Below are 53657 nucleotides of genomic sequence, written 5' to 3' on the forward strand. Positions count from 1 at the left end.
TCTCGACACGGCGATGAGTTCGGCCGACCGGGCCGCCGCGCTGACCCACCGGCTGCTCGCCTTCGCCCGTCGGCAACCGCTCGATCCGAGCGTCACCGACGCCAACGCCCTGATCGTCGGCATGTCCGACCTGCTGCGCCGCCGCCGCCCCTCGCCCCGCCGCAACCGGACCCTCCCGCCCCGCCGGACGCTGTCGATCCGCTGGCCGCCGCGATGGCGTCCGCCCCGCCGGTCGCGCCGGCCGAACCGGTGCCGACCGTCGCCACCCCCGCGCCGCCGGTCCTCCCGGCCGCTGTTCCGGCTGCCCAGCAGAAACCCCAGCCTCCGCAGCCGCCATCCCCCGCCCCGATTCCGCTCCCGCCCGCAGTGCCGCCGAAGGCACCGCCGGTGTTCCGGCCGCCACCCGCGCCGCAGCCGGCGCCGTCGGCGCCCAAACCCGACGCCAAGACCTCGGGCAACCCGTTCTCCGTCGAGGAGATCGAGGCCGAGTTCGCCCGCCTCCTGGGGCGCCCGCTGGACAAGCAGGGCTGACGGTTTTCTCAGGGCCCGACGATGTCCGCCTCGGGGACCGGGGAGGCCTCCGTTGGAGGGCACGGATCGCACCGGGACACGCGATCCCGCACCAATCCGGTTCCCTGGCGGCCGATGTTCACGCGGCGCTGCCGGATACGGGTGACGGCGGGTGCGAGGCGCGTCTCCCCCTCCCCCCTTGCGGGGAGGGGTCAGGGGTGGGGGTGGTGCAGACGGCACCGCACCGTTCGATCCTCCACCACCTCCAACGCCTCGGATGGTCCCGGCCGCGCCGATGCGGGCCGGGCGCACGCCGTTCACGATCGGTTAACCCTCTGCTGGAACGCTCCTGTGCGATGGAGGAGCCGATGCTCGCGTTGAATGCCGATACCGCCCGTCGCAGCCGCGCCTATCGGGCGTTCAAGCTCGACCGCGCCGGACGCGTCGCCTCCGCCGAGATCGTCGCGGCCGAGGACGACGGCCAGGCGCGCCGTCAGGTCCGCGCCATGGTGGGGCGCTGCACGATCGAGCTCTGGGAGCGGACCCGGTTCCTCGGCCGCTTCGAGCCCGCCGCGCCGGGGCGGCCCTGAGCCGGGCCGCGCCACTCAGCGGCCGGATGTCTCCGGCATGGCCAGGACCGCGAGGAAGCTGAGGATCGCGGCGGCGGCCAGATAGACTCCGACGAAGCCGATTCCGCCGACGGCGACGAGTTCCTGGGCGATGTAGGGCGCCCCGGAAGCCCCCAGGATCCCGGCGAGGTTGTAGGTGACCGAGGCCCCGGTGTAGCGGACCCGGGTCGGGAACAGCTCCGGCAGGACGGCGCCCATCGGGCCGAACACCCAGCCCATGGCCATGAGGCTGAGGCAGAGGAAGCCGAGGACCGGTGGCCATGACCCGGTCCCGGCGGCCGTGCCCAGCATCGGCCCCATGAGGAAGCCCAGCAGGAACACCCCACCCATCCCGGACAGCAGGACTGGCCTGCGACCGAACCGGTCCGCCGCGGCGCCCGACACGACGATGCCCAAGGCCATGAAGCAGACCGCGATGCATTCGAACAGCAGGAAGGTCGGCCGCGGGTAGCCGAGGGTGCCGGTGCCGTAGCCCAGGGCGAACACGGTGGAGAGATAGAACACCGCGTAGACCGCCACCATCGCGAAGGTGCCGACCAGGACCGCGCGCCCGTGCTGCGTCAGCATGGTGGCGAAGGGCACGCGCTCCGGGCGCGCCTGGCTGAGGGCCGCCCTGAAGGCCGGCGTCTCGGTGAGCTTCAGCCGGACGTAGAGCCCGACGCCCACGAGCGCGGCCGAGGCCAGGAACGGCAGGCGCCAGCCCCAGGCCTGGAAGCTCTCGGAGGACAGGCCGAAGCTCAGGGCCAGGAAGCCGAGATTGGCCAGGACGAAGCCCACTGGCGCGCCGAGCTGGGGGAAGATGCCGTACCACGCGCGCCGGCCCGGCGGCGCGTTCTCCACGGCGAGCAACGCCGCCCCGCCCCATTCCCCGCCGAAGCCGATGCCCTGGCCGCAGCGCAGCACGCACAGGGCCGCCGGCGCCCACCAGCCGACGGCGGCGTAGCTCGGCAGGCAGCCGATCAGGACGGTGGAGAGGCCCATGATCAGGAGCGAGGCCACCAGGGTCGCCTTGCGGCCGACCCGGTCGCCGAAATGCCCGAACAGGGCCGCCCCCACGGGGCGCGCCACGAAGGCGATCGCGAAGGTCGCGAAGGCGCTGAGCTGCTGCACGCCCGGCGCCCCGGCCGGGAAGAAGACCGGTCCAATCACCAGCGCGGCGGCGGTGGCGTAGATGTAGAAATCGAAGAACTCGATCGCCGTGCCGACGAAGCTCGCGGCCAGGATCCGGCCAGCGCTCGGTGCCGCGCCTGTCGCGTCGGCGGTCTCTACGGTCTGCAGCATGGTTCTGGCGGAAACGGATCGGGATCGGTCGCGGCGCTTTCGCACGCGGCGGGTCGCGCGGGAACCCTGAATCCGGCGGCCGGACCTGAGAAGGGCCGCGTTCGCGGACCGACGCGCGCCTGCTCAGGGTTATGATCGAGTGCGGGTTCCCGGCGCAAAACCGCGGGGCTCCTGTGCGAAACCCGCTCGGGTCGCTGTGCGGTGCACCCGCGCCGGCCTTGCGTTCCCCGGTCCCGTTCGCCAAGCTGAACGGCCATATTCCGCGACGGATGCCGGCCGCGGCGCCGTCCCCACCACTCGAGTATTGCGATGAGAGTCACTGTCGAGCGCGCGGCCCTGCTCAGGTCGCTCGGCCACGTGCACCGGGTCGTCGAGCGCCGCAACACGATCCCGATCCTCTCCAACGTGCTCCTGCGCTCGGAGGGTTCGAGCCTGCAGCTGCGGGCGACCGATCTCGACATCGAGGTCACCGAGAGCGTGCCGGCCGACGTCGCCGATGCGGGCGCCACCACCGTGCCGGCGCACGTGATCTACGACATCGTCCGCAAGCTCCCCGACGGCGCCCAGGTCTCTCTGGAGACCGGCGGCGAATCCGGTCAGATGACGATCCGCTCCGGACGCTCGCGCTTCGCCCTGGGCGCCCTGCCGGAAGGCGATTTCCCGGATCTCGCCGCCGGCGAGATGCCCCACGGCTTCGAGATCGCGAGCGCCGACCTCAAGCGCCTGATCGACAAGACGCAGTTCGCGATCTCCACCGAGGAGACGCGCTACTATCTGAACGGCATCTACCTGCACACGCTGGAGACCGAGGGCGGCCCGGTGATGCGCGCGGTGGCCACCGACGGACACCGGCTGGCCCGGGTCGAGATCCCGGCCCCGCAGGGCAGCGTCGGCATGCCGGGCGTGATCGTGCCCCGCAAGGCGGTGGCCGAGATCCAGAAGCTCCTCGACGACGGCGGCGAGACCGTGGCGGTCGACCTGTCGCCCGCCAAGATCCGCCTGCGCTTCGCGGGCGGCCTGACCTTGATCTCCAAGCTGATCGACGGCACCTTCCCGGATTACCAGCGGGTGATCCCGGCCAACAACGACAAGCGTCTGACCATCGAGCGCGACGCCTTCGCCAAGGCGGTGGACCGGGTCTCGACGATCTCGTCCGAGCGCGGGCGGGCGGTGAAGCTCGGGCTCAGCGAGGGGCGCCTGGCGCTCTCGGTCAACAACCCGGATTCGGGCAGCGCCACGGAGGAGCTCGACGTCGACTACGAGGCGGCCGGCCTCGATATCGGCTTCAACGCCCGGTACCTCCTCGACATCACCGCGCAGCTCGAGGGCGACACCGCGCTGTTCAAGCTCGCCGATCCGGGCTCGCCGACGCTGATCCAGGATCGCGAGGGGGCGCCGGCGCTCTACGTGCTGATGCCGATGCGGGTGTAGGTGCAGGCTGCCATGCCGAAAACCGTCATCCGCGATCCCGGTCAGGAAGCCTCACGCGATCGCCTGATCGCGGCGGGGCGCTACGGTTCGCCGGAGGAGGCGGTGGCGGCCGGTGTCGCGTTGCTCCGCCCGCACGAGGATCGCCTCGCGACGATGCCTGAGGCTTGGCGGGAGGGCGTCGCGAGTGGAGATCACGAGCCGCTCGGCGCCACGCCGGATGCCTTGGCGGCGCGCTATGCCGCCATGGAAAAGGCCGGCCCTTGAAGCCTGTCGTCGTGTGGCGGCGAGCCCGAACCGATCGGCGCGAGATCGGTGACTTCATGGCGGCCGACAATCCGACGCGCGCCCGCAGCGTCGTCCCGGAGCTGCGCACCCGTTGTCAGGCGCGCGGTCGCCGGCCGATGATGGGCAGGCCCGCCCCGGAGATGGCTCTCAACGTACGGATCCTCAGATTCCGATCTTCCTTGATCCTTCATCCCAACCTCGACGACCGCATTTCGATCGATCGCGTGCTGCACTCGGCGCGCGACCGCTCCATCGTGCCGCCTTATGAGTGAACTCGACACGGCTCGATCCACACGCCTCACCCGGTTGATCGCCCGCGACTTCCGCAATCACGCCGATCTCGAACTGAACCCCGGCGCCCGCTTCGTGGCCCTGGTCGGCGAGAACGGCGCCGGCAAGACCAACCTGCTGGAGGCGATCTCCCTGTTCGTGCCGGGCCGGGGCCTGCGCCGGGCCGAGTTCGCCACCATGGCGCGATCGGGCGGTCCCGGGGGCTTCGCGGTGTCGCTCACCCTCGACCGGGACGGCGCCGAGCACCGGCTCGGCACGGGGCTGGAGCCGCCGGGTCCGGACGGCCGCACGAGCCGGCTCTGTCGGATCGACGGCGCCCCGGCCTCCTCTCCGGTGGCCTTCAGCGAATTCGTCCGGGTGGTCTGGCTGACGCCGGATCTCGACGGCCTGTTCCGCGGCGCGGCGGGCGACCGGCGCCGGTTCCTCGATCGCCTCGTGCTGGCGGTGGATGCCGGCCACGGCGCCCGGGTCTCCGCGATGGAGCGGGCCCTGCGCTCGCGCAACCGCCTCCTGGAGGACCGGACCGACGACGATCGCTGGCTCGACGCGGTGGAGCGGGAGGTCGCCGAACTCGGCGTCGCGGTGGCGCTCGCCCGTCGCGAGACCGCGGAGCGCCTGGACCGGCTGATCGCCGAGACCCGGGACGATGCGCAGCCCTTCCCCTGGGCGTCGATCCGCCTGGAGGGCGACCTCGACGACCTCGTCGCGGTCTGGCCGGCCATCGAGGCCGAGGACCGCTTCCGCCTCGCCCTGCGCAACGGCCGCCACCGGGACCGGGCGGCGGGCCGCACGCTGATCGGGCCGCAGACCAGCGATCTCGTGGTCCGTCACGGCCCCAAGGACGTGCCGGCTGGCACCGCCTCGACCGGCGAGCAGAAGGCCCTGCTGATCGGCCTCGTCCTCGCCCATGCCCGGCTGGTGCGGGCGATGAGCGGCATCGCCCCCGTGATCCTGCTCGACGAGGTGGCGGCGCATCTCGATCCGCGCCGCCGGGCCGGCCTGTTCGAGGCGCTCGATGCCCTGCCCGGCCAGGTCTGGATGACCGGCGCCGACCCGGCCGCCTTCGCGCAGGCCGGCGACCGGACCGAGGTGCTGCGGATCGGAGCCTAGATTCCCGGCAGAGCCGCCGGAACGGTGGGGGTTGGGTCTCGTGACGCTGCGCTAGGCGGCCCGGATCGTGGCCAGGAAGCGGGACACCTCGGCGCTGAGATACTCGGACTGGCGCGACAACTCGCCGGCCGCGCCGAGCACCTGGCTGGCGGCCGCACCGGTGGCTTCCGAGGCCTGGGCCACCCCCGTGATGTTGCTCGTCACCTGATCCGTTCCGGTGGCCGCCTGGGAGACGTTGCGGACGATCTCCTGCGTCGCCGCGCCCTGCTCCTCCACGGCGGCCGCGATGGTCGTGGCGACCCCGTTGATCTCCCGGATGCGCGCGGTGATCGTGTCGATGGCCGAGACCGCCTGACCGGTCGTCCCCTGGATCTGGCCGATCTGCTGGCTGATCTCCTCCGTGGCCTTGGCGGTCTGCGCTGCCAGTTCCTTGACCTCGGCCGCCACCACGGCGAAGCCGCGGCCGGCTTCACCGGCGCGCGCCGCCTCGATCGTGGCGTTGAGCGCCAGGAGGTTCGTCTGGCTCGCGATGTTGGAGATCAGCCCGACCACCTCGCCGATGCGGCTGGCCGCCTGGCTCAGCTCCTGCACGAGGTGCTGGGTCTGGTCGGCCTCGCCGACGGCCGTCTGGGCGAGGTTGGCCGAGCCGAGCACCTGCCGGCCGATCTCCTGCACCGACGAGCCCAATTCCTCGGCGGCCGCCGCCACGGTCTGCACGTTGGCGGAGGCCTGCTCGGCCGCCGCCGCGACGGTGGTGGACTGGCTGGCCGTCTCGGTGGCGCTCGACGTCATGCTCTGGGCGGTGGCCTGCAGTTCCGTGGCCGAGGATGAGACCAGCCCGACGATGCCGCCGACCGCCCGCTCGAATCCGTCCGCCAGCTCCAGCATGGTGCGCTTCCGCTCGGCCATGGCGGCCTCGTCGGCGCGCCGCTTGACCTCCGCCTCCTCGGCCGCCTTCCGCGCCACCATCGCCTTGATGCCCTCGACCGCCTTGCCGACCGCGCCGATCTCATCGCGGCGGGCCGCTTCGGCGATCTCGGCCTCGATCTCGCCCTTTGCCATGCGCTGCAGGACCTTGACCAGGCGATCGAGCGGGCGCGTGATGCCGAATACCGCGATGAACACCGCAGCGACCAGGCCTGCCAGCATCCCCATGGCGCTGAACATCATCAGGTTCTGCCGCGTTTCATTCGTCTGATTGGTCAGGTCGTCCGACGATTTCGACGTATAGGCCGCAATGTCCAGGGCGAGCTGGCTGCCGTCGGCCAGCAAGATCGAGAAAATCGGATCGATCGCCGAATGGACCAGCGCAATGGCCTTGTCGTTCTGGTTGGCGGAGCCGAGTCGGCGCACCTCGCTCACGTCGCGCAGGTAGCGTTCGATGCGGGTCGCCTGTTCATCGATGCGCGTCGCGAAAGTCGGCGCATGAGAACGCAGAACGGGCAGCAACGCCTTCACCTTGGGCACCGCGGCCTCGAAGCCTTTATTGGCGTCCTGAATCTGATCCGGTTCGGTCTCCGCGATGACGCGATAGACCCAGTAGTTGAGTTCCGTCATCAGGCGGTTCAGGTAGCGAGTCTCGGCGACGGCCGCCGCCTCGTTGACGATGAAGCTGCTGTATGCGTCGTCGATCTTCGTCATGCGCGATTGTGCGTACCAGACGCATCCGCCGACGATCAGGCTGATCAGTGCGATGACGGCCGCCAGCTTGGGCAGCACTTTGATGTTCGACAGCCGCAGCATAGCCTTGCCCTCCGGGTTTGGCACTGTGAGAAGGATTCCGTCCTGTGTAGATTCTGTATCTTAAAAATCTGCGAAAAATCGAATTATGCGGTCAATATATTTACAAATATCTATGGCGATCTATATCAATATACATGCTCTTGATCGAATAACTTCCGCGATATACCCGAATTTTCTGGAATTTCGACGACTATAAATCCGGAGTCGGACGGTTCTTGCGAAAGAGATACTGAAAGCGCGCGTTCGGGAACGATCGACCGGCATGCTCGAGACCCCGACAGCGGCTTGTGCCGATCTGTCCGTCCCCTGATGGGCCGGGATGGAGGTGGCGGAACCGGTGCGCGGCCCTCTCACCCGCCGGGCGCGATGATCCTCCGGAACGACCGCTCTTTCCGCCGGCGCGGTCCGGCGCCACATGTGCCGGGCACCGCCCTCTCCGCCAGAACACGGAACTGTCGAAGCATGTCCAAGCCCGTCCACGCCATGATCCGCGTCCTCGACGAGACGCGTGCGCGCGACTACTACGCCCGCGCCTTCGGACTGGAGGTGTCGGACCGCTACGATTTCCCGGACTTCACCCTCGTCTACCTGCGCGATCCCGCCTCGCCGTTCGAGCTGGAGCTGACGGTGAACAAGGACCGGGACAAGCCCTACGACCTGGGCGACGGCTACGGCCACATCGCCTTCGTGGTCGACGACGTGGAGGCCGAGCACGCGCGGCACCGGCGCGAGGGCTTCACGGCCACGGACGTGAAGTCGCTCAAGCACGGCGCGGATGTGCTGGCGCGGTTCTTCTTCGCGACGGATCCGGACGGGTACAAGATCGAGGTCATCCAGCGCGGCGGCCGCTTCGCCTGACCGCATCCGGATCGGCGGCCATCCGCCGGGGAGCCGCGCGCATCGTCCCGAACGGCGGGTCCAGGCCGTCGAGTAAAAGACGGTCTGCGTCGAAAAGCCAGCGCATCGTCCCGGTTCCGATTTTCGGGACGATGCGCTAGCCGGGATCCATGCCGCACAAGACCCGCATCGTCTGCATCCGCCACGGACAATCGACCTTCAACGCCGCCCACCGGCTCGGGGGTGGTGATCCCGGCTTGCCCGACGCGCGGCTGACGCCCGAGGGCCGCGCCCAGGCCCGGGCCGCGCGGGAGCGGCTGCACGCGGTCCCGTTCGATCTGGTGGTGGTGTCGCCGCTGACCCGGGCGATCGAGACCGCCGCGATCCTGTTCGGCGACCATCCGCGCCGGCCGCGGGTGCTGGTCGAGGTGCTGCACCGCGAGTGCCAGGAGAGCAGCTGCGACGTGGGGCGGGCCGCCTCGGAGATCGCGGCCGAGTTCCCGCATCTCGATGTCGGGCATCTGCCCGAGGTCTGGTGGCATGCCGAGCCCGGCTGCGAGGTCGGAGGCTATCCGGTGGAGCCACGTCCCCTGTTCGATGCCCGGGTCGCGGCGTTCCGGGACTGGCTGCGGGTGCGGCCCGAGGACACCATCGCGGTCGTGGGGCACGGCACGTTCTTCTATCACCTCACCGGCATGTTCCTGGAGAATTGCGGCTCCATCGAGCTCGACCTCGACGCCGCACCCGCCGCCGCGTGATCAGGCCGGGGTTAGCGCCCGCGCCGCATCGAGGCGCTCCCGGGCTCCCGCGAGGGCGATCTCCGGCGCCTGCCGTCCGATCGACAGGGCCGCGTCGAGGATCGCGCAGGCCCGGAGCCACGTGTCGGGCATGAAGGGGGCGGCCTCCTCGGCGACCTCGGCGGCGCAGCGCGCATCCGCCCCTGCGGACTGGGCCGCCGTGGCGGTCCGGGAAACGGCCGCGGTCAGGGCGCCGGCGCGCCAGCGCCGTGCCCGGCCCGCCGCCTCGGACAACGTCCCGGCGCGCCATGCCGCCGCCTTGGCGGCCGCCAGCGCCGCTTCCAGGTCCGGCGCTCCGGTGCAGGCCGCCGCGTCCTCGGCCATGCCGGCCAGGACGCAGAGGGGCGCGAGAATCGCGCGGATGCTGTCCAGGGCGAGGCGTCCGGTCCGGGCGTTCTCGACCGCGGGGGTATCGGCGCTGCCCGCGAGGCGCAGCACGAAGGCGATCAGGTGCGGTCGGACCGCGTCCGGCATGGCGTCGTTGAGCCCCAGGGCGTAGGCCGCGATCGGCCGCGAGAAGCACGGCGGACAATCCGCGCTGGAGCGGATCGCCCGGTAGGGCAGGCCCGCGGCCACGATCGCCGCCTCGTTGATGCAGGTGCCGCCGTCCGGGCCGGGGAAGGGATGCGACCCGGGCAGCAGGCGCCAGTTCAGGATCGGCTCGAAGTCGGCGTGCATCGGCGCTGCCCTCGTCGGAGGCGACCAGCCTCGCACGGCGCGGACCCGTTGGCGAGGGCCCTCAGCCGCCCAGGCCCGGCGCGCGGCCGGAGAGCATCGCGACCCCGAGCACCAGCACGAAGGCGGCGGCCAGGAGTTCCAGGCCGCCGAGCGCCAGGATCCCCGCCCGACCCCGCCCGCCGGCGAGGCGCAGCGCCGCACGCTTGGCGAAGACCGCAAGGCAGGCGAGCGCCGTGGTGGTCAGCGCCGTGCCCAGCGCCATGGCCAGGACCGCCAGGATTCCCGCCCCCGGCACGCCCTGCGACACCGCGAAGACCAGGACCAGCACCGCCCCCGCGCAGGGGCGCGATCCCGCGGCCAGGACCACCCCGGCCCGGGCCCGCCAGGTCTCCAGGGTGTCGAGGGCCTCCGGCCCCGGCATATGGCTGCAGCCGGGGCCGCAGGCGGCGCCGAGACCGGCGAGGCGCCCGGCCTTGCGCCAGGTCAGAACCAGGCCGACCAGGGCTACGAGCGTGAAGCTCATCGTCTCGATCAGCGTCCCGGCTCGGGTGATGCTCGCCGCGGTGGCGTCGAGGATCAGGCTGCCGATCCCGACGATCGCCCCGGCCACGCAGGCCTGGAGCAGGGCGGCGCAGAGGCTCAGCGCGCAGCCGCGCCGGAGCGCCCGCTCCCCCGCCAGGATGTAACCGGCGATCACCGCCCTGCCGTGGCCGGGGCCGGCGGCGTGGAACACCCCGTAGGCGAAGGCGAGCCCGATCAGCGGGCGCCAGTCGCCGCCGCCCCTGAGCGCGCTCACCGCGACGTTGAGGCTGCGGGAAAAGCTCGCCTGCAGGGCCAGGATGATTCCGCCGAGGCCGGTCGTGACCGGGGCGGCTTCGCGAAAACCGATCCCGAAGGGCGAACGTGGCGGCGGCACGGCGAGGCCCGGGGCGACGAGCCACGCGATTCCGGCGGCCAGGAGCGCGGCCAGTCCGACGGCGAGGGCCATGAGGCCGAGCCTCAGCGCCAGACGCCCCGTCCCGGCGATCCCGATGCCCAGCGCATCGCCCCCGTCCGAAAGCCGGCGGCCATCCTTCGGGGCGATGCCTAGGGACATGCCACCAGCACCCGGCTGGCGAACTGCACCCCGTAGCCGGAGGCGGCGGTGAGCGCCTCGAAGAACGCCTCGGTCATGCCCGGGGACCCGGCCTCCGCGGTCTCGGGCTGCGCGATTTTGGGCGGCTCGGTCTTCGGGCGCGTGACGGTGGCGGCGCAGCCCTGGGGGGCGCCGGCGAGGGTGGCCGCGTCGGACCCGTCCGCGAATGCGAACGCGACGAAGTAGGTCGGGTCGTAGACCTCCAGGGCGGCGACCCCCCGGCCCTGCTGGACCGGGTTCTTCAGCGGCAGCAGGAAGGTCATGACCAGGGCCCCGTCCTCCATCCGCGCCGCCGGCTCCTCCGGTTCGGCGAAGGCCTGTTCCCGGCCGCCGACCTTCAGCTTCGTGAAGTAGCCGAACTCGGCGAGGTTGGCGGCGTTCTCGGCCGCGAGCCCGGCGAGTTCGTCCGGGCTGAGGGTGCCGTCCTTGTTGGCGTCGAGGCCCTGCGTGACGAAGGCGGTGTATTCCGGATCGAAGCGCCAGGTGTCGCGCACGCCGACCAGCCTGCCGTCCGCATAGACGAGCTGCGCCTTGGCGGTCACCCAGACATGGGGATGGGCCGAGGCCGCCGAGGCGGCGCAGGCGAGGGCTGCGGCGAGCAGCGCTCGCAGGGTCGGGCGGTGCGCGGCGATCAGCATGGGGCGGGGGCACGCTCGCGGCGGGAGGGAGGCTGTCGAAGCGGTCCCTCCTCGCCCGCCGGTGGGGCGAAAGCGAGGCGCCCCGGCCGCTCACTCCCCCGTGTCGAGGCCCATCAGCTGGAAGCTCACCCGCAGGTCGTTCGACATCGGGATGTCGAGGCGTTCGCCGTTCGGCAGGCGTTTGAGGAACCAGCGCTCGTAGGTCCAGCGCAGGGCCCGGCATTCCGCCAGCCGGGTGAAGGTCTGACTGACGATCCCGGCCAGTTCCGGATCGTCCTTGCGGAACATGATGCCGTAGGGCTCGTAGGAGAGCTTGTCGGGCAGCACCGTGTAGTTCGCCCCGTCCCGGGCGTCGGTGGCGATCAGCCCGTAGAGCAGCACGTCGTCGGTGGCGAAGGCATCCGCCTGGCCGGCCTTCACCATCGCGTAGGAGGCGGCGTGGTCGGGGGCCGTCACCACCTTCGCGTCGATCTTGAGCCGGCCGAGCAGGTCGCGCACGGCCTTCTCGTTGGTGGTGCCGGCGGTGACCACCACGGTCCTGCCGCCGAGGTCGCGATAGGAGGCGATCCCCGCTGCCCGCTTCACGAGCAGCTGCGTGGCGCTGATATAGTCCACCGGCGAGAAGGCGACCTGCCGGCGCCGCTCGGCATTGGCCGTGGTCGAGCCGCATTCGAGGTCGATCTGGCCGGATGTCACCGCGGCAATGCGGTTCTCGGCGGTGATCGGCGCGTAGCGGATCTTCACCGGCCGGCCGATCGCCGCCTGGACGTCGTCGGCGACCTCGCCGCAGAGGTCGAGGGCGTAGCCGATCGCCCGGGGCGCACCGTCCGGGTTCCTGCCCTCCACGAAGGAGAACGGCACCGAACTCTCCCGGTAGCCGAGCACGATCTCGCCGCGCTCGGCGACGCTTTTGAGGGTGCCGGTGAGCACCTCGACCGCCGCGGCCGGGTGCGCGCCCGCCAGCGCCAGGACCAGAACAGCCACGGACCGCATCGCCATCACCCGCCCTCCCAACCGCGCCCCGCCGCTATTCCGCCGGCGACGGCACGGTGCCGACATGGTCGAGGCGCTGGTCGGTGGCGGTGAGCTGCCCCTCCCACTTGGCCACCGCCACGGTGGCGACGCTGTTGCCCAGCACGTTGGTGGCCGAGCGGCCCATGTCGAGGAACTGGTCGATGCCGATGATCAGCAGCAGCCCGGCCTCCGGGATGTTGAACTGCGCCAGGGTCGCCGAGATGACCACCAGCGAGGCGCGCGGCACGCCGGCCATGCCCTTCGAGGTGACCATCAGCAGGAACAGCATCGTGAGCTGCTGACCCCAGGTCAGCGGGATGTTGTAGGCCTGGGCGATGAACATCACCGCGAAGGTGCAGTACATCATCGAGCCGTCGAGGTTGAACGAGTAGCCCATCGGCAGCACGAAGGACGTGATGCGGTTGGGCACGCCGAATTCCTCGAGGTTGGTCAGCATCTTCGGATAGGCCGCCTCGCTCGACGCGGTCGAGAAGGCGAGCACGAACGGCTCCTTGATCAGGTTGATCAGCCGCATGATGCCGTTGCCCCCGAGCATCAGGAAGCCGACGAACATCAGCAGCGACCAGAGAACCCCGAGGCCGATGTAGAATTCGATGAGGAACTTGCCGTAGGTGATCAGCACCCCGATCCCCTGCGTGGTGATCGTCGCGGCGATCGCCGCGAACACCGCCACCGGGGCGAACATCATCACGTAGCCCGTCACCTTGAGCATGACGTCGGCCAGGCCCTCGATGCCCTTGGCCAGGAACCGGCCCTTCTCGCCGAGCGCGGCGAGCCCCACGCCGAAGAAGATCGAGAAGACCACGATCTGCAGGATCTCGTTGTTGGCCATCGCCTCCACGGCGCTCTTGGGCACGAGGTGGGTGACGAACTCCTTGAGCGAGAGCGAGGCGGTCTTGAGGCCGGTGTTGGCCCCGACATCGGGCAGCGGCAGGTTCAGGTTCACGCCCGGCTGCATGAGATTCACGAGGATCAGGCCCAGCATCAGCGAGCAGAACGAGGCGCCGACGAACCACAGCAGCGCCTTGCCGCCGACGCGGCCCACCGCGGCCGTATCCCCGAGATGGGCGATGCCGACCACCAGCGTCGAGAACACGAGCGGCGCGATGATCATCTTGATCAGCCGCAAGAACACGTCGGAGATCAGCGCGATGTAGCCGGCGATCTCCTTGGCGGTCTGCGGATCGGGCCAGGTGATGCTGCAGGCGTAGCCCACCGCTATCCCCAGGAGCATGCCGATGAAAATCATCGTCGTGAGCCGCGAACCCGTCATCGGTACTGCTCCTCGCCTTGGCTCGGGATGATCGAGCATAAAGTTCGTTAACGTGAAGCACGATCTACGCCATACGCAAGCCCATTCGGGGGATGTTACTCGGCTAGTCGACTGTTTTCGCGCGACGCCCGCGCGGGGATGAAACCTGTGGCCCTCGTGCTACGGCTGCGGTACGGGATTTGCCCCGCCGTGCGGCCTGCGCTCTGCGCGGGCGGCACTGAAACCAGCGTGCGCGAGAGTTCATGGACGTCTTCGTACAGCAGTTGATCAACGGCCTGACGCTCGGCTCGATCTACGGCCTGATCGCCATCGGCTACACCATGGTGTTCGGCATCATCGGCATGGTGAATTTCGCCCACGGCGACGTCTTCATGGTCTCGTGCTTCATCGCCCTGATCACCTTCCTGATCCTGACCACGTGGCTCGGGGTCAGTTCCATCGCCCTGGCCTTCCTGGTGGTTCTGGTGGTCGCCATGGTGCTCACCGCCCTGTGGGGCTGGGCGATCGAGCGCGTGGCCTACCGGCCGCTGCGCGGCTCGTTCCGGCTGGCGCCGCTGATCTCGGCGATCGGCGTGTCGATCTTCCTGTCGAACTTCGTCCAGGTGGTGCAGGGCGCGCGCAACAAGCCGACGCCGCCGATGCTGTCGGGGGGGATCACCCTGTTCGAGCGCGACGGCTACGCGGTGTTCCTCGCCTGGAAGCAGGTGCTGATCATGGTGGTGACCGCGGTGCTGCTCACGGGGTTCTGGTACCTCGTGCAGCGGACCCCGTTCGGACGGGCGCAGCGCGCCTGCGAGCAGGACCGCAAGATGGCGGCGCTCCTGGGCATCGACGTCGACCGCACGATCTCCCTGACCTTCGTGCTCGGTGCCGCGCTGGCGGCGGTCGCGGGCGTCCTCTACCTGATGTATTACGGCGTCGTGTCGTTCTCGGACGGCTTCGTTCCCGGGGTGAAGGCCTTCACCGCGGCGGTGCTCGGCGGCATCGGCTCGCTGCCCGGGGCGGTGCTCGGCGGGCTGATCATCGGCCTGATCGAGACCTTCTGGTCCGCCTATTTCTCCATCGAGTACAAGGACGTCGCCGCCTTCTCGATCCTGGCGATCGTGCTGATCTTCATGCCCTCGGGCATTCTGGGCCGGCCGGAGGTCGAGAAGGTCTGATGGCCCGTTCGCAGACTGCGCTCCCCGGCTCGGTGATGGCCGGAATCCTGCGCGACGCCGGGCTCTACGCCCTCGTGGCCTTCGGCCTGTGCGTACCGATCATCGCCTACCGCACCGATCCGGGCCCCGGAACCGACCTGGTGCTGGTGCCGCGCTGGGGGCTCGTGGCGGCCCTGTGCGCGGCGATCTTCGTGGTCCGCCTCATCCAGCGGCTCGTGCTCCTGCGCCGGGACGCCCGGCGGGCCCTGACCCCGGCCCCGACCCAGGCCACCGAGGCGGTTCATGGCGAGCCGGCTGCGGGCCAGAAGAACGCCAAGCTCGGCGTCTGGCTGTTCATCGGCATCGCCCTGACCCTGCCGATGATCGCGGCGCTGGCCACCGGCGGCCTGTCCTCGGCCCGCTACTGGATCGACCTCGGCATCCTGATCCTCACCTACGTGATGCTCGGCTGGGGCCTGAACATCGTGGTCGGCCTCGCCGGCCTCCTCGACCTCGGCTACGTGGCCTTCTACGCGGTCGGCGCCTATTCCTACGCCCTGCTGTCGACCACCTTCGGCCTGTCGTTCTGGATCTGCCTGCCGCTGGCGGGCCTGTTCGCCGGGCTGTGGGGCATGATCCTCGGCTTCCCGGTGCTGCGCCTGCGCGGCGACTACCTCGCCATCGTGACCCTGGCCTTCGGCGAGATCATCCGCCTCGTGCTGATCAACTGGACCGACGTGACCGGGGGCGGGGCCGGCATCTCGTCGATCCCGCGGGCGACCTTCTTCGGGATCCCGTTCACCGCGGGGGAGGACGGATTCGCGGCCCGGTTCGGCATCCCCTACGATTCGATGCACCGGCTCGTGTTCCTGTACTACCTGATCCTCGGGCTCGCCCTAATCACCAACTTCGTCACCCTGCGCCTGCGCCGCCTGCCGATCGGCCGGGCCTGGGAGGCTTTGCGCGAGGACGAGATCGCCTGCCGGTCGCTCGGCATCGACACCACGGCCACGAAGCTCACCGCCTTCGCCCTGGGGGCGGCCTTCGGGGGCGTGGCCGGCTCGTTCTTCGCCGTGCGCCAGGGCTTCATCAGCCCCGAGAGCTTCAACTTTTTGGAGAGCGCCATCATCCTGGCGATCGTCGTGCTGGGCGGCATGGGCAGCCAGGTCGGCGTCGCCATCGCCGCGGTGGCGATGGTCGGCGGGCCGGAGATGCTGCGCAACCTCGGCTTCCTCAAGGCCGTGTTCGGCGAGGGCTTCGATCCCAACGAGTACCGGCTGCTTCTGTTCGGCCTCGCCATGGTGGCCATGATGGTCTGGCGGCCCCGCGGGCTGATCTCGGTGCGCCTGCCCTCTGTGTCGCTCGGCGAGCGCCGCGCCGTCTCGGGGGCCCACGTGAGCGAGGGGCACGGCTGATGGCACATCAACCGGATCCCCGGGCGGCGGCGCAGGCCCCCGCCCCGCCGGTGCTCGCCGTCGAGCACCTGACCATGCGGTTCGGCGGCCTGACCGCCGTCTCCGACCTGTCCTTCGTGGCAAGGCGCGGCGACATCACCGCGCTGATCGGCCCGAACGGGGCCGGCAAGACCACCGTGTTCAACTGCATCACCGGCTTCTACAAACCCACCGAGGGCATGCTGAGCCTCGCCCACGCCGACGGCGCGACGCATCTCCTGGAGCGCCTGCCGAACCATGCGGTGAACAGCACCGCCCGGGTGGCCCGCACCTTCCAGAACATCCGCCTGTTCCAGGGCATGACCGTGCTGGAGAACCTGCTGGTCGCCCAGCACAAGCCGCTGATGCGGGCCTCGGGCTACACGATCCTGGGGCTGCTCGGCCTGAAGACCTACCGCGACGCGCAGGCCGCCGCGATCGAGCGGGCCAAGGCCTGGCTCACCCGCATCGACCTGATGGACCGGGCCGACGACCCGGCGGGCGCCCTGCCCTACGGCGCGCAGCGGCGGCTCGAGATCGCCCGGGCGATGTGCACCGACCCGGTCCTGCTCTGCCTCGACGAGCCGGCCGCCGGCCTCAACCCGCGGGAATCGGCGGAGCTGAACGGGCTCCTGCGCCACATCCGCGACGCGCACGACACCTCCGTGCTGCTGATCGAGCACGACATGTCGGTGGTCATGCAGATCTCCGACCACGTGGTCGTCCTGGATTACGGCCAGAAGATCGCCGACGGCACGCCCGCGGAGGTGCAGTCCGACCCGAAGGTGATCGCCGCCTATCTCGGCGTCGAGGACGAGGAGGTGGAGGCCGTGGAGGCCGAGGTCGGCATCACCGTGCCGCATGCGGCGGGGCCGCGGGCCGGCGCACCGGCAGGAGCGTCCGTATGAGCGTCGCCGGCATCAACGTCCTCGTCGAGGAGACCCGGGCGATCCAGGCGGGGGCCAAGCCGCCGCTCCTCGCGGTCCGGGACGTCTCCACCTATTACGGCAGCGTCGCGGCGCTGCGGGGCGTCGATCTCGACGTGGCCGAGGGCGAGATCGTCACGCTGATCGGCGCCAACGGCGCCGGCAAGTCGACCCTGATGATGACGGTGTTCGGCAGTCCCCAGGCGCGCTCGGGGACGATCACCTATGACGGGCGCGACATCACCCGGCTGCCGACCCACGCCATCGCCCGGCTGGGCATCGCCCAGTCGCCGGAGGGCCGCCGGGTCTTCCCGCGGATGAGCGTCTACGAGAACCTCCAGATGGGTGCCGCCCTCCATGACGGCCGCTTCTTCGCCGAGGATCTGGAGAAGGTCTGCACCCTGTTCCCGCGGGTGAAGGAGCGCCTGAACCAGCGGGCCGGCACCATGTCGGGGGGCGAGCAGCAGATGCTGGCCATCGCCCGGGCGCTGATGAGCCGCCCGCGCCTGCTCCTCCTCGACGAGCCGTCGCTCGGCCTCGCACCGCTGGTGGTGAAGGGCATCTTCGACGCGATCCGGGAACTAAACCGGACCGAGGGGATGACGATCTTCCTCGTCGAGCAGAACGCCTACCACGCCCTCAAGCTCGCCCATCGCGGCTACGTTCTGGTCAACGGCCGGGTGACGATGAGCGGCACCGGGCGCGCGCTCCTCGACGATCCGAACGTCAAGGCGGCCTATCTGGAAGGGGGCCATGCCGGCCCGGTGGGGGCATGAGCATGTTGCAGGGGCTCCTGTACGAGGAGGACTCGGCCTGGCTGTTCCTGTTCGTCACCGTGGTGATGGGCGGCTGGGCCGGCTGGATGGCGGCGCGCGGCATCGCCCGGGGCTGGCGGCCGTTCTGGCACTGCGCCCTGGCGCTGCTGCTCGTGGCGGCCGCCGTGCGCTTCATCCACTACGCCCTGTTTTCCGGCACGCTGCTGTCGCTGCACTACTATGCGGTCGACGCGGTCGTCGTCATGATCATCGGCGCGGCGGGCTTCCGCTACACGCGGACGCGCCAGATGACGAGCCAGTACCGCTGGCTCTACGAGAAGACCTCACCGCTGACGTGGCGTGCGCGTGCACCCGAGGCGGGCGAGGTCGTATGAGTGCGGCCGGATCCGCACGTGCGGTCCTGACAACATGGGGATGTACGCGATGAGATCGATTCTGCTCGCCGGGCTCGCGCTCGGCGCCATGGCGGCGGCCGCGCAGGCCGCCGAGGTCAAGCTCGGCATCGCCGCGCCGATCACCGGCAACAGCGCCGCCATCGGCGCACAGCTCAAGAACGGCGCGAGCCAGGCGGTGGAGGACCTCAACAAGGCCGGCACCCTCAAGGGCACGACGCTCTCCGTCACCGTGGGCGACGACGCCTCCGATCCGAAGCAGGGCGTCTCGGTGGCCAACAAGTTCGCCAGCGACGGCGTCAAGGTGGTCGTCGGGGACTACAATTCCGGCGTGTCGATCCCGGCCTCCGACGTCTATCTCGACGCCGGCATCATCCAGGTCACCCCCGCCTCCACGAACGTGAAGTTCACCGAGCGCGGCATGTGGAACACGTTCCGCACCTGCGGCCGCGACGACCAGCAGGGTGCGGTGGCCGGCACCTATCTCGCCACGCACTTCAAGGACAAGAAGATCGCCTTCGTCCACGACAAGACCCCCTACGGCAAGGGTCTGGCCGACGAGACCCTGATGGTGCTCAAGGCCAAGGGGATCAAGCCGGTGATGTTCGAGGGCATCAATCCCGGCGAGAAGGACTACTCGGCGCTGGTCTCGAAGCTGAAGTCGGCGAATGTCGACGTGGTCTATTTCGGCGGCTATTACACCGAGGCCGGGCTGATCCTGCGCCAGATGCGCGACCAGGGCCTCAAGGCGCCGATGATGGGCGGCGACGGCATGGTCGACCGCGAGCTCGTGTCGATCGCGGGTCCCGCCGCCGAGGGCACCCTGACCACCTTCCCGCCGGACGCCCGCAAGAACCCGAACGCCAAGGGGACGCTCGCCGCCTTCAAGGCCAAGAACATCGATCCCGAGGGCTATACGCTCTACTCCTACGCGGCCGTGCAGGTGCTGGCCAAGGCGATGGCCGAGACCGGCTCCAGCGACGGCAAGAAGCTCGCCGACTGGCTGCATCAGGGCAAGGCCGTGGAGACCGTGGTCGGCCCGATCGCCTATGACAAGAAGGGCGACATCACCCGGCCGGATTACGTCATGTACGAGTGGAAGAAGGGCGCCGACGGCAAGATCGACTACAGCGGCAACGAACTGACGAAGTAAGCCGCCGCGGCGTCCCGCGCCGCCAGCTAGGCTGCCGCCGTCCCGTGCCACCGCGCGGGGCGGCGGCGTCGTTTCGGATGCGGTGAATTCGTCAGCCTTGATGGGCGATCCGGTCTCGACACCGGGTGCGTCCGCCTAAGAAGTGTGCATGATGCCGCCGGCGCGGGCGACAGGTCGGCTCGGCCGCCGGGGAGATGGCCATGGGGACGGCAGGGATCGCCGCGGCGGGCATCCGCGTGAGCTTGGCTGCGGCAGCTCCGTACTCGGCCGCAGTTTCCCGCGGCGCCTCGACCCGCCTCCCGGCACCATCATTGCAAAGGCGTCGCCCGAGCGGGCAGGCGCATGCGCCCGGCCGCCAGCCGACGCCGTTCGGCCTGATCCAGGAGTTCCGTACCGATGCAGTCTGATATCGCTCGCCGCGGCGTCGCCGCGGCGCTGGGCTTGGCCCTCGCCTTCGCCCCCCTGAGCCTGCGGGCCGAGGATCTCACCGGCACCCTCAAGAAGGTGAAGGAGACGGGCGCCATCACGATCGGCTACCGCGACGCGTCCGTCCCGTTCTCGTATCTCAGCGGCGACCAGAAGCCGATCGGCTACGCGATGGACATCTGCTACAAGATCGCCGACGCGGTGAAGGCCAATCTGGGCCTTCCCAACCTCGAGGTGAAGCTCAACCCGGTCACCTCCGCCACGCGTATCCCGCTGATGGCGAACGGCACGATCGACCTCGAATGCGGCTCGACGACCAACAACGCCGAGCGCGAGAAGCAGGTGTGGTTCACCAACTCGCACTTCCTCACCGCAACCCGCTACGTCTCGAAGAAATCGGCCAACCTGCACACGATCGAGGACCTGAAGGGCAAGACCGTCGTCTCGACCTCGGGCACCACGAACATCAAGCAGATCAACGAGGCCAACACGGAGCGGAAGCTCGGCCTGACGATCCTGCCGGCCAAGGACCATGCCGAGGCGTTCCTGATGGTCGAGACCGGCCGCGCGGCGGCCTTCGTGATGGACGACGTGCTGCTCGCCTCGCTGGCCGCCTCCTCGAAGGACCCCTCGGCCTACGAGATCTCCACCGAGGCCCTGTCGAAGCCCGAGCCCTACGGGATCATGCTGCGCAAGGACGACACGGCCTTCAAGAAGGTCGCGGACGACGCCACCGCCAAGCTCTACACCAGCCCCGCCGGCAAGGCTCTCTACGACACGTGGTTCACCAAGCCGATCCCGCCGCGCAACATCAACCTCAACCTGCCGATGAGCGCGGATATGAAGAAGCAGTTCACGACGCCGATCGCCAGCCCGGATCCGGCGGCCTACTGAGATCGCGACGACGCGATGACGTGCACCGCGGAGCCCGGCTCCGCGGTGCACCTTTATAAGATCAGGGCAGAAGCGGCGCGATGAACTACAATTGGAACTGGCGGATCTTCTTCGACGCCTCGCCGGAGGGTAACGGCACCTATCTCGACATGCTGCTCTCCGGGCTCATGTGGACGATCGCGACCGCCCTCTGCGCCTGGGTGATCGCCTTCTTCCTGGGCTCCCTGGTCGGCGTGCTGCGCACCCTGCCGTCGAAACCCGCGAACGCGATCGGCACGGCCTATGTCGAGCTGTTCCGCAACGTGCCGCTGCTGGTGCAGATGTTCCTCTGGTACTTCGTGCTGCCGGAGGTCGTCCCGACCCGGCTCGGCGACGCGATCAAGCAGATGCCCGATGCGCCGTTCTACACGGCGGTGGTCTGCCTCGGCTTCTTCACCGCCTCGCGGGTGGCCGAGCAGGTTCGCGCCGGCATCCAGGCGCTGCCCCGCGGCCAGGGCATGGCCGGCACCGCGATGGGCTTCACCACCTACCAGACCTACCGCTACGTGCTGCTGCCGAACGCCTACCGGATCATTCTGCCGCCGATGACCTCGGAATTCCTCAACAACCTCAAGAACACCTCGGTGGCCCTGACCATCGGCCTCCTGGAACTCACCGCCCGGGCCCGCTCGATGCAGGAATTCTCGTTCCAGGTGTTCGAGGCGTTCACGGCGGCCACCCTGCTCTACGTGATCATCAACCTCGTGGTCGTCACGGCGGCGACCTTCCTGGAAAAGGCGGTCGCCATCCCCGGCCAGCGCTGAGGACCGCCCGCACCCGATCCTCCGGCGCCGCCCGACGGCCACCGCGAACAGGCCCCGATGCTCTCGAATTTCGACTACTCCGTCATCCTGTCGTCCCTGCCCTACCTGTTCGGACAGGGCATGGTCTTCACCGTGACGCTCACCGCCATGGCGGCCGCGGGCGGCGTGGTCATCGGCACCCTGCTGGCGATGGCGCGGCTCTCGGGCATCCCCGGCCTCAGCCATGTCGCCAAGGGCTATGTCGAGCTGTGCCGCTCGCTGCCCCTCGTGCTGGTGATCTTCTGGTTTTACTTCCTGGTTCCGTATATCGGCGCCTACGTGACCGGCGCCACGACGCCGATCCAGGTCGGGGCCTTCCCGTCGGCGCTCATCACCTTCATGGCGTTCGAGGCGGCCTACTTCTCGGAGATCATGCGCGCCGGCATCCAGTCGATCGCCAAGGGCCAGACCGCCGCCGCGCAGGCGCTCGGGATGAATTACTGGCAGACCATGGGCAACGTCGTCCTGCCCCAGGCCTTCCGCAACATGCTGCCGCTGCTGCTGACGCAGACGATCGTGCTGTTCCAGGACACGTCCCTGGTCTACGTGCTCTCGCTCACCGACTTCATGGGGGCCGCCTCGAAGGTGGCCCAGCGCGACGGCCGGCTCGTCGAGATGTATATCTTCGCGGCGATCGTCTACTTCGCGATCTGCTTCTCGGCCTCGTTCCTGGTGCGCCGCCTGCAGCGCCGCGTGGCCATCATCCGCTGACCGACACTGGAGACCGCGTATGACCTCGTCCCCGATGCCGGCCCCGCATGCCGCCGAGCCCGCCCTCGACGCCGCGCACGCCCCGGCGGATGTCGGCCTGCAGCCGGGCGGCCTCGTTTCCGCCGTGCCCGCGGCGGCGCCCGGCGAGACGATGATCGCCATCGACGCCATCAACAAATGGTACGGCGACTTCCAGGTGCTGACGAACTGCACCACCAAGGTCGCCAAGGGCGAGGTGGTTGTGGTGTGCGGCCCCTCCGGCTCGGGCAAGTCCACCCTGATCAAGTGCGTCAACGCCCTGGAGCCGTTCCAGAAGGGCCAGATCACGGTCGCCGGCACTAAGGTCGCCGACAAGGCGACCAACCTGCCCAAGCTCCGCTCGCGGGTCGGCATGGTGTTCCAGCATTTCGAGCTGTTCCCGCACCTGTCGATCACCGACAACCTCACCATCGCCCAGCGCAAGGTCCTGGGACGGAGCGCCGAGGACGCGAAGAAGCGCGGGCTCGACCTGCTCGCCCGGGTCGGCCTCGGCGCCCATGCCACCAAGTTCCCGGGCCAGCTCTCCGGTGGCCAGCAGCAGCGTGTGGCCATCGCCCGGGCGCTCGCCATGAACCCGGTGGTGATGCTGTTCGACGAGCCGACCTCGGCGCTGGACCCCGAGATGGTCGGCGAGGTGCTCGACGTGATGGTGGAGCTCGCCAAGGAGGGCATGACCATGATGGTCGTGACCCACGAGATGGGTTTTGCCCGCAAGGTCGCCGACCGGGTGATCTTCATGGACCGGGGCGAGATCGTCGAGGACGCCAAGAAGGAGGACTTCTTCGGCAGCCCCCGTTCCGAGCGTGCCCAGACCTTCCTGTCGAAGATCCTGCAGCATTGAGGGTCTGAGTTGGTCCAGAGCCAATCGATCGGGATGGCTCGAAACGATGGTGCCGCCACCGCGGAACTTGCCGGGTTTCCCGGCCGCTGTGCGGGTGCGGCCGAAGACGTCCCGGCCCGGTGGTGGTTTGCGGATGCGCTGGAAAGACGCGAGCGGCGCGATCTACGAATGGGACTACCAGCACGGGCACGTTGAGAAATATGATGTGCGCGGCAGCCATCTCGGCGGGTTCGACGCTGCCACTGGTGAGCCGGTGTCGCGAGCTGACAGCAAGAGGCGCGTAGAGCCATGAACGTCGGACATATCGTGGCCGGATATGACAAGGCCACGGAACGCCTCACCATCGAGCATGATGTTCCTCTCACACTCTTCGCAGAGGTGCGAAGCCTTGCCGAAGTGCCCGATACGGACCGCCAGGCGCTCGGATCGTATCCGCTCAGCCTGTCCGCGGTTCGCAAGATTGCTTCCAAAATGCCGGCTTCCCTGAACGTGGATGCCTACGATTGGTTTTTGGAGCCCGTGCGTTCAGAACTTTGATGGCTCTCAGCGGGAGGCATGCGACGGTTAAGCCAGAGCCTCCTGCGCAACCCGATAGTCCCGCCCGTGCCGGCAATAGCCCTCGACGATGCGGATCATGGTGGCGCGCTTCTCGGCATCGAGGGGGGCGAGGATCCGCGCCGGACGGCCGCCCCACAGGTAGCCGGCCTCTAGGATCTGGCCGGGATCGGTGGTCGCGCCGGCGGCCAGCATCACGTCGTCGGCGATCAGGGTGCCGGGCGCGATCGCGGCGCCGATCCCGATGAGCGCCCGGGCGCCGATCCGGCTGTCGGCGATCCGCACGTTGTGGGCGATCGTCGTATCGCGGCCGATCACGACGCCATCGCCCCGTGTGCGGATGACGGTATTGTCCTGGATGTTGGTGTCGGCGCCGATCACGATCGGGCCGACCTCGGCGTTGAGATCGCAGCAGAACAGCACGCTCGAACCCGCACCCAGGCTCACCCGGCCGCGCAGGGTCGCGGTGCGGGCCACGAACACGCTCTCGTCGACCTCCGGCGGCTCTCCGGCCGGCGGAAGGGCGGGGCCGTCGCCCATCCGCTCGCGCAGGCGCTCGGCCCGCTCGGCCACGTCCTCGGGGCTCACCGGCTGGCGCGGCCGCGCCGGGCTTCCCGCATAGGCGTGGCCGCCGGGGAGCTGCGCCCGCGGGAACACCGTGGACCCCGCCTCGATCACCGCACCGTCGCCGATCTCCGCCCCGTCGAGGATCACCACGTCGTCCTCGATCACGACGTCGGAGCCGACGGTGCAGGCATGCACGACGCTGTTGCGCCCGACCGTCACGCGGTCGCCGACCTGCGTGCCCCGCACCAGGGTGGCGATGTGCACCGTGGAGCGGTGACCCAGCCAGAACCGGTCGCCGAGGGTGACGCTCTGCCCGTCCGCCCGGATCACGGCCTCGTCGCCGATCCAGGCCTGCGCGCCGATGCGGGCGGCCCCGATCACCGTGCTGCCGCGGCCGCACCAGACCGGTCGGCTGGCGAAGTCGGGCTGGACGCCGTCGTAGGGCAGGATCAGGTCGGGGGTCACGCGGATATCCTTCTCCACCGCCGGTCGGGGCTCGCGGGGTGATCCGAGCCGGCGGCGAACGATGCGGGGCCAGCGGGGCGCGGCGGACCGTCTCATATAGAGCCGCGCCGCGGTGTGACAGGCGCGGGGCTGGTCGGCGACGCTCCGGACCCCTATGGACCGGAGGATGAGCGCGCCCGTTCCGAGCGTCGGCATCCAGGCCGAGCCCTTCGACACTGCGACCGAGATCGCCCGGGTGAGCGCTGTCCTCGGGGGGCGCGTCGGCGCCATCATGACCTTCTCGGGCCTGTGCCGCGACGAGGACGGCCGCCTGGCGGCCCTGGAACTGGAACATTATCCCGGCATGGCCGAGGCGGAGATCCTCCGGGTCGCCGAGGAGGCCGCTGCGCGCTGGCCGCTCCAGGCCCTGCGGGTGATCCACCGGCACGGGCGCGTGCATCCGGGCGACGGCATCGTGCTGGTGATCACCGCCTCCAGCCACCGGGTCGCCGCCTTCGAGGCGGCGAGCTTCCTGATGGATTACCTCAAGACCCGGGCGCCGTTCTGGAAGCGCGAGCACCTCGTCGACGGCACCGTCGGCACTTGGGTCGAGGCCATGGCGCAGGACGACGCCGCGGCCGACCGCTGGCGCTGAGCCCGGCTAAACGATCAGCGCGTTGAGCAGCACCGCGAGGGCGCCCCCCGCGATGGCGATGCCCATCAGGATCACGCTGCTGAGCTGATCGCCGGTATCGACTGTCCGGCCGGGGCCGAGGGAGCGGCTCGGCGTCTCGCCATAGGGATCCATCATACCGTCTCTCCTGCCCGCGTCGGCGCTCCGACGCCGGCGACCAACGCGCGAACGGCGTTTCGGTCCCATGCACTGTCGGCGGCCTCGGACGCGCCGGCGGCGCCCCGGCATGCACACGTCCCCCGCCCGCCGCACTTGACCCTGGCGGATCCGCGGCGTTCGTGGGGCCAGGGCTCAGGAGCGGTGATGTCAGACGGACAGGTGCAGGAACTCAAGGGTCCGGTCGGGCCCTGGCGCGGGACGCTACCGCTCGCCGCCTCGGGCATCGCGGTGGTCTGCTTCGCGGCGGCGCTCGCGCTGGCCTGGATGTCGGTGGGCACGCTGCTGCTGATCTTCGCCGGCGTGCTGCTCGGGGTCTTCCTGGACGGTCTGACCCGCGGGCTCGGCCGGGTCCTGCCCCTGCCCCGGGCCCTGCGGCTGACCATCGCCAGCCTCGCGGTGGCGGTCGCGGTGGTCGGCTTCGGCAGCTACGGGGGCGCCACCGTCGTCCAGCAGGGGCGCGATCTCGGCACCACGATCAAGGATCAGGCCGGAACGGTTTCGGGCTGGCTCGCCGAGCGGGGCATCGACGTCCCGAGCCTCGCACCGCAGGGGGGCGGCAAGGACGGCTCGACCGAATCCGGGCAGCGGGAGGGCGGCCTCGGCGGCCTCGCCAACGGCCTGCTGAAGGGCAGCAGCTCGATCGTCTCGGATGCCGGCAGCGTGCTGGGGCCGGCCGCGGCCGTGATCCTCGGGCTGTTCGACGCCCTCGGCAATCTCCTGGTGATCGCCTTCCTGGGGCTCGCCTTCGCGGCCGATCCGAAGGCCTATCGGGACGGGGTGCTGCGCTTCGTGCCGCCGCAGAAGCGCCGGCGCGCGGCCAAGGTCCTCGACGGCGCCGGCGAGACCCTGCGCCACTGGCTGTTCGGCCAGTTGATCATCATGGCCGTGATCTTCCTCTGCACCTGGGCCGGGCTGGCCTTCCTGGGGATCGGCGGCGCGCTGATCCTCGGCCTCCAGGCCGGGCTGCTGGCCTTCGTGCCGACCGTAGGACCGCTGGTGGCCGGCATCGTGATCATCCTGGCGGCCCTGGCCTCGGGCCTCAAGGCGGTGATCGGCGCCGTGGGCGTCTACCTGGCGGTGCAGTGCCTGGAGAGCTACGGCCTGACCCCGTTCATCCAGAAGCGGGCGCTGGACATCCCGCCGGCCACGATCTTCGCCGGGCAGCTGATCCTGGGCGTGATCTTCGGCCTCTGGGGCATCGCCCTGGCGCTGCCGATGATGGCGGTGATCAAGGTCCTGCTGGAGCAGCTCTACGTGGAGGATACCCTCCACGAGCAGCCGAGCAGCTGACCGGCGCGCCGCTCAGCGGCGCAGCGCCGCCTCGATCATCCCGGCGACCGCCAGCGCGCAGCCGTCGTCGCCGAAGCGGCCGATCACCTGCACGCCCACCGGCAGGCGCTCGCCCGGCACCGGTACGTTCACGCAGGGCACGCCCATCAGGGTCCAGAGCTGGTTGAAGCGCGGATCGCCCGTCGAGGCCAGGGTCGCGGGGGCCGGGCCGGGGGCCGAGAAGGTCAGGATCGCGTCGTAATCGGCCAACAGGCCCTTGAGCACCCGGCGGGCCCGGTGGGCATGGCGGCGGGCATCGTCGTAGGCGGCCGGGCCGATCGCCGCGCCGGCCTCGAGGTGCTCCCGGACTCGCGGCGGAAGGGCATCGGCCTGGGTGTCGTATTCCCAGGCGAGCGCCAGCCGTCCCTCGTAGTTCTGGATGATCCGGTGCCGCTCCCAGGCCTCCGCAAGCTCTGCCGGGAGCGCGAGGTCGGTGACCTGCGCGCCGGCCCGCTCGGCGGCCTGCCGGGCGCGGTTCAGGGCGGCCTCGGCGGCGGGCTCCGGCGCCTCCGCAAAATCCTGCCGCACGAGGCCGATCCGGGGCGCGGATCCGGTGGCGGCGCCCTCGATCTCCGGCCGGCCGGTGATCAGCGCCAGGGCATGGGCGACGTCCGCGACCCCGGCGGCGAACAAGCCGACCGTGTCGAGGGCCCAGGAATAGGTCTTCACACCGACCGTGGGGATCAGCCGGAACGAGGGCTTCACCGCCGCGCAGCCGCAATAGCTCGCGGGCCGGATCACGGAGCCCGCCGTCTGGGTGCCCAGCGCGAGCGGCAGCATCCCGGCGCCGACTGCGGCCGCCGAGCCCGCCGAGGAGCCGCCGGGCGTGTGGCCGGGATCGTGCGGATTGACCGTCTCCGTCGGATCGCTGCTCGCGAAGGCCGTGGTGGTGGTCTTGGCCAGCGCCACGGCGCCGAGCTGCTTCAGCCGCGCCACGATGGCGGCGTCGCCCCGCGGGTGCCAGCCCGCATAGATCGACGAGCCCATCTGGGTCGGCAGGCTGGCGCTGTCGATGATGTCCTTCACGCCGACCGCGATCCCGGCCAGGGGCCCGGCCTCCGGGATGGCAGGCAACGCGTCGAGGGTGACCAGCGCGTGCAGCGCCGGCTCCCGCGCGGCGATCGCCGCGCGGCACAGGTCGATCGCGCCCGTCGGCGTCAGGGTGCCGGCTGCGATGCGGGCGCGGAGGTCGATGAGTGAGAGCATTCTGTATTCACCCGTTGTTTGCAGGGCCTGTCAACCGGCCCGCCACAGGGCGCCGCATTCCCGAAACGCCGTTGACGAACGCTTTACGGGACCGTGCGCATCGTCCGGACCATGTGGCGTGGCGTATCCCTGTTCTCGGCCCTGGCGCTGTTCGGCGCGGGGCTCACCGCGTGCTCGATCAACCATTTCGAGCGGCGCGACCCGTGGCGCGATCAGGCGGAGCAGGTCTGCCTGGCCAAGAAGCTCGTCGAACCCTCGGACTACATCACGCCGATCGCCGCCATGAACGGCCCGGGGCCCTGCGGCATGCAGCAGCCCTTCCGGGTGACCCGGCTGGCCGGCGGCTCCGTGATCCTGAAGCAGCGGATGACCCTGGGCTGCCCCGCCCTCGCCGAGGCGGAGGCCTGGCTGGCCGACACGATCCAGCCCGCCGCCAATCTCTATTTCGGCGTGCCGGTCGCGGAGATCAACGCCGGTTCCTATTCTTGTCGCGGCCGCAACAACCAGCCCGGCGCCAAGCTCTCCGAGCACGGCTTCGGCAACGCCATCGACGTCATGTCGGTGAAGCTCGCCGACGGCCACGTGATCACCGTCAAGGGCGGCTGGCACGGGACGGAGGCCGAGCAGGGCTTCCTGCGGGAGATCTTCCTGGGGGCCTGCCAGCGCTTCACCACCGTGCTGGCCCCCGGCTCGAACGTGTTCCATTACGACCACATCCACGTGGACCTCGCCCGGCACGACCCCCGCGGCCTGCGGCGGATCTGCCAGCCGCTGATCAAATTCACCCCGCAGCTCGGGACCGGCATCGAACGGCCCCTGTCGCGCCCGGTGCCGCCGCCGCGCCAGCCGGCCGCGCCGCAGGCCCCGGTGGATATCGAGGAGGACGATCCCTACGGCCTCTCGCCGATGTCGAAGGCCGGGAGCCCGACCCAGGTCGCCCGCGCCCCGGCGCGCCCGCCCGCCGCCTCGGCCTACACGGCCGCGCCGCCGGTGCGGCCGGCGCCGCGGGTCGCCACGGCCGTGCCCGAGGAGCCCGCTCAGGATTACGACGAGCCGCTCCAGCTCGGCGCGCCGCCGCCGAGCACGGGGCCGATCTACTGAACGGGCCTGCGGGCCTCCCCATCGACCCCTCCGCCGGCGGCCGGTCACTGTAGCGGCCGCGCCGCACCGCGCGGCAAAGCGTCGTCGCGGCCGAGCTTGCGCTTGACTGGCGGTGCGGCCGGTTCATCGTTCCGGGATGCAGGACCGCACATCCGCCGAGACCAGCGCCATGCGCCCGATCCGTCACGGCCTCGCCCTCGGGCTGGCCCTCCTCGCCCTGGCGCAGCCGGCGCTGGCACGCACGGCCCGCGAGGATATCGAGCCCGCCGAGGAGCGGGAATTCCCGTTCGACGCGCAGATCCCGGGCTGCCAGGACCCGTCGGTGCTGGAGCGGGTCTCGACCAACTTCGCCGAGAAGGAGGCGAAGTACTGGAACTCGTCGATGACGATCCTGTCCTTCGACACGATCGAGCGCACCGCCTGGCGGCCCTGGGGCCTCGACACCTACCCGCGCCGGTTCTGCAGCGCCACCGTGACCACCTCGGACGGCGTGCGCCGGAAGGTCGACTATTCCGTGCGCGAGAGCCTCGGCATCATCGGCGCGACCTGGGGCGTCGAGTTCTGCGTCCACGGCCTCGACCGCGATCTGGCCTACGCCTACGCCACGGCCTGCCGGATGGCGCGTCCCTAAGGATGCGCGGCCCCGCCGCCTGCCTCGCCGCCCTGCTGCTGGCCGGCCCGGCCACCGCCCAGGATTACGGCGGCTTCACCCGCCGCGGCACCCCCGGCGAGTTCGATTTCTACGTGCTGGCCCTCTCGTGGTCGCCAAACTTCTGCGCCGGGGCGGGCGGGCATCGGGACGACGTCCAGTGCACCCCGGGCCGCGGCCTCGGCTTCGTCGTCCACGGGCTGTGGCCGCAATACAGCCGGGGCTTTCCCGAGGGCTGCTCCGCTTCGGTGCGCGCGCCGACCCGACAGGCGATCGAGGTGGCCGGGCAGGTCTATCCGAGCGAGGGGCTCGCCCGGCACGAATGGCGCACGCACGGCACCTGCTCGGGGCTCGATCCCGTAGCCTATTTCACCGCCGCCCGGGATGCCCGGCTGGCCGTGACGATCCCCGACAGCCTCAAGGGCGGTTCCCCGCCGCAGACCCTGGCGCCCATCGAGATCGCCCGGCAATTTGTGGCCGCCAATCGCGGCCTGCGCCCCGACATGATGGCGGTCACCTGCACGCACGGCCAGTTGCAGGAGGTCCGGATCTGCTTCGGCAAGGACCTGCACGGCTTCACCCCCTGCCCCGAGGTCGCCCGCGGCAATTGCCGGGCGCCGGAGATCACCCTCGACGCCGCGCGCTGAGATTTTTTTGGGGCCCCTCGGCGTTCGGCGCTGGACCCGGGCGGCCGGATCGGCTTCACCGCGCTCCCATGAATTATCGGCATGCCTTCCACGCCGGCAACCACGCCGACGTGCTCAAGCACCTCGTGCTGGCGCGGGTGCTCGACCACCTGCGCCTCAAGGACAAGCCGTTCCGCGCGCTCGACGCCTTCGCGGGCCTCGGCGTCTACGACCTCGCGGCCGACGAGGCGACCCGCACCGGCGAATGGCGGGATGGCTGGGGCCGGATGGACGCGCCCTTCGCGCCCCCCGTGGAGGCGCTGCTCGCCCCCTACCGGGCGGCGGTCGCGGCGGTGCGGGCGCGCCACGGCGCCACCGCCTATCCGGGCTCGCCCGCGCTGATCCGCGAGGCGCTGCGGCCCGGGGACAAGGGCGTGTTCGTGGAACTGCACCCGGCGGACGCCGACATCCTGCGGGCGCGGTACGCGCGCGACCCGCGCACGAAGGTCATGAGCCTCGATGGCTGGACGGCGGTCAACGCCCAGGTCCCGCCGCCCGAGCGGCGCGGCCTCGTGCTGATCGATCCCCCCTACGAGGTGCCCGGCGAGATCGAGCGGCTCGGCGCCCACCTCGCCCGGGCGGTGACGAAATGGCCGACCGGCCTGTTCCTGGCGTGGTACCCGATCAAGGATGCGGCCGCCCTCGACCGCATGATCCGGGACCTCGACGGCGCCCTGCCCCGCCCGGCGCTCCGACTCGACCTGCTGATCGATAGGCCGGACGACCCGACCCGCCTCACCGGCAGCGGGCTGATCGTGGTCAACCCGCCCTGGCGTCTTGCGGAGGAGGCGACGGTCTTCCTGCCGGCACTGGCCGAACGTCTGGCTTTGCAGGACTTCGGCGGCTTTCGCTGCGACCCGATCGGCCGGAATGATTGATTCGCCAACATCGAGCCGCGTTCCAGGACGCTGATTCCTTCGATCGGACGAAGATGAGGGTTCGCCCGCGATTCTGATTGTTGCGGCAACGACACATTTTCCCGGCGAACGTGTCCTCGAGCACAAAATTGCTCAAAAAATATGCAACTGCTCCTTGTTTGATTTTGTGTCATTTATCTCTTGATGTCAGCTTGGCCGTGAGTGAACCGGAACGAGCTGCGACCCATGCTGAAGCGATCCACCCTGGCCGGCCTGGCGACCCTGCTGTTGTCCTCGACCAGCATCCTCGCGGCGGATCTGGCGGCGCCCGCCCCCGCCCCCGTGGCGCCCCCGGCGGAACCCTGCAAGGCCACGCTGCTCGGCCCGACCTACGGCGGCGTGATCAAGGCCAACCCGACGCCGACCTGCTTCGCGGCCGGCCCGCTCGGCGACCTCTATGTCGGCGGCGCGGTGACGGGTTACGGCTACGTCCAGACCAACCCGTTCGCGTCGTTCTCGACCCCCGCCGCGCCCAACGACCGGGACCGGGCCGCGCGGTTCGACTTCTCCAACATCCAGGGCGTCATCCAGAAGCCCGAGGGCGGGTTCCAGTTCTACGTCCAGGCGGGCGGCTACTCGATCCCGCAGCTCGGCTTCCCGACGCTGGGCACCTTCACCCAGACCGATCTGCTCTTCGGGCCGGTCCCGGTGGCCTACGGTAAGGTCCAGATCAACGACGAGTGGTCGATCCAGGGCGGACGGATGTTCACCCTGATCGGGACCGAACTGCTGTTCACCTATCAGAACCTGAACATCAACCGCGGCCTGCTGTTCGTGCAGGAGAACTTCATCAACCAGGGCGTGCAGGTCAATTACAGCAGCGGCCCGCTCTCGGTGTCGCTGGCCGGCACGGACGGGTTCTTCTCCAACGAGATCACGTGGTTCACCGGCAACGTCGCCTACAAGCTCGACGACTTCAACACCATCGGCGTCAACGGCGGCTTGAACCTCGGCCGCACCAACGCCCTGGCCCGCAGCCCGCGCTACCAGTTCGCCACGCCGAACCTCCAGCAGAACAGCGGCATCTTCGACATCAACTACACCTACGCGAACGGTCCGTGGATCGTCTCGCCGTACTTCCAGTTCACCAACGTCGAGCGGGATCCGCGGGTGGGGATCTACAACTCCGCCTCCACCTACAGCGGCGCGCTGCTGGCGGCCTACTCGTTCACCGACCACTTCTCCCTTGCCGGCCGCGTCGAGTACATCGAGCAGACGGGCGTGCGGGGCTCCGGCACCACGAACCTGCTCGGCTTCGGCGCCGGCAGCAACGCCTTCTCGGTGACCGTCACGCCGACCTTCACGTTCGACCGGTTCTTCTTCCGGGTCGAGTACGCGCATGTCGAGCTCGGCGGCATCACCCGGGCGAACATCTCGGATACGGGCCTGCTCACGCCCGGCACCGGCTTCGGCCGCACCGGCAACCGCACCGCGCAGGACCGCTACATGGTCGAGACCGGAATCACCTTCTGATCCGATTCGCATCCCGGCCGCGAGGCCGGTTCGGACAAGCCCCCGGCCTGAAGCCGGGGGCTTTTTTGTTGCTTGTAATGGCTCGCACTACATGCGATCCAATATTTCTTAAAGCGGCAGCAATATCTCGGCATTGATCAAGTTAGGCATACGCGTTTGATTATCGCTGTGGCTCATGGGACTTGAGCTGCGGTGACCGGTTCTGTCGAACACTTGAAATGTCACCGCTCCGCCATGTATTCCTCGCCCTGCGCCGGCCGTGGCCGGATCGGGGGGTTAGTGAATGACTTCGATCGAGGCTCTGTCGGCGACCCTGTGGAGGGTGGCGGCGCCAGGCATGACGCCGAAGGCGCTGCGCGCCGCTGTCCGCGAACACCATCCGGAGGCGTCCAAGAAGCATGTCGTTCGCGCCGCCTTCTACGCCCTGATCGACGCCCGCTCCCAGGATGGCCTGACCTTGGACGCGTTGCATGGGTTCGCCCTCAACGAGCGCACGCCCTCCGACGAACCGCCCGTGACGATCGGCAAGTCTCGGAGGCAGAAGCACCGCCGTAGCCCCGAGCGGGCCGTTCTCGAGGCCCCCGCGGTCCCGGAAGCCTCCGAGCGTCCCGAGGCCGCTGCGGCGGCCTGAGGGGCACGGTCGCCGGGTCCGCTGCGCGGAGGCGCGCCCACGCCCTGAACCGGCCGCCGATCGAGGGCGGGGATCGGGGCATCGTCCTGGAGACGAGACCACTCTCCGGGACGATGCGCTAGGCCCGCCGGAGCAGACGGCGGCCGGGGCGATGGCCCTCCTCGCCCGTATCGCGGAAGCCGAGCTTCTCCAGCAGCCCCCAGGACGCGATGTTGGCGGGGCGGCACTCCGCCACGATTGTGCGGCCGGGGAACCGGCCACACAGGAGGCCGATGATCGCCGCCACCGCCTCGAACGCGAAGCCGCGCCCCCGCGCGGCGCCGCCGATCCAGTAGCCGATCTCGATCGCGCCCGTTCCCCGCATGTGCGTGCCCACCACGCCGACGAGTTCGCGCCCGACCGGATCGGATGGCGTCTGCGTATCGCCGTCACCGCGAAGCCAGGCGCCGAGAAAGCAGTCCTGGCCCCGGGCACCGCTGCGGATCAGGTCCTGAGCGTCCTGCAGGGTGAACGGCGACGGCAGGAAGTCCACCGCTGCGGTGATCGCGGGATCGTCCGTGAGCCGGCGCAGGGCGTCCGCGTCCTGGATGTGCAGGGCCGCGATCGACAGGCGCGGGGTTTCGATCCCGGGCAGGTCGACGAGGCTGGCACGGGCGGCGCGGATGGTAAACATCCCTCGGATGTGGGGTGCCCGCCGGTGCGGAAAAGGCACGTGTATGAGCCCCACTCTCATCCCCGGGACGCGGCGAGGACGCCCGGTCGTCCTTCGCGCGACGGTCGCAGACAGGCCGGACGGGAACGGTTGCTTAACCTGAATCCGTCTTCATTGGGGCATCAAGTTGCGTCAGGCAAACGGGTGCGTCGATGCGGGTGCGCGGTACGGGTCAGATGTTGCGGACGCTGTCGCGCGTCGCCCTCATCGGCATCATCGGCGGGGCTGCGGCCGCCTGTTCGTCGGATGCCTCGCGGCTGAGCAATCCGTTCACGAACCCGTTCGAGGGGGAGCCCGCCGCCACCGGCAGCCTGCCGGACGGCAGCCTCAAGCCGGCACCGGTGATCCGCACCGGCCGCATCCAGTCGGAGGCGCTGAGCCCACCGGCAGCCTCGCGTCCGGTCTCCGCGGCCAATCCGGTGGCGACCCATGCCGCCGCGCCGGCGACCCGCGTCGCCTCGACCGGACCGGTCGGCTGGAGCGCCCAGGGCGGCACGCAGATCACCGTGTCGCAGAACGACAGCCTGAACCAGATGTCCACCCGGTTCGGCGTCCCCGCCTCGGCGATCCTGTCGGCCAACGGCCTGACCAGCGCCAGCCAGATCACCCCCGGCCGGCAGATCGTGATCCCGGTCTACAACGCGTCGGGCATGAATCCCGCCGCGGCCCCCATGACCGCCCGCCCGGCCCGGGCTGCGGAGGAGAAGCGCGAGGACGCCAAGCAGGTCGAGGGCAAGCTCGCCGCCAAGCGCGAGGAGGCCGCGCGGGACGCCAAGCGCGAAGAAGCCAAGCGGGACGAGGCCAAACGCGAGGAGGCCAAACGCGAGGAGGCCAAGGAAGCCGCCAAGGAAGCCACCCGGCGGGCTGCCGACAAGGAGGCGGACCGCAAGGAGGCGCTGGCCCGCGATGCCGCTGCCCGGAAGGTCGCCGACGCCAAGACCCACAAGGAGGTGGCGAAGGCCGACGACAAGCCGCGGCACGTGCGGCCCGGCCAGGTCGCCAAGGCCGAGGAGCCCAAGGCGGATCCGAAGGCGGAGGCCAAGGCAAGCGCCAAGGCGGACGCGAAGGCCAAGGCCGACGCGAAGGCCGCCGAGGCGAAGGTCGAGGCCAAGGCCGCCGCGAAGGCGGAGGCGGTCCAGAAGCTCGCCGAGGCCAAGGCCGCCAAGGAGGCCGCGCAGAAGGCCGCCGCCGCGGAGAAGGTCGCCGCCAAGGAGGCGCCGAAGCCGGTCGCCGCGGCAGCGCCCGCCAAGCCCGAGCCCGCCGCCACCGGCTCCGTCGCCGACGCCACGCCGTCGGAGAGCTTTCGCTGGCCCGCCAAGGGCCGGGTGATCTCGGGCTACGGCACGTCGGGCAACGAGGGCATCAACATCGCGGTGCCGGAGGGCACGCCGGTCAAGGCCGCCGAGGAGGGCACTGTCGCCTATGCCGGCTCGGACGTGAAGGGCTACGGCAAGCTGGTGCTGGTGCGCCACGCCAACGGCTTCGTCTCGGCCTATGCCCATAACGGCGAGATCGACGTGAAGCCCGGCGACAAGGTCAAGCGCGGCCAGACGATCGCCAAGTCCGGCGCCTCGGGCAACGTGACCTCGCCGCAGCTGCACTTCGAGATCCGCAAGGGCGGCGCGCCGGTCGATCCGATGTCCCAGCTCGCCAGCAACTGAACGGCGCCTGCAGTCTGAGATCAGCGGCGGTCCCGGAAGGGGCCGCCGTTTTCGTTGGCCGCCCTAGGATTTGGGCTCCTGCAGCGTGCCGTCGGGGCTGTGGTGATCCACCGCCTGCGGCAGCGTCTGGGCGAGGGTCGGGAACAGCTGATCCACCGGGACGCCGAGCTTCTGCGCCATCTGGCGGACCTGCTCGTTGTCCAGGACCTTGCGCAGGTCGTCGGCGGTGATCGGCTCGTTGGGGCCGCGGCCCAGCCAGGAATTCACCTGGCTCTCGTAGCCGGAGCGGCGGAGCTGGTCGAGCAGCGCGTTGAGGCCGCCGGGCAGCACCTGCTGGATGACGCCCGGCAGCGCCTTGAGTGCCATCTGCCCCAGCGAGCCACCGAGGGAATCGAGCAGACTCATCCTGTTCTCCTGTCGGTCACGCCGTCCCATCGGATTTTAGGGCGGCCTCCGGGAAACGGGAGAGGGCGCGGGCCGCCGCGTCGCGTGAACCGCAATTTAATCGACAGCGCCTGGATGTTGGCCCGGTATGCCGCCTCGGAATCCATCCACGGTCATGCGGTCATGCGATCTCTGGTGCTGTCTGTCGTGCTGATCGTCGCGGCCGACGCGGCGCTGGCGGTGCCCGACGAGATGTCCCGTCCGGTCCACGTGGAGCGGGCCCTCGCGGACGCCGTCTTCGTCCGGCCGCTCTACGGCGTGTACCGGCATTGCGGCGGGGCCTGCCTCAAGAGCGGCGCGCTGACCTGGTACTGCTTCGCCAAGCAGAGCTGCTCCCTGAGCTGTGCGACGGCGCCGCCCCAGATGAAATGCGCGACGCCCTAGTGCCGCGCCCCCGGAACGACGCACGCTTGTCAGGGCCCGCTCAGCGCACCTGAGTGCTGAAGTTCGGCTGTGGCTTCAGCCGGCCGTCCACGCTCTGCCCGGCGACCGCGGCCGGCAGGAACTCCGAGAGGGCCGTGGCGACGCGGCCCTCCGGCAGGCCGAGATCGTAGGCGAGGCGCTCGGTGACCGCCTTGGGCAGACAGGTCGCCATGGCGGCGGCCGGGACGGTCTGCCGTTCCCCGGGGGACAGCCAGGAATCGACGGCGGCCCCGTGGCCATCCGCGCGCAGGCGGTCGAGGAGGCCCACGAGGCCCCCGGGATAGAACTTCGCCAGCGCCATCGGGAGCTTGCCGCTGCCGGTCTCCTCGAGCGCGCGGTCGACCGCTGCGACGACATCGCCGATCAGATTCTTCGCACCGTCGAGCAGGCCCATGATTCTCCACCGCATCGCGCTTCGAGGGCTTCGAGAATTCGGGCGTGATTGGCCGCCGGCAAGCGCGTGCGGCAATTGCGCGGTGGATCGCCGCGTGGGTCCCGCGCGCAGGCGAGCACCGGCTCGCTCCGGGCGCGCGACCGATCAAAGGCTTAGCCGGGGTTGCGATGGCAACACATTCGCGCCCGGTTCTGGAGCCTCGTCCCGAAAGGTGGCCGCGGGCGTTCGGAGAAGGACGACGCGGAATCAAGGACCCACAGCCTCGTGCCGGGCCCAGTTCCCGAAAAAAAGATGATGCAGGACCAACGACCTAGCGCATCGTCCTGATTCCGCTGGTCAGGACGATGCGCTAGGATGCGCGCCTCGAAGCTCCGGGAGCCATCCATGAAGCGCGTGCATGCGGGCGTCTTGGACGTCGCCTATCGGGAGGTCGGACCGCCGGACGGGCCGCCCGCGGTGCTGCTCCACGGATTCCCCTACGACGTCCACGCCTGCGACGCGGCGGCCGAGCACCTAGCCGGCGCCGGTGTGCGCTGCCTGATCCCGTTCCTGCGCGGCTACGGGCCGACCCGGTTCCTCGACCCCGCGACGCCCCGCTCGGGCGAGCAGGCGGCGCTCGGGGCCGATCTCCTGGCCTTCCTGGACGCCCTCGGGATCGAGCGGGCCGTTCTCGCCGGCTACGATTGGGGCGGCCGGGCGGCCTGCGTGGTCGCGGCGCTCTGGCCGGGCCGGGCCAGGGGTCTCGTCAGCTGCGGCGTCGGCTACAACATCCAGAACATCCCGGCCTCCGGGCAGCCCGTCGCCCCGGAGGCCGAGCACCGGCTCTGGTACCAGTACTACCTGCACGGGGAGCGCGGCCGGGCCGGGCTCGCGGCGAACCGCGAGGCCTTCTGCGGCCTGCTCTGGCGCCTGTGGTCCCCGACCTGGGCGTTCGACGCGGCGACCTTCGCGGCGACCGCCCGATCCTTCGACAACCCGGATTTCGTCGACGTGGTGGTGCATTCCTACCGGCACCGCTTCGGCCTGGTGCCGGGTGATCCGGCCCTCGCGGAGATCGAGGCGCGGCTGGCCGCGCAACCGGAGATCGCAGTGCCGTCGATCGTGATGCTCGGCGCCGACGACGGCGTCGGGCCGCCGCCTGAGACCGACACGGATGCCCGCCACTTCACCGGCCCGTATCGGCGCGCGATCGTACCGGGGATCGGGCACAATTTCCCCCAGGAGGCGCCGGAGGCCTTCGCGGCGGCGGTGCGCGCCCTGCTGTGACGGCGATTCGGCCGCGCGTCGCTTCGGCGTTGCTTTCGGGAAGCCCCTGGCTATAGTCCGCGCGCTTTTCGACAGGTCTGCAGACGCCGCAACCGGCGGCAGGCCTGCGTGCCAATCGCAGGAGACGCTCGTTGATCACCCCCGCCTTCGCGCAAGGGGCCGCTACGGCCGCTGGCGGAGCGGAGATCGCCTTTCAGGTGATCCCGTTCGTCCTGATCTTCGTGATCATGTATTTCCTGATCCTGCGGCCGCAGCAGAAGCGGGTCAAGGACCACCAGGTGCTGCTCAAATCCGTGCGCCGGGACGACACGATCGTCACCAATGGCGGCCTGGTCGGGCGTGTGGTCAAGGCGGTGGACGACCAGCCGGAGATCGAGGTCGAGATCGCCCCGAACGTCCGTGTGCGGGTCGTGCGGACGATGATCTCCGAGGTCCGGGCCAAGGGCTCGGTGAAGGCCGCTTGAACTTCCAGTTGAACCGGCCGGCGTAACGCGCCGGCCCACAAGAGAAAAAGACGGCCGATGCTGCGCTTCTCCCGTGCGAAGATCATCGCGACCCTGGGACTGATCCTGGTCGGCCTGATGCTGGCCGTGCCGAGCTTCTTCTCGCCCGAGCAGCGCAAGGGCTTCGTCGCCAGCCTGCCCTCCTGGTTCCCGAGCTGGGTGGTGCCGACCCGCGCCATCGTGCTCGGCCTCGATCTCCAGGGCGGCTCGCAGCTGCTGCTGGAGGTCGATCAGAACGAGCTGATCGCCTCCCAGGCCAAGGCCCTGCGTGACGACGTCCGCCGGGTGCTCCAGCAGGAGAGCGTCCGCGCCGACGGCGGCATCGGCCTGCTCCAGCGCGGCGTCCAGGTGAAGATCGCGGACGACGCGGCCCGCGCCAAGGTGCTGCCGAAGCTTCAGGAACTGGCCCTCCCAATCACCACCTCGCTGGGCCAGACCGCCGCCCGTACCCTGGACGTGTCCGAGCAGCCGGGCGGCCTGGTCCGCCTGACACTCACCGATGCCGGCATCACCGACCGCACCCGCCGCGCGGTGAGCCAGGGGATCGAGGTCATTCGGCGGCGCCTGGATTCCACCGGCACCACCGAGCCCTCGATCCAGCAGCAGGGCGCCGACCGCATCCTGATCCAGGTGCCGGGCGAGCAGAACCCGGAGCGGCTGGAGAAGCTCCTCGGCTCCACCGCCAAGCTCGAATTCCGCATGCTTGCCGACAGCCCCTCGGGCGATGTCGACATGCTGCCCTCCAAGGACGAGAAGGGCGCCAAGGTCCCGGTCGAGCGCCGGGTCATGGCCGATGGCGGCGAGCTGACCGATGCGCAGCCGGCCTTCGATCAGCAATCCCACGAGCCGATGGTGAGCTTCAAGTTCAACCTGCGCGGGGCACAGCGCTTCGGCCAGGCGACCTCCGAGAATGTCGGTCGGCGCATGGCGATCGTGCTGGACAACGAGGTGGTCTCGGCCCCGGTGATCCGCTCGGCGATCACCGGCGGCTCCGGCCAGATCACCGGCAACTTCACCGTGCAGCAGGCCAACGACCTGTCCGTCCTGCTGCGGGCGGGCGCGCTGCCGGCGAAGTTCACCGTAGTCGAGCGCCGCGTCGTCGGGCCGGGGCTCGGCCGCGATTCCATCGAGGCCGGCAAGCTCGCGACCCTCGTCGCGGCGGGCCTCGTCGTGGCCTTCATGTTCGCGACCTACGGGACCTTCGGCTTCATCGCCAACATCGCCCTGATGGTCCATGTCGGGCTGATCCTGGGCCTGATGTCGGTGCTCGAAGCCACCATGACGCTCCCGGGCATCGCCGGCATCGTCCTCACCATCGGCACCGCGGTGGATTCCAACGTGCTGATCTACGAGCGCATGCGCGAGGAGAGCCACGCGGGCCGCTCGCTGATCTCGGCGCTCCAGGCGGGCTTCGACCGGGCCTTCGCGACCATCATCGACTCGAACTCGACCATGGCGATCGCCGCCCTGATCCTGTTCTTCCTCGGCTCGGGCCCGGTGAAGGGTTTTGCCGTGGTCTTCATCCTCGGCATCCTGACCACGGTCATCACCGCGGTGACCCTGACCCGGATGATGATCGCGGTGTGGTACAAGACCTTCCGGCCGAAGGCCCTGCCGTTCTGAACGCGTTCATTTTCGGGAGATCGATCACCGCCGGCAAAGGCTGCTCCAAACCACGCCCTCATCCTGAGGTGCCCGCGCCAGCGGGCCTCGAAGGAGCCCTCCAGCAGGCGCCGTGAGCTCTGGAAGCCTCCTTCGAGGCCTCCGCTGCGCTCCGGCACCTCAAGATGAGGGTGAGGATGGGATGAGCGGGTCGGCGCTGAGACTCCCCAAACGTTAGGTCCGAAACGATGCGCCTGCTCCGCCTCTGGCCCGATGAATCGCATTTCGACTTCATGCGATTCCGGCGCTTCACCTTCCCGCTCTCGGCGGTGCTCTCGCTCGCCACCGTGGTGCTGTTCCTGACCGTCGGGCTGAACTTCGGCATCGACTTCAAGGGCGGCACCCTGGTGGAGCTGCAGGCCAAGTCCGGCACCGCGGATGTCGCGGCGATCCGGCACACGGCCGTCGGCTTCGGCTACGGTGAGCCGGAGGTGCAGGAACTCGGCAACCAGGGCACCGTGCTGGTCCGCCTGCCGCTCCAGCCCGGCGAGCAGGGCCAGACCGCGGTGATGAACAAGGCCCACGCCGCCTTCGATCAGGATTACGATTTCCGCCGCACCGAGACCGTCGGCCCGCGCGTCTCCGGCGAACTGGTCCAGTCCGGCACGCTCGGCGTCGTGCTCTCGGTCGTGGCGGTGCTGCTCTACCTCTGGTTCCGGTTCGAGCGGGAACTGGCGCTCGGCGCCATCGTGGGCACGCTCCACGACATCGTGCTCACCGTGGGTGTGTTCATCATCACCCGGATCGAGTTCAACATGACCTCGATCGCCGCGATCCTGACCATCGTCGGCTACTCGCTCAACGAGACCGTGGTGGTGTTCGACCGGACCCGCGAGTTGATGCGCCGGTACAAGACCATTCCCACGGTCGACCTCCTCAACCTGTCGATCAACTCGACCATGTCGCGCACGGTGATGACCTCGATCTCCTCCGGCCTGTCGCTGCTGGCGCTGGTCCTGTTCGGCGGCGAGGCGATCAAGGGTTTTGCCACCGTGATGCTCTGCGGCGTCCTGATCTGCACCTACTCGGCGATCTTCATCTCGACGCCGGTGCTGATCTATCTGGGCCTGATGCTCTCCGGCGCCCGCGCGGCCGCCGAGCGCGCCGGCGTCCCCCAACCGGCGGAGTAGCGTGTTTCGGACATGGCCGAGCAGGAGACCTCGAACGGCTTCGAATCCGGCTTCGTGCCCGGGCGCCACATCATCGACACCTACGGCGACGGCGGCTTCCGCTTCGCCGGGATGTCGCATCGGGGCTCGATCCTGCTCCTGCCCTCGGGGGTGCGCGCCTGGGACGTGACCGCACCCCGGGCGATCGACCGGACGGCCCTGCGCCCGGTCCAGGCTGAGGCCGCCCGAATCGAGCTGCTGCTGGTTGGCACCGGTCTCGACATCGCGGCGATCGACCCGAGCCTACGCGGCTGGCTCAAGGATTTCGGCGTCGGCCTCGACGTGATGCAGACCGGCGCCGCCGCCCGCACCTACAACATTCTGGTGGCCGAGAACCGCAAGGTCGCGGCCGCCCTGATCGTGGTCGATTGATGCCGGAGGTCGGCGACAAGCCCGCGGAGAGCGGCTTGGCCTTCGCGCAGTCCCATTGCGAGCAGCTTGTCCGGGAGGGCGACCCCGACCGTTACTACGCGACCCTGTTCGCCCCGGCCGCCGCCCGCCCGCACCTCTTCGCGCTCTACGCCTTCAGCCTGACCGTCGCCCGGGTGCGCGAGGCCGCCTCGAACCCGATGGCCGGCGAGATCCGCCTGCAATGGTGGCGCGACGCCCTCCAGGGTGAGGCCCGGGGCGACGTCCGCGCCAACCCGGTGGCGGCGGCCCTCGAAGAGGCGATCCGCGTGAACCGCCTCGGCCGCCAGCCCTTCGTGGACCTGATCGACGCGCGGGTGTTCGACCTCTACGAGGACCCGATGCCCCGGGTGAACGACCTGGAGGGCTATTGCGGCGAGACCACCTCGGCCCTGTTCCGGCTGGCGAGCCTCGTGATCGGCACCGGCGCCGAGCCGGGCGGCGCCGGTGCGGCCGGGCATGCCGGCGTCGCCTACGGGATCACCGGGCTGCTGCGCGCCCTGCCCTGGCACGCCCGTTCGGGCCAGGTCTACCTGCCCGCCGACATCCTCGGCCGCTACGGTGTCACCCGCGAGGACATCACCAGCGGCCGTGGCGGCCCGGGCCTGCGCCGAGCCTGCGCCGAGCTGCGCGACCTCGCCCGGACCCATCTCACAGCGTTCGAGGCCGCCCGCCCGGCCATCGCGCCGCTCGCCGGCACGGCATTCCTGCCGGTGGCCCTGGTCGAACCCTACCTCGCCGCCATGGAGCGGGCCTCCTACGACCCGCTCAACACGCTCATCGACCTCCCGCGCTGGCGGCGGCTGTGGCGACTGTGGCGGGCGTCCCGGCGGATCGGGTGAGCGCCTTCGGAGGTCCCACTTCCCGCCCCAACCTGAGATGCCCAGCGGTCGAACATCGCCGCCGGGCGTCGGAGGAGCCCTCCAGGAATCGCCGCGATACCCCGGGGGGCCTTCGACGCTGAAGCCACGCTTCGGCATCTCGGGATGAGGGGGGGATTTGGAGATCCGGATTTCTTGGTCGTCTCCGATGGTAAGGCCCACACCGTCCCTTCGAGCATAGCGAGGCAAGCCACGGCAACGCGCGATTTCAGAACGTCGGCGTTTCCCTGTGTCGCGTCGCCGTGCCCAATGACGGCACGAAGCAGGCGGCCTTACAGCACCCGCGCCAGCCCCGGCACCAGCGCCCCTAAACGCGTCGGCGGGCCGAGTTCCGGTTCAGCCTCGGGGGTCGCCAGGGTCGCGATCCGACATCGGCCGCCCTGGGTGAGGCCCGTCACCAGTCGTCCGCCCGGTTCCAGGGCGGCGCGCCAGTGCGGCGGGATCGCGTCGACGCTGCCCTGGACCAGGATGCGGTCGAAACCCCCGTCCGGCAGCTCCGGGGCGAGACCGTCGGCCCAAACGACATGCACCTCCGACAGGGCGGCGAGCCGCGCCGCGGCGTCGGCGGCGAGGGTGGCGTAGCGCTCCAAACTCAGAACCGCGCCGGCCCCGAGCCGGGCGAGCAGCGCCGTGACGTAGCCCGAGCCGGTGCCGATCTCCAGGACACGCTGGCCAGCCTCGAGCCGCAGCAGCGCCAGCATCACCGCCACCGTCGAAGGCGCCGTCATGGACGCGCCGCAGGGCAGCGGCAGGCCGATGTCCCGCCGCGCGTGATCCCGATGCCGGGGCGGCGCGAAGGCCTCCCGCGGCACCTGCTCCATCGCCCGGAGCACCGCGGTGTCCCGCAGGCCCCGGCCCCGGAGCGCCATCACGAAGGCCGCGTTCCCGGCAGCCGCCTCCAGGCTGCCGAGGTTGATCACGCGTCGAAGGCCTGGGCGAAGCGCGTCAGCGTCGGCTCGTCGGTGAGATCGAGACGCAGGGGCGTCACCGAGATGCGTTTCTCGGCGATGGCCTTGAGATCCGAGCCGTGGCCCGGCTCGAACCGGGCCTTGGCGAAAGCCAGCCAGAAATACGGGTTGCCGCGCCCGTCGACCCGGGCGTCGATCGACAGCAGCGCCTGATTGCGGAACCCCTGCGCCGCCACCGCGACGCCCTGCACGGCGTCGGGCTCGCAATCGGGGAAATTGACGTTGACCAGGATGCCGGGCTCGATCCCGGTCTCAAGGATCTTGCGCACCACCTTCGGCCCGTGCGTCCGGGCGCAGTCCCATTTGAGGGCGCCGCGCCCGCCCGCCCCGTAGGCCTGGCTCATCGCGATGGAGCGGATGCCCAGGATCGTCCCCTCCATGGCGGCCGCGATGGTGCCCGAATAGGTCACGTCCTCGGCGACGTTCTGGCCGCGATTGACCCCCGACAGGACGAGGTCCGGCCCGTGCTCGGCCAGGATGTGGCGCACGCCCAGGATCACGCAGTCGGAGGGCGTGCCCTTGACGGCGAAGCGCTGCTCCGAGACCGGCCGCAGACGCAGCGGGTCGTTGAGGGAGAGCGAGTGCGACACGCCGGACTGGTCGCTCTCCGGCGCCACCACCCAGACGTCGTCGGACAGCTCCCGGGCGATCTCCTCCAGGGTGGCGAGCCCCGGCGCGTGGATGCCGTCGTCGTTCGTGACCAGGATGCGCATCAGCGGGCCCCTTCGATCCGGTTGAGCCCGCCCATGTAGGGCTGGAGCACCGACGGGATCGTGATGCTCCCGTCCGGGTTCTGGTAGTTCTCCATCACGGCGATGAGCGCGCGGCCGACCGCGACCCCCGAGCCGTTGAGGGTGTGGACATAGGCGGGCTTGCCGTCCTTGCCCCGGTAGCGGGCGTTCATCCGCCGGGCCTGGAACTCGCCGCAGACCGAGCACGACGAGATCTCCCGATGCGTGCGCTGGCCCGGCACCCAGACCTCGATGTCGTAGGTTTTCTGGCTCGCGAAGCCCATGTCGCCGGTGCAGAGGGTCATCACCCGATAGGGCAGATCCAGCTTTTTCAGGACCGCCTCCGCGCAGGTGAGCATCCGCTCGTGCTCGTTGGCGGAGTCCTCCGGCGACGTGATCGAGACCAGCTCGACCTTGTTGAACTGGTGCTGGCGCAGCATGCCGCGGGTATCCCGCCCCGCCGCCCCGGCCTCGGCCCGGAAGCAGGGGGTGAGCGCGGTGAAGCGCAGGGGGAGTTCGTCCGCGGAAAGAATCGACTCGCGGACGAGGTTCGTCAGCGGGACCTCGGCGGTGGGGATGAGCCAGAACTTTTCGGCGCTGCCCCGCCCGGCTTCCGCCTCAGTCTGGTCCCGCTCCGCTGCCCGCCCGTCCTGTTTCGCAGCGTCGAGACCTTTGAAAACGGAGAACTGATCGTCTTCAAACTTCGGCAGCTGTGCCGTGCCGAACATGGCGGCGTCGCGCACCAGCACCGGCGGCGCGACTTCCAAATACCCGTGCTCCTGCGTGTGCAGGTCGAGCATGAACTGACCGAGCGCCCGCTCCAGCCGGGCGAGCTGGCCCTTGAGCACCACGAAGCGCGAGCCCGAGAGCTTGGCTGCCGCCTCGAAATCCATCAGCCCGGCGGCCTCGCCGAGCTCGAAATGCTCGCGGCCCTCGGTCAGCCGCGCGCGGGTCGAGGCGTGGCTGCGGTAGAGGACGTTGCCGTGCTCGTCGGTCCCATCCGGCACATCGGCCTTGGGCCGGTTCGGGATCGCGGCGAGTTTTTCGGCCAGCGCCGCGTCCGCCCCGTCCTGCGCCGCCTTCAGTTCCGGCTCGGCGCTTTTCAGCGCGGCGACCTCCGCCATCAGGGCGGCGGCGCGGTCCTCGTCCTTCGCCTTCTTGGCGCCGCCGATCTCCTTGGCCAGCGCGTTGCGCCGCTCCTGGTTGGCCTGCGCGGCCGAGACCGCCGACTTCCGCGCCTCGTCGAGGGCGATCAGCGCGGCCGAGAGCGGCGCGAGGCCCCGGCGGGCGAGGTCGCGGTCGAAGGCGTCCGGGTTGTCCCGGATGGCGCGGATGTCGTGCATGGACTCGGCTCGGGTCGTCGGCGCGGCGTCGGCGCGCGGGCCCCGCTTTGCCGCATCGCGTCCGGTGGGACAAGCGCGAGGGCGTCAGGCCTTCGGGGGCGCGATCTTGAGCTGGTCGATCGCCCAGAGCCAGGTGCCGTCCGCCTGCTCCCGGGCGAGCTCCACCGACAGCGCCCCGTTGGGCAGCAGCGCGAAGGTCATGGCGAGGGGACCGTTGCGCAGGGGCGGCAGCGTCTCCGGCAACGCGAAGTCGGATTTCCGCGCCAGGAGGTCCGCGTAGAAGCGCCGGATCTCGGCATGGCCGGTGGCCACGACCCGGCCGGCGGCCAGCACCGCGGCGGGCTCGTAGAGGGCGACGAGACCCTCGACATCGCCCGCATTGGCCCGGCGGTTGAACAATCCGGCCAGCGCCTCCGGCGCGCGGGCTGGCTCTCGCGTCTCATCCGACATGGCGTCTCCTCGTCCGGTCGCCGCGACCGGTTCGTGCTGCGGGAATGCGCCGGGTGGCCGTTCTTTCCGCGGGGCGGGTCATTTCAGGCGCGTGCCGTCGCGATCCGTCACCGAGACAGCCACCGGGATCCCGGCCTTCACGCTCTCCGAGACGGTGCAGAACCGCTCGAACTGCTCCAGGACCCGGTCGATCCGCGGCATCTCCGCGATCGCAGCACCGAGCCGGATGCGCACGTCGATCCCGGCGAGGCGGAGACGGCCCTCGGCGTTACGCGCCACCCGGCATTCCGCCTCGGCGGCGACGCCCCGCGCATCCTGCCGGAACTTGCCCAGGGCGAAGACCAAGCTGGCGCAGAGGCAGTTCGCCACGCCTGAGATCAGCAGCTGCTCGGGGACGGGCCCGGTCCCGCCGCCGATCGGAGCCGCCTCGTCGGTGAGCAGGTCGGGCAGGGCGGCGCCGAAATCGACGGTGAAGACGTATGCCCCGACCTGGGTGATCCGAATCGTCGGTCCCGCGTCCATCGGTGCCCTCCCGGGCTCCCGCCCTCGCGCAGGATCCAACGCCCGATCCGGGGCCGCGTTCGGCACCGGGTCGAAGCCATCGTCGGCCGGGTGATTTCCGCAGCCGAACGCCGTAGTACGGTCGCGCGACAGAACCGGCAGCGAACCCCCCGATCCGATGACGAGCCCCGCGACCCTCGACACCCTGATGCCGCTCCTGGAGCGCATCGCCGCCGCGCTGGAGCGGGCCGCCCCCCCTGCCCCGCCGGCCTTCGACCCCGACGCGGCCGACGCCTTCCTGTGGGGCCCGGAGCGCCGGCTCACCCCGGTGCCCCAGGTGGCCCGGGTGGAGATGGGGCTGCTCACCGGCATCGACCGGGCGCGCGACACCCTGGTGGAGAACACCGAGCGCTTCGCCCGGGGCCTTCCGGCCAACAACGCCCTGCTGTGGGGCGCCCGCGGCATGGGCAAGTCCTCCCTGGTCAAGGCGGCGCATGCCGAGATCAACGCCCGCCGCCCCGCGGGCAGCCGGCCGATGAAGCTCGTGGAGATCCACCGCGAGGACATCGAGGCCCTGCCGGACCTGATGGCCCTGCTCCGGCCGGACCCGCATCGCTGGCTCGTCTACTGCGACGACCTCTCCTTCGACGGCGACGACACCTCCTACAAGTCGCTCAAGACCGCGCTCGACGGCGGCATCGAGGGCCGGCCGGCCAACGTCCTGTTCTACGCCACGTCCAACCGCCGCCACCTGCTCGCCCGCGACATGGTCGAGAACGAGCGCTCGACCGCGATCAACCCCGGCGAGGCGGTGGAGGAGAAGGTCTCGCTCTCGGACCGGTTCGGCCTCTGGCTCGGTTTCCACAAATGCAGCCAGGACGAGTATCTGGCGATGATCCGCGCCTATGCCGACCGCTACGGCCTCGACCTGCCGCCGGAGCGGCTGCGCGCCGAGGCGCTGGAATGGGCGACCACCCGGGGCTCCCGCTCGGGCCGCACCGCCTTCCAGTTCATCCAGGATCTGGCGGGGCGGCTGGGCAAAGTGATGGATTGAGACGGCCAGCCGGCTCGACGCGCGAAATCCAACGCTCACCCACGTCCTGTTCCAAGCTCACCCTCCTTCGAGGTCTCCGCCGCGCTCCGGTGCCTCGGGATGGCGGCGTGGATGGGAAGGACGCGTCCGATGCGCGCTTGATCCGGATCGCGCTCCACCGCCGCGTCTCAGAAATCGACCGCGGCCGACAACCACACCGTCCGCGGCGCCCCGAGGATGAAAGCGCCGTTCGGGTTGCCGATCCAGAAGTGGTTGTCGGCGACGTTCGTCACGGTCGCGCGCAGCGTGACCGGCTTGTCCTGCATCAGGGTCGCGTAGCGCAGGCCGAGATCCACCGTCGTCCAATCGGGGATCTTCGAGAAGGCGGCGGCGGTCAGGGTCGTGCCGACGTAGGACTGGCCGGTGTAGACCACCGTGGCGAGGGCCGTGAGACCGCGCAGGAACGGCGTGTCCCATTCGAGCCCGGTGGTCGCCTGGAAGCGCGGTGCGCCGGTGGCGGGGTTGCCGTCGTAGAGGCCGCCCCGGGTCCGGCGCCAGCGGGCATCGAGCAGGGTCGCGCCGGCGATGACGCGCAGGTCCGCGGCGATCTCGCCGAAGACCGTCGCCTCGAAACCGCGGTTGCGCTGGCTGCCGCCGACCCCGAAGGTGTTGGTCAGGGCGTCGATGCTGCCGGCCGGCTGGGTGATCTGGAAGGCGGCGAGGGTCGCCCCGAAGGTCTTGAAGTCGAGCTTCGCGCCGATCTCGTATTGCCGCGACCGGGCCGGCGCGAAGGTCTGGGTGCTGTTGATCGCGCTGCCGGGCGCCCGCAGAGCCGTCAGGCCCTGAACGGCGTTGGCGTAGAGCGCGAGCGCCTCGGTCGGCCGCACCACGAGGCCGAAGGCCGGGGTCGTCGCGGTCTTGTCGTAGGCGGTGCTCAGGAGGCCCGTGGTCGGCGCGTAATTGCCGAGCTCGATCTCCTGCCGCCGCGCCCCGATCATGAACTCGACGAGGCCGTCGGCGACCGACATCGTGTCGGCCACGGCGTAGCTCGTCATCCGGTCGTAGCTCGCTCGGCCGCGGGGATAGGTGCCGTTTGGCTTCGGTTGCCCCGGCCAAGCCAGGCGGACCGGCGCGTAGAGGTTCGACGCGTAGTCCGGATAGGTGATCTGGCCGAGCGTCAGATCCTGGTCGAGGCGCGTCGTGGTGAACACGGCCTCGTGCCGGATCCAGCCCGTGTCGAACCGCGCCCGGGCCCCCGCCTCCCCCGACAGCGTCGCGGTATCGCCGGTCTGGAAGACCGAGTTGACCGTGGTGGTGCCGCGGGCATCCAGGAGCGTGAAGGCGGGATTCTCCCGCTTGGCGTAGCTGAAGCGGTTGGCGCCGAGGGCCGCGAACAGCGTGATGTCCGAGGTCAGGTCGAATTCCGCCCGCCCGAGCCCGGTGAGGCTGTCGGCCCGGGAGAAGTCGAAGCGCTGGGACATGTTCCGGCGCGGGTCGGGCGCCCTGGGGATGCGCAGGCCCGGCACCGGGTTACCGCCCCGGGTCTGGCTGTCATAGGCATCGTGCTGATAGATGACGTCGGCGTAGAGCCGGAGCCGGTCGCCGGTATAGTCGAGGGCCAGCGAGCCGACGCCGTTGCGCTGTCCGGTATGGTCGATCGGCGTCTCGCCGCCGATCCCCGCGCCGTTGATGCGGATGCCGATCTCATGTCCCTCGCCGTAGCGCCGCGCCACGTCGAACCCGCCCCCGCCGCGGGTGGTCGACACGTAGTCGACGCCCGCCCGCGTCAGCGGCGCGTCGCCCGCGCGCTTGGTGACGACGTTCACCGTGCCGGCGACGCTGCCTAAGATCGGCGTGCCGAACAGGAACGCCGCCGGACCCTTGAGCACCTCGACGCGCTCGAGGGGGGCTGGGTCGATCCGGTAGTCCGGCACGAGGCCGTACAGCCCGTTCAGGGCGAACTCCCGGTTGTCGACCCGAAAGCCGCGGATGTTCAGCGCGTCGTAGCGGTTGCCGCTGCCGATCGCGGCGCGGACCGAGGGGTCGGTGCGGGTCAGGAGGTCGCCGACGCTGATCGCCTGCGTGTCGCGGATGGTCGTCTCGGTGTAGCTCGCCGTGCCGAACGGCGTCTCCATGTAGTCCCGGTTGCCAAACAGGCCGAGCCGGCCGCCGCGGGCCACCTGGCCGCCGGCAAAGGCGGGCGGCAGATCGCCCGCCCTTGCGGGGCCGCGCGCCTCCACGGACAGCGTATCGAGCCGGACCGAGGCGCCGGCCTCGTCGCCGGGCGCGGTCTCGGCCCGGGCCGCGGGCGCGATGGCCGCGACGCCCGTCAACAGCATGGCGCACCGCAAAAACCGTTTGTCTCGCTTCCTTGCGAAGTCGTTTATGGATTTCGGCGCAATTTCGCGCTGCATGTCGTCTCGCATTTCAATGCAAAATTTCGATCAAGGATTTTTTTGATGCTGTGACCGTGATCTTATCGGCCGGTATCAGCCCATATCCGGTCCGGCAAGATAAAAAACCTAGATTTTATTCAATCAAAAATTGAAAGACGGGGAGATATAAAACAAGAGTTTGATCAAAATCGAATTTTAAAACTGATTAATAATGTAAAAAACAACGAGATCGCAGCGATACCAATCGTCGAATTGTCTTGGCGCATCGATCCGAAAAAGCAGCAAGCGGGATCAGACGCTCGATCGTGGTGACGCCTCGGGATGTCTCGAAGGCCGGCAGCTGCCCCTCGGGGCGACGCATTGTGAGATGGGGGATCATGGTCCCAACCCCGGAGGCCGGCGGATGGGCCGGCCCGACGCATCGGATGCCGCTTGGCGGTGGCGGGGACGACACGAAGCGGCCTCGGCGCACCGGGGAGGGCCGGATCCGGTCGGGCGATGGATCGCCCGAGCCCAGCCGGCGGATCAGCGCCCGCTCGATCCGAACCCGTCCGATCCGCGCCCCGAGCCGGGGCCGGGGTCGCCCGCCAGCACGGTGAGGACCGGCCGGGCGATCCGCGTGAACACGAGCTGGGCGATCCGCTCGCCCGGCTCGATCCGGACCGGGTCCGCCGGGTCCCGGTTCCAGGCGGAGATCAGGAGCGGCCCCTCGTAATCCGCGTCGATGACGCCGGTGCCGTTGCCCAGGACCAGCCCCTCGCGGTGGCCGCGCCCGGAGCGCGGAAACACCAGCCCGCACCAGGCCGGATCGCGGATCAGCACGCAGAACCCCGCCGGGATCAGCACCGGCCGGCTCCGGGGCTCCAGGACCAGGGGCGCGTCCAGGCAGGCATGCAGGTCGAGACCCGCCGCGGCGGCGGATCCCCAGCATGGAAAGCCCCAGCCCGGCAGCCGCGGGTCGAGGAGGCGCAGGCCGATTTCGGGCAGGTTGACGTGGGGCAGGTCGCTCACACGCCGAGCCGCGCGATCGCGTCAGCGAGGGCCAGTGTCCGCCGGGCCGCCTCGACATGGAGGCGCTCGATCATCCTGCCATCCACCGCGACGACACCGCGGGTGCGGTTCTCCGGCGCTTCGAAGACATCCATCAGGCGGCGCGCCTGCGCGATCGCGTCGGCACCCGGCCCGAAGGCGGTGTTGGCCGGGCCGATCTGATTCGGATGGATCAGCATCTTGCCGTCGAAGCCGAGGTCCCGCCCCTGGGCACACTCGGTTTCGAAGCCGGCCGCATCGTGGAGGTCGGTGAAGACGCCGTCGATCGCCTCGATCTCGTAGGCCCGGGCGGCGGCGAGCACGGTCATCAGCCAGGGGACGAGGGCCGCACGCCCCGGCGGCGGGATCCGGGCCGCCTTCAGCAGATCGTTCGGGCCGATCACCAGGGCCGCGAGCCGCCCGTCGACGTCCCGGGCCGCGCCGGCGATCTCGGCGGCGTTCACCACCGCCATCGGCGTCTCGATCATCGCCCAGACCCGGGTCGCCTGCGGCGCCCCGAGCCGGCGCAGGCGCGAGCCCACGGCGATCAGCGTGTCCGAACTGCGCACCTTCGGCACCAGGATCGCGTCCGGGGCGGCCGACGCGAGGGCCACGAGATCGGCCTCGCCGTCGTCGGTCTCGGGCGGGTTGATCCGGACCACGACCTCGCGCCGTCCGAAGCCCCGGGCGGCCAAAGCGGCGGCGACCTGCACGCGGGCCGCCGCCTTGACGTCCGGTGCGGTCCCGTCCTCCAGGTCGATCAGGATCACGTCGGCGGGGAGCGTCCGCGCCTTTTCCAGCGCCCGGGCGTTGGAGCCGGGCATCGCCAGGACGCTGCGGCGGGGACGGATCTCGCTCATCACGCTATTCCCGGATCGGCGGCGACGCGCACGCGCTGCGGATAGCCGTCCGCGCCGACCCGGACAAGGACGCAGCGCGGGCGGGGTTCCACGGGGAGAGGATCGCGATGGCGCGGTGGGTGGCGGGGCTGGACGGCTGCCGGGGGGCCTGGGCGGGGGCGCTGATCGATCTCGACGACCCCGCCCGGCACCGCTGCGCCCTGTTCCCGGACGTGGCCGCCCTCCTCGATGGGCCGGAACGCCCCCTCGTGATCGGGATCGACGTCCCGATCGGCCTCCCCGACCGGATCCTCGGCGGCGGCCGCTCCGCCGATCGGGCCGCGCGCGCCCGTCTGGGACCGGGGCGCGCCTCGGTCTTCCCGATGCCGTCCCGGGCGGCCGTCTACGCGCCCGATTACGAGGCCGCCAAGGCCGCCGCGCGGGCCTCGAGCGATCCGCCCTTCGCGCCCTCGATCCAGGGCTACAACATCTTCCGCTACGTCCGCGCGGTCGACGGGCTCCTGCGGGCCCGGCCGGAGCTGCGCGACCGCGTCCACGAGGTCCACCCGGAGGTGGCCTTCCACGCCCTCAACGGCGGTCGGCCGCTCGGCCTGCCCAAGAAGGGGCCCCGCGCCCGGGACGGGCTCGACCTGCGGCGGAAGCTCCTCGCCGCCGCGGGCCTGCCCGGCGCCCTGATCGGCCTCCGGACCCGGGGCGTCCCGGAGGACGATCACCTCGACGCCCTGGCGGCCCTGGTCGTGGCCCGCGACATCCTCACGGGCCGCGCCGTGCCGCTCCCGGAGGCGCCGGAGCGCGACGCGTATGGCCTGCCGGTGGTGATCTGGGCGCCGGCCGAGCGGCGCGATGGGCCCGAGACGCCGTAGGGCCGGCCTTTCGCGCGCGACGCGAGTGTCCATCCGCGCCCTGGCGCGCTAGCTGTCTCCCCATGAGCGCATCCCCGTCCCTTCCGATTCGCCACGTGGCCCGGGCGATCGTCCTCGATCCGGAGGACCGGATCCTGCTGATCGCCTACGCTTCGGTCCACGCCAAGGGACCGGACGGCGCGCCGCTCCGGTTCTGGTTCATGCCCGGCGGTGGCCTGGAGCCCGGCGAGGACCACGTCACCGCCTGCCGCCGGGAGCTGGAGGAGGAGATCGGCCGCGGCGACGCCGCGATCGGCCCGCAGGT

At 70.3% G+C, this 53657-nt stretch carries 60 protein-coding genes (1 of these 60 running past the window's edge); 39 read left to right on the plus strand and 21 right to left on the minus strand.

Annotated features, from left to right (window positions below; translation table 11 throughout):
- The first annotated feature begins 387 nt into the window (after window positions 1-387).
- Together MKK69_RS12275 and MKK69_RS12280 are read left to right on the plus strand one after the other, a co-directional pair.
- Window positions 388-531 carry a hypothetical protein gene (locus tag MKK69_RS12275; RefSeq protein ID WP_243968225.1) on the plus strand — a complete coding sequence of 48 codons (144 nt, stop codon included), beginning with the start codon at window positions 388-390 and terminating at the stop codon, window positions 529-531.
- A gap of 347 nt (window positions 532-878) precedes the next feature.
- A complete protein-coding gene (locus tag MKK69_RS12280; RefSeq protein WP_243968151.1) occupies window positions 879-1100 on the plus strand; it encodes a hypothetical protein in 222 nt (73 codons plus the stop codon).
- A gap of 15 nt (window positions 1101-1115) precedes the next feature.
- On the opposite strand, the gene MKK69_RS12285 is transcribed toward MKK69_RS12280, so the two are convergent.
- Window positions 1116-2420: an MFS transporter gene (locus MKK69_RS12285; RefSeq protein WP_243968152.1), complete on the minus strand. Its 1305-nt coding sequence runs from the start codon at window positions 2418-2420 to the stop codon at window positions 1116-1118.
- A gap of 309 nt (window positions 2421-2729) precedes the next feature.
- Between MKK69_RS12285 and dnaN the strand changes: the two genes are divergently transcribed.
- The 4 genes from dnaN to recF are packed head-to-tail and all read left to right on the plus strand — an operon-like array spanning window position 2730 to window position 5537.
- On the plus strand, window positions 2730-3851 hold the full coding sequence (gene dnaN, locus MKK69_RS12290) for a DNA polymerase III subunit beta (protein ID WP_243968153.1): 1122 nt from the start codon (window positions 2730-2732) through the stop codon (window positions 3849-3851).
- A 12-nt stretch (window positions 3852-3863) separates the two neighbouring features.
- Entirely contained in the window at window positions 3864-4115 is a 252-nt protein-coding gene (locus MKK69_RS12295; RefSeq protein ID WP_243968155.1) for a type II toxin-antitoxin system ParD family antitoxin, read from the plus strand.
- Entirely contained in the window at window positions 4112-4408 is a 297-nt protein-coding gene (locus tag MKK69_RS12300) for a type II toxin-antitoxin system RelE/ParE family toxin (RefSeq protein ID WP_243968156.1), read from the plus strand. The genes MKK69_RS12295 and MKK69_RS12300 overlap by 4 nt, the downstream gene beginning before the upstream one ends.
- Window positions 4401-5537 (plus strand): DNA replication/repair protein RecF, encoded by a 1137-nt coding sequence (gene recF, locus MKK69_RS12305; RefSeq protein ID WP_243968157.1) that lies wholly within the window; start codon window positions 4401-4403, stop codon window positions 5535-5537. Before MKK69_RS12300 ends, recF begins: the two co-directional genes overlap by 8 nt.
- A gap of 51 nt (window positions 5538-5588) precedes the next feature.
- Here the strand turns inward: recF and MKK69_RS12310 are convergent, their stop codons facing one another.
- A complete protein-coding gene (locus tag MKK69_RS12310) occupies window positions 5589-7280 on the minus strand; it encodes a methyl-accepting chemotaxis protein (protein WP_243968158.1) in 1692 nt (563 codons plus the stop codon).
- Window positions 7281-7742: 462 nt separating this feature from the next.
- On the opposite strand from MKK69_RS12310, the gene MKK69_RS12315 reads away from it, so the two are divergent.
- Both MKK69_RS12315 and MKK69_RS12320 read left to right on the plus strand, forming a co-directional pair.
- Window positions 7743-8138: a VOC family protein gene (locus MKK69_RS12315; RefSeq protein ID WP_243968159.1), complete on the plus strand. Its 396-nt coding sequence runs from the start codon at window positions 7743-7745 to the stop codon at window positions 8136-8138.
- Window positions 8139-8287: 149 nt separating this feature from the next.
- Window positions 8288-8875 carry a histidine phosphatase family protein gene (locus MKK69_RS12320; protein WP_243968160.1) on the plus strand — a complete coding sequence of 196 codons (588 nt, stop codon included), beginning with the start codon at window positions 8288-8290 and terminating at the stop codon, window positions 8873-8875.
- Here the strand turns inward: MKK69_RS12320 and MKK69_RS12325 are convergent, their stop codons facing one another.
- The 5 genes from MKK69_RS12325 to MKK69_RS12345 all read right to left on the minus strand — a co-directional run bounded on the left by MKK69_RS12325 (window position 8876) and on the right by MKK69_RS12345 (window position 13673).
- Window positions 8876-9592, minus strand: a complete 717-nt coding sequence (locus MKK69_RS12325) for a hypothetical protein (protein WP_243968161.1) — start codon at window positions 9590-9592, stop codon at window positions 8876-8878.
- A gap of 61 nt (window positions 9593-9653) precedes the next feature.
- The gene (locus MKK69_RS12330) at window positions 9654-10580 is read right to left on the minus strand and encodes a nickel/cobalt transporter (protein ID WP_243968218.1); all 927 of its coding nucleotides are present in this window, start codon (window positions 10578-10580) and stop codon (window positions 9654-9656) included.
- Window positions 10581-10678: 98 nt separating this feature from the next.
- Window positions 10679-11365, minus strand: coding sequence for a DUF1007 family protein (locus tag MKK69_RS12335; protein ID WP_243968162.1), 687 nt, complete (start codon window positions 11363-11365; stop codon window positions 10679-10681).
- Window positions 11366-11455: 90 nt separating this feature from the next.
- Window positions 11456-12364 (minus strand): amino acid ABC transporter substrate-binding protein, encoded by a 909-nt coding sequence (locus MKK69_RS12340; RefSeq protein ID WP_243968163.1) that lies wholly within the window; start codon window positions 12362-12364, stop codon window positions 11456-11458.
- A gap of 28 nt (window positions 12365-12392) precedes the next feature.
- Window positions 12393-13673, minus strand: coding sequence for a dicarboxylate/amino acid:cation symporter (locus tag MKK69_RS12345; protein ID WP_243968165.1), 1281 nt, complete (start codon window positions 13671-13673; stop codon window positions 12393-12395).
- A 242-nt stretch (window positions 13674-13915) separates the two neighbouring features.
- Here MKK69_RS12345 and MKK69_RS12350 point away from each other — a divergent pair, with 242 nt between their 5' ends.
- The 12 genes from MKK69_RS12350 (at window position 13916) to MKK69_RS12400 (ending at window position 23782) form a co-directional block, all read left to right on the plus strand.
- The gene (locus tag MKK69_RS12350) at window positions 13916-14833 is read left to right on the plus strand and encodes a branched-chain amino acid ABC transporter permease (protein WP_243968166.1); all 918 of its coding nucleotides are present in this window, start codon (window positions 13916-13918) and stop codon (window positions 14831-14833) included.
- Window positions 14833-16227, plus strand: a complete 1395-nt coding sequence (gene livM, locus MKK69_RS12355; protein WP_243968167.1) for a high-affinity branched-chain amino acid ABC transporter permease LivM — start codon at window positions 14833-14835, stop codon at window positions 16225-16227. Before MKK69_RS12350 ends, livM begins: the two co-directional genes overlap by 1 nt.
- Window positions 16227-17153: an ABC transporter ATP-binding protein gene (locus MKK69_RS12360; RefSeq protein WP_243968168.1), complete on the plus strand. Its 927-nt coding sequence runs from the start codon at window positions 16227-16229 to the stop codon at window positions 17151-17153. Before livM ends, MKK69_RS12360 begins: the two co-directional genes overlap by 1 nt.
- On the plus strand, window positions 17150-17947 hold the full coding sequence (locus MKK69_RS12365; RefSeq protein ID WP_243968169.1) for an ABC transporter ATP-binding protein: 798 nt from the start codon (window positions 17150-17152) through the stop codon (window positions 17945-17947). Before MKK69_RS12360 ends, MKK69_RS12365 begins: the two co-directional genes overlap by 4 nt.
- Window positions 17948-17952: 5 nt before the next feature.
- The gene (locus tag MKK69_RS12370; RefSeq protein WP_243968219.1) at window positions 17953-18321 is read left to right on the plus strand and encodes a DUF6867 family protein; all 369 of its coding nucleotides are present in this window, start codon (window positions 17953-17955) and stop codon (window positions 18319-18321) included.
- Between the two features lie 49 nt (window positions 18322-18370).
- Complete coding sequence (locus MKK69_RS12375; protein ID WP_243968170.1) at window positions 18371-19492, plus strand: branched-chain amino acid ABC transporter substrate-binding protein; 1122 nt, start codon at window positions 18371-18373, stop codon at window positions 19490-19492.
- A gap of 396 nt (window positions 19493-19888) precedes the next feature.
- The gene (locus MKK69_RS12380; RefSeq protein WP_243968171.1) at window positions 19889-20812 is read left to right on the plus strand and encodes an amino acid ABC transporter substrate-binding protein; all 924 of its coding nucleotides are present in this window, start codon (window positions 19889-19891) and stop codon (window positions 20810-20812) included.
- 80 nt (window positions 20813-20892) lie between these two features.
- Window positions 20893-21615 carry an amino acid ABC transporter permease gene (locus MKK69_RS12385; RefSeq protein WP_243968172.1) on the plus strand — a complete coding sequence of 241 codons (723 nt, stop codon included), beginning with the start codon at window positions 20893-20895 and terminating at the stop codon, window positions 21613-21615.
- 57 nt (window positions 21616-21672) lie between these two features.
- Window positions 21673-22365: an amino acid ABC transporter permease gene (locus MKK69_RS12390; RefSeq protein ID WP_243968174.1), complete on the plus strand. Its 693-nt coding sequence runs from the start codon at window positions 21673-21675 to the stop codon at window positions 22363-22365.
- 151 nt (window positions 22366-22516) lie between these two features.
- Entirely contained in the window at window positions 22517-23245 is a 729-nt protein-coding gene (locus MKK69_RS12395) for an amino acid ABC transporter ATP-binding protein (RefSeq protein WP_243968221.1), read from the plus strand.
- 46 nt (window positions 23246-23291) lie between these two features.
- Window positions 23292-23537 carry a colicin E3/pyocin S6 family cytotoxin gene (locus MKK69_RS31330; protein ID WP_409564801.1) on the plus strand — a complete coding sequence of 82 codons (246 nt, stop codon included), beginning with the start codon at window positions 23292-23294 and terminating at the stop codon, window positions 23535-23537.
- Window positions 23534-23782: a hypothetical protein gene (locus MKK69_RS12400; protein ID WP_243968176.1), complete on the plus strand. Its 249-nt coding sequence runs from the start codon at window positions 23534-23536 to the stop codon at window positions 23780-23782. Before MKK69_RS31330 ends, MKK69_RS12400 begins: the two co-directional genes overlap by 4 nt.
- Window positions 23783-23809: 27 nt before the next feature.
- Here MKK69_RS12400 and MKK69_RS12405 read toward each other — a convergent pair whose 3' ends face one another.
- Complete coding sequence (locus tag MKK69_RS12405; RefSeq protein WP_243968177.1) at window positions 23810-24832, minus strand: gamma carbonic anhydrase family protein; 1023 nt, start codon at window positions 24830-24832, stop codon at window positions 23810-23812.
- Window positions 24833-24998: 166 nt separating this feature from the next.
- Between MKK69_RS12405 and MKK69_RS12410 the strand changes: the two genes are divergently transcribed.
- A complete protein-coding gene (locus MKK69_RS12410) occupies window positions 24999-25466 on the plus strand; it encodes a molybdenum cofactor biosynthesis protein MoaE (protein ID WP_243968178.1) in 468 nt (155 codons plus the stop codon).
- Between the two features lie 6 nt (window positions 25467-25472).
- Here MKK69_RS12410 and MKK69_RS12415 read toward each other — a convergent pair whose 3' ends face one another.
- On the minus strand, window positions 25473-25622 hold the full coding sequence (locus MKK69_RS12415) for a hypothetical protein (protein WP_243968227.1): 150 nt from the start codon (window positions 25620-25622) through the stop codon (window positions 25473-25475).
- Window positions 25623-25808: 186 nt separating this feature from the next.
- On the opposite strand from MKK69_RS12415, the gene MKK69_RS12420 reads away from it, so the two are divergent.
- Complete coding sequence (locus tag MKK69_RS12420) at window positions 25809-26954, plus strand: AI-2E family transporter (RefSeq protein ID WP_243968179.1); 1146 nt, start codon at window positions 25809-25811, stop codon at window positions 26952-26954.
- A 12-nt stretch (window positions 26955-26966) separates the two neighbouring features.
- On the opposite strand, the gene MKK69_RS12425 is transcribed toward MKK69_RS12420, so the two are convergent.
- Window positions 26967-28199 (minus strand): amidase, encoded by a 1233-nt coding sequence (locus MKK69_RS12425; RefSeq protein WP_243968180.1) that lies wholly within the window; start codon window positions 28197-28199, stop codon window positions 26967-26969.
- A gap of 111 nt (window positions 28200-28310) precedes the next feature.
- On the opposite strand from MKK69_RS12425, the gene MKK69_RS12430 reads away from it, so the two are divergent.
- The 6 genes from MKK69_RS12430 (at window position 28311) to MKK69_RS12455 (ending at window position 33656) form a co-directional block, all read left to right on the plus strand.
- Window positions 28311-29300, plus strand: a complete 990-nt coding sequence (locus MKK69_RS12430) for an extensin family protein (RefSeq protein WP_243968223.1) — start codon at window positions 28311-28313, stop codon at window positions 29298-29300.
- 169 nt (window positions 29301-29469) lie between these two features.
- The gene (locus MKK69_RS12435) at window positions 29470-29931 is read left to right on the plus strand and encodes a hypothetical protein (RefSeq protein WP_243968181.1); all 462 of its coding nucleotides are present in this window, start codon (window positions 29470-29472) and stop codon (window positions 29929-29931) included.
- Window positions 29932-29933: 2 nt separating this feature from the next.
- Entirely contained in the window at window positions 29934-30596 is a 663-nt protein-coding gene (locus tag MKK69_RS12440) for a ribonuclease T2 (protein WP_243968182.1), read from the plus strand.
- A 68-nt stretch (window positions 30597-30664) separates the two neighbouring features.
- On the plus strand, window positions 30665-31513 hold the full coding sequence (locus MKK69_RS12445) for a 23S rRNA (adenine(2030)-N(6))-methyltransferase RlmJ (protein WP_243968183.1): 849 nt from the start codon (window positions 30665-30667) through the stop codon (window positions 31511-31513).
- Between the two features lie 225 nt (window positions 31514-31738).
- Window positions 31739-33025, plus strand: a complete 1287-nt coding sequence (locus MKK69_RS12450; protein ID WP_243968184.1) for an outer membrane beta-barrel protein — start codon at window positions 31739-31741, stop codon at window positions 33023-33025.
- Window positions 33026-33308: 283 nt separating this feature from the next.
- Window positions 33309-33656 carry a hypothetical protein gene (locus tag MKK69_RS12455; RefSeq protein ID WP_243968185.1) on the plus strand — a complete coding sequence of 116 codons (348 nt, stop codon included), beginning with the start codon at window positions 33309-33311 and terminating at the stop codon, window positions 33654-33656.
- 118 nt (window positions 33657-33774) lie between these two features.
- On the opposite strand, the gene MKK69_RS12460 is transcribed toward MKK69_RS12455, so the two are convergent.
- Window positions 33775-34329, minus strand: a complete 555-nt coding sequence (locus MKK69_RS12460) for a GNAT family N-acetyltransferase (protein ID WP_243968186.1) — start codon at window positions 34327-34329, stop codon at window positions 33775-33777.
- Between the two features lie 191 nt (window positions 34330-34520).
- Between MKK69_RS12460 and MKK69_RS12465 the strand changes: the two genes are divergently transcribed.
- Window positions 34521-36029: a peptidoglycan DD-metalloendopeptidase family protein gene (locus tag MKK69_RS12465; protein WP_243968187.1), complete on the plus strand. Its 1509-nt coding sequence runs from the start codon at window positions 34521-34523 to the stop codon at window positions 36027-36029.
- 63 nt (window positions 36030-36092) lie between these two features.
- On the opposite strand, the gene MKK69_RS12470 is transcribed toward MKK69_RS12465, so the two are convergent.
- The gene (locus MKK69_RS12470) at window positions 36093-36434 is read right to left on the minus strand and encodes a YidB family protein (RefSeq protein ID WP_243968189.1); all 342 of its coding nucleotides are present in this window, start codon (window positions 36432-36434) and stop codon (window positions 36093-36095) included.
- 174 nt (window positions 36435-36608) lie between these two features.
- Here MKK69_RS12470 and MKK69_RS12475 point away from each other — a divergent pair, with 174 nt between their 5' ends.
- Window positions 36609-36857, plus strand: coding sequence for a hypothetical protein (locus MKK69_RS12475; protein ID WP_409564802.1), 249 nt, complete (start codon window positions 36609-36611; stop codon window positions 36855-36857).
- A 40-nt stretch (window positions 36858-36897) separates the two neighbouring features.
- Here the strand turns inward: MKK69_RS12475 and MKK69_RS12480 are convergent, their stop codons facing one another.
- Window positions 36898-37290 carry a YidB family protein gene (locus tag MKK69_RS12480; RefSeq protein WP_243968191.1) on the minus strand — a complete coding sequence of 131 codons (393 nt, stop codon included), beginning with the start codon at window positions 37288-37290 and terminating at the stop codon, window positions 36898-36900.
- 384 nt (window positions 37291-37674) lie between these two features.
- On the opposite strand from MKK69_RS12480, the gene MKK69_RS12485 reads away from it, so the two are divergent.
- The 6 genes from MKK69_RS12485 to MKK69_RS12510 all read left to right on the plus strand — a co-directional run bounded on the left by MKK69_RS12485 (window position 37675) and on the right by MKK69_RS12510 (window position 43140).
- Complete coding sequence (locus tag MKK69_RS12485) at window positions 37675-38556, plus strand: alpha/beta fold hydrolase (RefSeq protein ID WP_243968192.1); 882 nt, start codon at window positions 37675-37677, stop codon at window positions 38554-38556.
- A 131-nt stretch (window positions 38557-38687) separates the two neighbouring features.
- A complete protein-coding gene (gene yajC, locus MKK69_RS12490) occupies window positions 38688-39020 on the plus strand; it encodes a preprotein translocase subunit YajC (RefSeq protein WP_243968193.1) in 333 nt (110 codons plus the stop codon).
- Between the two features lie 57 nt (window positions 39021-39077).
- A complete protein-coding gene (gene secD / locus MKK69_RS12495) occupies window positions 39078-40682 on the plus strand; it encodes a protein translocase subunit SecD (protein ID WP_243968194.1) in 1605 nt (534 codons plus the stop codon).
- A gap of 227 nt (window positions 40683-40909) precedes the next feature.
- Window positions 40910-41851, plus strand: a complete 942-nt coding sequence (gene secF, locus MKK69_RS12500) for a protein translocase subunit SecF (RefSeq protein WP_243968195.1) — start codon at window positions 40910-40912, stop codon at window positions 41849-41851.
- A 12-nt stretch (window positions 41852-41863) separates the two neighbouring features.
- Complete coding sequence (locus MKK69_RS12505; RefSeq protein WP_243968196.1) at window positions 41864-42262, plus strand: Mth938-like domain-containing protein; 399 nt, start codon at window positions 41864-41866, stop codon at window positions 42260-42262.
- Entirely contained in the window at window positions 42262-43140 is an 879-nt protein-coding gene (locus MKK69_RS12510; RefSeq protein WP_243968197.1) for a phytoene/squalene synthase family protein, read from the plus strand. The genes MKK69_RS12505 and MKK69_RS12510 overlap by 1 nt, the downstream gene beginning before the upstream one ends.
- 311 nt (window positions 43141-43451) lie before the next feature.
- Here MKK69_RS12510 and MKK69_RS12515 read toward each other — a convergent pair whose 3' ends face one another.
- The 5 genes from MKK69_RS12515 to MKK69_RS12535 all read right to left on the minus strand — a co-directional run bounded on the left by MKK69_RS12515 (window position 43452) and on the right by MKK69_RS12535 (window position 47193).
- Window positions 43452-44099 carry a protein-L-isoaspartate O-methyltransferase family protein gene (locus MKK69_RS12515; protein WP_243968198.1) on the minus strand — a complete coding sequence of 216 codons (648 nt, stop codon included), beginning with the start codon at window positions 44097-44099 and terminating at the stop codon, window positions 43452-43454.
- Complete coding sequence (gene surE / locus MKK69_RS12520; protein WP_243968199.1) at window positions 44096-44860, minus strand: 5'/3'-nucleotidase SurE; 765 nt, start codon at window positions 44858-44860, stop codon at window positions 44096-44098. Before surE ends, MKK69_RS12515 begins: the two co-directional genes overlap by 4 nt.
- Window positions 44860-46221: a serine--tRNA ligase gene (gene serS, locus MKK69_RS12525; protein WP_243968200.1), complete on the minus strand. Its 1362-nt coding sequence runs from the start codon at window positions 46219-46221 to the stop codon at window positions 44860-44862. Before serS ends, surE begins: the two co-directional genes overlap by 1 nt.
- Before the next feature lie 84 nt (window positions 46222-46305).
- Window positions 46306-46671: a YybH family protein gene (locus MKK69_RS12530; protein ID WP_243968201.1), complete on the minus strand. Its 366-nt coding sequence runs from the start codon at window positions 46669-46671 to the stop codon at window positions 46306-46308.
- A gap of 78 nt (window positions 46672-46749) precedes the next feature.
- Window positions 46750-47193: an OsmC family protein gene (locus MKK69_RS12535; RefSeq protein WP_243968202.1), complete on the minus strand. Its 444-nt coding sequence runs from the start codon at window positions 47191-47193 to the stop codon at window positions 46750-46752.
- A gap of 157 nt (window positions 47194-47350) precedes the next feature.
- Between MKK69_RS12535 and MKK69_RS12540 the strand changes: the two genes are divergently transcribed.
- Window positions 47351-48226 carry an ATP-binding protein gene (locus MKK69_RS12540; RefSeq protein ID WP_243968203.1) on the plus strand — a complete coding sequence of 292 codons (876 nt, stop codon included), beginning with the start codon at window positions 47351-47353 and terminating at the stop codon, window positions 48224-48226.
- A 167-nt stretch (window positions 48227-48393) separates the two neighbouring features.
- Here the strand turns inward: MKK69_RS12540 and MKK69_RS12545 are convergent, their stop codons facing one another.
- The 3 genes from MKK69_RS12545 to MKK69_RS12555 form a co-directional block, all read right to left on the minus strand.
- Window positions 48394-50544 carry a TonB-dependent receptor gene (locus tag MKK69_RS12545; RefSeq protein WP_243968204.1) on the minus strand — a complete coding sequence of 717 codons (2151 nt, stop codon included), beginning with the start codon at window positions 50542-50544 and terminating at the stop codon, window positions 48394-48396.
- A gap of 582 nt (window positions 50545-51126) precedes the next feature.
- Window positions 51127-51612 carry a dUTP diphosphatase gene (dut, locus tag MKK69_RS12550; RefSeq protein ID WP_243968205.1) on the minus strand — a complete coding sequence of 162 codons (486 nt, stop codon included), beginning with the start codon at window positions 51610-51612 and terminating at the stop codon, window positions 51127-51129.
- Window positions 51609-52490, minus strand: coding sequence for an HpcH/HpaI aldolase/citrate lyase family protein (locus MKK69_RS12555; protein WP_243968206.1), 882 nt, complete (start codon window positions 52488-52490; stop codon window positions 51609-51611). The genes dut and MKK69_RS12555 overlap by 4 nt, the downstream gene beginning before the upstream one ends.
- A 107-nt stretch (window positions 52491-52597) precedes the next feature.
- On the opposite strand from MKK69_RS12555, the gene MKK69_RS12560 reads away from it, so the two are divergent.
- Window positions 52598-53353, plus strand: a complete 756-nt coding sequence (locus MKK69_RS12560; protein ID WP_243968207.1) for a DUF429 domain-containing protein — start codon at window positions 52598-52600, stop codon at window positions 53351-53353.
- A 62-nt stretch (window positions 53354-53415) separates the two neighbouring features.
- A protein-coding gene (locus tag MKK69_RS12565; protein WP_243968208.1) for an NUDIX hydrolase crosses the window boundary here: on the plus strand, window positions 53416-53657 show its start. Its footprint extends 274 nt past the window's final position; the window shows 242 of its 516 coding nt (coding positions 1-242); its start codon is at window positions 53416-53418; its stop codon lies off the right edge, out of view.

Origin of the sequence: Methylobacterium sp. J-026 (assembly GCF_022829585.1) — a bacterium.
Lineage (GTDB): Bacteria > Pseudomonadota > Alphaproteobacteria > Rhizobiales > Beijerinckiaceae > Methylobacterium.

Excerpts from the sequence above, each read along its gene's own strand:
- MKK69_RS12280 (WP_243968151.1), top strand. The coding sequence starts at position 879 with ATGCTCGCGTTGAATGCCGATACCGCCCGTCGCAGCCGCGCCTATCGG.
- MKK69_RS12285 (WP_243968152.1), bottom strand. The coding sequence starts at position 2,420 with ATGCTGCAGACCGTAGAGACCGCCGACGCGACAGGCGCGGCACCGAGC.
- dnaN (WP_243968153.1), top strand. The coding sequence starts at position 2,730 with ATGAGAGTCACTGTCGAGCGCGCGGCCCTGCTCAGGTCGCTCGGCCAC.
- MKK69_RS12295 (WP_243968155.1), top strand. The coding sequence starts at position 3,864 with ATGCCGAAAACCGTCATCCGCGATCCCGGTCAGGAAGCCTCACGCGAT.
- recF (WP_243968157.1), top strand. The coding sequence starts at position 4,401 with ATGAGTGAACTCGACACGGCTCGATCCACACGCCTCACCCGGTTGATC.
- MKK69_RS12310 (WP_243968158.1), bottom strand. The coding sequence starts at position 7,280 with ATGCTGCGGCTGTCGAACATCAAAGTGCTGCCCAAGCTGGCGGCCGTC.
- MKK69_RS12315 (WP_243968159.1), top strand. The coding sequence starts at position 7,743 with ATGTCCAAGCCCGTCCACGCCATGATCCGCGTCCTCGACGAGACGCGT.
- MKK69_RS12320 (WP_243968160.1), top strand. The coding sequence starts at position 8,288 with ATGCCGCACAAGACCCGCATCGTCTGCATCCGCCACGGACAATCGACC.
- MKK69_RS12325 (WP_243968161.1), bottom strand. The coding sequence starts at position 9,592 with ATGCACGCCGACTTCGAGCCGATCCTGAACTGGCGCCTGCTGCCCGGG.
- MKK69_RS12330 (WP_243968218.1), bottom strand. The coding sequence starts at position 10,580 with ATGGCCCTCGCCGTCGGACTGGCCGCGCTCCTGGCCGCCGGAATCGCG.
- MKK69_RS12335 (WP_243968162.1), bottom strand. The coding sequence starts at position 11,365 with ATGCTGATCGCCGCGCACCGCCCGACCCTGCGAGCGCTGCTCGCCGCA.
- MKK69_RS12340 (WP_243968163.1), bottom strand. The coding sequence starts at position 12,364 with ATGGCGATGCGGTCCGTGGCTGTTCTGGTCCTGGCGCTGGCGGGCGCG.
- MKK69_RS12345 (WP_243968165.1), bottom strand. The coding sequence starts at position 13,673 with ATGACGGGTTCGCGGCTCACGACGATGATTTTCATCGGCATGCTCCTG.
- MKK69_RS12350 (WP_243968166.1), top strand. The coding sequence starts at position 13,916 with ATGGACGTCTTCGTACAGCAGTTGATCAACGGCCTGACGCTCGGCTCG.
- livM (WP_243968167.1), top strand. The coding sequence starts at position 14,833 with ATGGCCCGTTCGCAGACTGCGCTCCCCGGCTCGGTGATGGCCGGAATC.
- MKK69_RS12360 (WP_243968168.1), top strand. The coding sequence starts at position 16,227 with ATGGCACATCAACCGGATCCCCGGGCGGCGGCGCAGGCCCCCGCCCCG.
- MKK69_RS12365 (WP_243968169.1), top strand. The coding sequence starts at position 17,150 with ATGAGCGTCGCCGGCATCAACGTCCTCGTCGAGGAGACCCGGGCGATC.
- MKK69_RS12375 (WP_243968170.1), top strand. The coding sequence starts at position 18,371 with ATGAGATCGATTCTGCTCGCCGGGCTCGCGCTCGGCGCCATGGCGGCG.
- MKK69_RS12380 (WP_243968171.1), top strand. The coding sequence starts at position 19,889 with ATGCAGTCTGATATCGCTCGCCGCGGCGTCGCCGCGGCGCTGGGCTTG.
- MKK69_RS12385 (WP_243968172.1), top strand. The coding sequence starts at position 20,893 with ATGAACTACAATTGGAACTGGCGGATCTTCTTCGACGCCTCGCCGGAG.
- MKK69_RS12390 (WP_243968174.1), top strand. The coding sequence starts at position 21,673 with ATGCTCTCGAATTTCGACTACTCCGTCATCCTGTCGTCCCTGCCCTAC.
- MKK69_RS12395 (WP_243968221.1), top strand. The coding sequence starts at position 22,517 with ATGATCGCCATCGACGCCATCAACAAATGGTACGGCGACTTCCAGGTG.
- MKK69_RS31330 (WP_409564801.1), top strand. The coding sequence starts at position 23,292 with ATGGTGCCGCCACCGCGGAACTTGCCGGGTTTCCCGGCCGCTGTGCGG.
- MKK69_RS12400 (WP_243968176.1), top strand. The coding sequence starts at position 23,534 with ATGAACGTCGGACATATCGTGGCCGGATATGACAAGGCCACGGAACGC.
- MKK69_RS12410 (WP_243968178.1), top strand. The coding sequence starts at position 24,999 with ATGAGCGCGCCCGTTCCGAGCGTCGGCATCCAGGCCGAGCCCTTCGAC.
- MKK69_RS12415 (WP_243968227.1), bottom strand. The coding sequence starts at position 25,622 with ATGATGGATCCCTATGGCGAGACGCCGAGCCGCTCCCTCGGCCCCGGC.
- MKK69_RS12420 (WP_243968179.1), top strand. The coding sequence starts at position 25,809 with ATGTCAGACGGACAGGTGCAGGAACTCAAGGGTCCGGTCGGGCCCTGG.
- MKK69_RS12425 (WP_243968180.1), bottom strand. The coding sequence starts at position 28,199 with ATGCTCTCACTCATCGACCTCCGCGCCCGCATCGCAGCCGGCACCCTG.
- MKK69_RS12430 (WP_243968223.1), top strand. The coding sequence starts at position 28,311 with ATGTGGCGTGGCGTATCCCTGTTCTCGGCCCTGGCGCTGTTCGGCGCG.
- MKK69_RS12435 (WP_243968181.1), top strand. The coding sequence starts at position 29,470 with ATGCGCCCGATCCGTCACGGCCTCGCCCTCGGGCTGGCCCTCCTCGCC.
- MKK69_RS12440 (WP_243968182.1), top strand. The coding sequence starts at position 29,934 with ATGCGCGGCCCCGCCGCCTGCCTCGCCGCCCTGCTGCTGGCCGGCCCG.
- MKK69_RS12445 (WP_243968183.1), top strand. The coding sequence starts at position 30,665 with ATGAATTATCGGCATGCCTTCCACGCCGGCAACCACGCCGACGTGCTC.
- MKK69_RS12450 (WP_243968184.1), top strand. The coding sequence starts at position 31,739 with ATGCTGAAGCGATCCACCCTGGCCGGCCTGGCGACCCTGCTGTTGTCC.
- MKK69_RS12455 (WP_243968185.1), top strand. The coding sequence starts at position 33,309 with ATGACTTCGATCGAGGCTCTGTCGGCGACCCTGTGGAGGGTGGCGGCG.
- MKK69_RS12460 (WP_243968186.1), bottom strand. The coding sequence starts at position 34,329 with ATGTTTACCATCCGCGCCGCCCGTGCCAGCCTCGTCGACCTGCCCGGG.
- MKK69_RS12465 (WP_243968187.1), top strand. The coding sequence starts at position 34,521 with ATGCGGGTGCGCGGTACGGGTCAGATGTTGCGGACGCTGTCGCGCGTC.
- MKK69_RS12470 (WP_243968189.1), bottom strand. The coding sequence starts at position 36,434 with ATGAGTCTGCTCGATTCCCTCGGTGGCTCGCTGGGGCAGATGGCACTC.
- MKK69_RS12480 (WP_243968191.1), bottom strand. The coding sequence starts at position 37,290 with ATGGGCCTGCTCGACGGTGCGAAGAATCTGATCGGCGATGTCGTCGCA.
- MKK69_RS12485 (WP_243968192.1), top strand. The coding sequence starts at position 37,675 with ATGAAGCGCGTGCATGCGGGCGTCTTGGACGTCGCCTATCGGGAGGTC.
- secD (WP_243968194.1), top strand. The coding sequence starts at position 39,078 with ATGCTGCGCTTCTCCCGTGCGAAGATCATCGCGACCCTGGGACTGATC.
- secF (WP_243968195.1), top strand. The coding sequence starts at position 40,910 with ATGCGCCTGCTCCGCCTCTGGCCCGATGAATCGCATTTCGACTTCATG.
- MKK69_RS12505 (WP_243968196.1), top strand. The coding sequence starts at position 41,864 with ATGGCCGAGCAGGAGACCTCGAACGGCTTCGAATCCGGCTTCGTGCCC.
- MKK69_RS12510 (WP_243968197.1), top strand. The coding sequence starts at position 42,262 with ATGCCGGAGGTCGGCGACAAGCCCGCGGAGAGCGGCTTGGCCTTCGCG.
- surE (WP_243968199.1), bottom strand. The coding sequence starts at position 44,860 with ATGCGCATCCTGGTCACGAACGACGACGGCATCCACGCGCCGGGGCTC.
- serS (WP_243968200.1), bottom strand. The coding sequence starts at position 46,221 with ATGCACGACATCCGCGCCATCCGGGACAACCCGGACGCCTTCGACCGC.
- MKK69_RS12530 (WP_243968201.1), bottom strand. The coding sequence starts at position 46,671 with ATGTCGGATGAGACGCGAGAGCCAGCCCGCGCGCCGGAGGCGCTGGCC.
- MKK69_RS12535 (WP_243968202.1), bottom strand. The coding sequence starts at position 47,193 with ATGGACGCGGGACCGACGATTCGGATCACCCAGGTCGGGGCATACGTC.
- MKK69_RS12540 (WP_243968203.1), top strand. The coding sequence starts at position 47,351 with ATGACGAGCCCCGCGACCCTCGACACCCTGATGCCGCTCCTGGAGCGC.
- MKK69_RS12545 (WP_243968204.1), bottom strand. The coding sequence starts at position 50,544 with ATGCTGTTGACGGGCGTCGCGGCCATCGCGCCCGCGGCCCGGGCCGAG.
- MKK69_RS12555 (WP_243968206.1), bottom strand. The coding sequence starts at position 52,490 with ATGAGCGAGATCCGTCCCCGCCGCAGCGTCCTGGCGATGCCCGGCTCC.
- MKK69_RS12560 (WP_243968207.1), top strand. The coding sequence starts at position 52,598 with ATGGCGCGGTGGGTGGCGGGGCTGGACGGCTGCCGGGGGGCCTGGGCG.